This window comes from Micromonospora sp. NPDC047670 (assembly GCF_043204915.1).
GTDB lineage: Bacteria > Actinomycetota > Actinomycetes > Mycobacteriales > Micromonosporaceae > Micromonospora.
In genome coordinates, this window is record NZ_JBIDDA010000006.1 from 107,207 (window position 1) to 164,877 (window position 57,671).

At 73.5% G+C, this 57,671-nt stretch carries 49 protein-coding genes (2 of these 49 running past the window's edge); 31 read left to right on the plus strand and 18 right to left on the minus strand.

Features of this window, described 5'->3' with window-relative positions; translation table 11 throughout:
- Window positions 1-259: the 3' portion of a hypothetical protein gene (locus ACGF7U_RS16650; protein ID WP_393107377.1), read on the plus strand. It extends 650 nt beyond the left edge of the window; the window shows 259 of its 909 coding nt (coding positions 651-909); its start codon lies off the left edge, out of view; it ends in the stop codon at window positions 257-259.
- Between the two features lie 60 nt (window positions 260-319).
- Here the strand turns inward: ACGF7U_RS16650 and ACGF7U_RS16655 are convergent, their stop codons facing one another.
- On the minus strand, window positions 320-1,291 hold the full coding sequence (locus ACGF7U_RS16655) for an aldo/keto reductase (protein ID WP_393107379.1): 972 nt from the start codon (window positions 1,289-1,291) through the stop codon (window positions 320-322).
- 177 nt (window positions 1,292-1,468) lie between these two features.
- Between ACGF7U_RS16655 and ACGF7U_RS16660 the strand changes: the two genes are divergently transcribed.
- On the plus strand, window positions 1,469-2,521 hold the full coding sequence (locus ACGF7U_RS16660) for an LLM class F420-dependent oxidoreductase (protein ID WP_393107984.1): 1,053 nt from the start codon (window positions 1,469-1,471) through the stop codon (window positions 2,519-2,521).
- Complete coding sequence (locus ACGF7U_RS16665) at window positions 2,518-3,354, plus strand: undecaprenyl-diphosphate phosphatase (RefSeq protein ID WP_393107381.1); 837 nt, start codon at window positions 2,518-2,520, stop codon at window positions 3,352-3,354. The genes ACGF7U_RS16660 and ACGF7U_RS16665 overlap by 4 nt, the downstream gene beginning before the upstream one ends.
- Window positions 3,355-3,444: 90 nt before the next feature.
- Here the strand turns inward: ACGF7U_RS16665 and ACGF7U_RS16670 are convergent, their stop codons facing one another.
- Complete coding sequence (locus ACGF7U_RS16670; RefSeq protein WP_393107383.1) at window positions 3,445-4,053, minus strand: helix-turn-helix domain-containing protein; 609 nt, start codon at window positions 4,051-4,053, stop codon at window positions 3,445-3,447.
- Between the two features lie 93 nt (window positions 4,054-4,146).
- Between ACGF7U_RS16670 and ACGF7U_RS16675 the strand changes: the two genes are divergently transcribed.
- From ACGF7U_RS16675 to ACGF7U_RS16695, 5 genes are all read left to right on the plus strand, one after another.
- Window positions 4,147-4,869, plus strand: coding sequence for a histidine phosphatase family protein (locus ACGF7U_RS16675; protein ID WP_393107385.1), 723 nt, complete (start codon window positions 4,147-4,149; stop codon window positions 4,867-4,869).
- A gap of 133 nt (window positions 4,870-5,002) precedes the next feature.
- A complete protein-coding gene (locus ACGF7U_RS16680) occupies window positions 5,003-5,581 on the plus strand; it encodes a DUF3090 domain-containing protein (RefSeq protein WP_393107387.1) in 579 nt (192 codons plus the stop codon).
- Window positions 5,578-6,396, plus strand: a complete 819-nt coding sequence (locus tag ACGF7U_RS16685) for an SCO1664 family protein (RefSeq protein WP_393107389.1) — start codon at window positions 5,578-5,580, stop codon at window positions 6,394-6,396. The genes ACGF7U_RS16680 and ACGF7U_RS16685 overlap by 4 nt, the downstream gene beginning before the upstream one ends.
- 165 nt (window positions 6,397-6,561) lie before the next feature.
- The gene (gene mshC / locus ACGF7U_RS16690) at window positions 6,562-7,800 is read left to right on the plus strand and encodes a cysteine--1-D-myo-inosityl 2-amino-2-deoxy-alpha-D-glucopyranoside ligase (RefSeq protein ID WP_393107391.1); all 1,239 of its coding nucleotides are present in this window, start codon (window positions 6,562-6,564) and stop codon (window positions 7,798-7,800) included.
- 304 nt (window positions 7,801-8,104) lie between these two features.
- Window positions 8,105-8,719, plus strand: a complete 615-nt coding sequence (locus tag ACGF7U_RS16695) for a DUF3592 domain-containing protein (RefSeq protein ID WP_393107393.1) — start codon at window positions 8,105-8,107, stop codon at window positions 8,717-8,719.
- A 68-nt stretch (window positions 8,720-8,787) separates the two neighbouring features.
- Here the strand turns inward: ACGF7U_RS16695 and ACGF7U_RS16700 are convergent, their stop codons facing one another.
- The gene (locus ACGF7U_RS16700) at window positions 8,788-9,579 is read right to left on the minus strand and encodes a GntR family transcriptional regulator (RefSeq protein WP_393107395.1); all 792 of its coding nucleotides are present in this window, start codon (window positions 9,577-9,579) and stop codon (window positions 8,788-8,790) included.
- A gap of 120 nt (window positions 9,580-9,699) precedes the next feature.
- Window positions 9,700-10,569 (minus strand): PAC2 family protein, encoded by an 870-nt coding sequence (locus ACGF7U_RS16705; protein ID WP_393107397.1) that lies wholly within the window; start codon window positions 10,567-10,569, stop codon window positions 9,700-9,702.
- Between the two features lie 255 nt (window positions 10,570-10,824).
- On the opposite strand from ACGF7U_RS16705, the gene metH reads away from it, so the two are divergent.
- Window positions 10,825-14,340, plus strand: coding sequence for a methionine synthase (metH, locus tag ACGF7U_RS16710; protein ID WP_393107399.1), 3,516 nt, complete (start codon window positions 10,825-10,827; stop codon window positions 14,338-14,340).
- On the opposite strand, the gene ACGF7U_RS16715 is transcribed toward metH, so the two are convergent.
- Window positions 14,322-15,191: an alpha/beta fold hydrolase gene (locus ACGF7U_RS16715; RefSeq protein WP_393107401.1), complete on the minus strand. Its 870-nt coding sequence runs from the start codon at window positions 15,189-15,191 to the stop codon at window positions 14,322-14,324. The genes metH and ACGF7U_RS16715 overlap by 19 nt on opposite strands.
- On the opposite strand from ACGF7U_RS16715, the gene ACGF7U_RS16720 reads away from it, so the two are divergent.
- Window positions 15,157-15,729 carry a TetR/AcrR family transcriptional regulator gene (locus ACGF7U_RS16720; RefSeq protein ID WP_393107403.1) on the plus strand — a complete coding sequence of 191 codons (573 nt, stop codon included), beginning with the start codon at window positions 15,157-15,159 and terminating at the stop codon, window positions 15,727-15,729. The two genes, ACGF7U_RS16715 and ACGF7U_RS16720, sit on opposite strands and share 35 nt — an antisense overlap.
- A gap of 185 nt (window positions 15,730-15,914) precedes the next feature.
- On the opposite strand, the gene ACGF7U_RS16725 is transcribed toward ACGF7U_RS16720, so the two are convergent.
- Together ACGF7U_RS16725 and ACGF7U_RS16730 are read right to left on the minus strand one after the other, a co-directional pair.
- On the minus strand, window positions 15,915-16,430 hold the full coding sequence (locus tag ACGF7U_RS16725) for a DinB family protein (protein WP_393107405.1): 516 nt from the start codon (window positions 16,428-16,430) through the stop codon (window positions 15,915-15,917).
- Between the two features lie 65 nt (window positions 16,431-16,495).
- On the minus strand, window positions 16,496-17,368 hold the full coding sequence (locus ACGF7U_RS16730) for an alpha/beta fold hydrolase (RefSeq protein WP_393107407.1): 873 nt from the start codon (window positions 17,366-17,368) through the stop codon (window positions 16,496-16,498).
- Window positions 17,369-17,693: 325 nt separating this feature from the next.
- Here ACGF7U_RS16730 and ACGF7U_RS16735 point away from each other — a divergent pair, with 325 nt between their 5' ends.
- Window positions 17,694-27,359 (plus strand): calcium-binding protein, encoded by a 9,666-nt coding sequence (locus ACGF7U_RS16735; protein ID WP_393107409.1) that lies wholly within the window; start codon window positions 17,694-17,696, stop codon window positions 27,357-27,359.
- Between the two features lie 144 nt (window positions 27,360-27,503).
- On the opposite strand, the gene ACGF7U_RS16740 is transcribed toward ACGF7U_RS16735, so the two are convergent.
- On the minus strand, window positions 27,504-28,010 hold the full coding sequence (locus tag ACGF7U_RS16740) for a winged helix-turn-helix transcriptional regulator (protein WP_393107411.1): 507 nt from the start codon (window positions 28,008-28,010) through the stop codon (window positions 27,504-27,506).
- A 122-nt stretch (window positions 28,011-28,132) separates the two neighbouring features.
- Here ACGF7U_RS16740 and ACGF7U_RS16745 point away from each other — a divergent pair, with 122 nt between their 5' ends.
- Entirely contained in the window at window positions 28,133-29,545 is a 1,413-nt protein-coding gene (locus tag ACGF7U_RS16745; protein WP_393107413.1) for an MFS transporter, read from the plus strand.
- 14 nt (window positions 29,546-29,559) lie between these two features.
- Window positions 29,560-30,048 (plus strand): pyridoxamine 5'-phosphate oxidase family protein, encoded by a 489-nt coding sequence (locus ACGF7U_RS16750; protein WP_393107415.1) that lies wholly within the window; start codon window positions 29,560-29,562, stop codon window positions 30,046-30,048.
- A 215-nt stretch (window positions 30,049-30,263) separates the two neighbouring features.
- Here the strand turns inward: ACGF7U_RS16750 and ACGF7U_RS16755 are convergent, their stop codons facing one another.
- On the minus strand, window positions 30,264-30,647 hold the full coding sequence (locus ACGF7U_RS16755; RefSeq protein ID WP_393107417.1) for a hypothetical protein: 384 nt from the start codon (window positions 30,645-30,647) through the stop codon (window positions 30,264-30,266).
- Window positions 30,648-30,917: 270 nt separating this feature from the next.
- On the opposite strand from ACGF7U_RS16755, the gene ACGF7U_RS16760 reads away from it, so the two are divergent.
- From ACGF7U_RS16760 to ACGF7U_RS16775, 4 genes are all read left to right on the plus strand, one after another.
- Window positions 30,918-31,547, plus strand: a complete 630-nt coding sequence (locus ACGF7U_RS16760; protein WP_393107419.1) for a DUF899 domain-containing protein — start codon at window positions 30,918-30,920, stop codon at window positions 31,545-31,547.
- A gap of 92 nt (window positions 31,548-31,639) precedes the next feature.
- A complete protein-coding gene (locus tag ACGF7U_RS16765; protein WP_393107421.1) occupies window positions 31,640-32,740 on the plus strand; it encodes a calcium:proton antiporter in 1,101 nt (366 codons plus the stop codon).
- A 134-nt stretch (window positions 32,741-32,874) separates the two neighbouring features.
- Window positions 32,875-33,624, plus strand: a complete 750-nt coding sequence (locus tag ACGF7U_RS16770; protein WP_393107423.1) for a neutral zinc metallopeptidase — start codon at window positions 32,875-32,877, stop codon at window positions 33,622-33,624.
- A gap of 142 nt (window positions 33,625-33,766) precedes the next feature.
- Window positions 33,767-34,420, plus strand: coding sequence for an HAD family hydrolase (locus tag ACGF7U_RS16775; RefSeq protein ID WP_393107425.1), 654 nt, complete (start codon window positions 33,767-33,769; stop codon window positions 34,418-34,420).
- Window positions 34,421-34,489: 69 nt separating this feature from the next.
- Here ACGF7U_RS16775 and ACGF7U_RS16780 read toward each other — a convergent pair whose 3' ends face one another.
- The 5 genes from ACGF7U_RS16780 to ACGF7U_RS16800 all read right to left on the minus strand — a co-directional run bounded on the left by ACGF7U_RS16780 (window position 34,490) and on the right by ACGF7U_RS16800 (window position 41,177).
- A complete protein-coding gene (locus ACGF7U_RS16780; RefSeq protein WP_393107427.1) occupies window positions 34,490-37,039 on the minus strand; it encodes an ABC transporter permease in 2,550 nt (849 codons plus the stop codon).
- Complete coding sequence (locus tag ACGF7U_RS16785; protein ID WP_393107429.1) at window positions 37,039-37,806, minus strand: ABC transporter ATP-binding protein; 768 nt, start codon at window positions 37,804-37,806, stop codon at window positions 37,039-37,041. The genes ACGF7U_RS16780 and ACGF7U_RS16785 overlap by 1 nt, the downstream gene beginning before the upstream one ends.
- Window positions 37,807-38,145: 339 nt before the next feature.
- A complete protein-coding gene (locus ACGF7U_RS16790; RefSeq protein WP_393107431.1) occupies window positions 38,146-38,832 on the minus strand; it encodes a response regulator in 687 nt (228 codons plus the stop codon).
- Window positions 38,833-38,916: 84 nt separating this feature from the next.
- The gene (locus ACGF7U_RS16795; protein WP_393107433.1) at window positions 38,917-40,113 is read right to left on the minus strand and encodes a sensor histidine kinase; all 1,197 of its coding nucleotides are present in this window, start codon (window positions 40,111-40,113) and stop codon (window positions 38,917-38,919) included.
- 152 nt (window positions 40,114-40,265) lie between these two features.
- Complete coding sequence (locus ACGF7U_RS16800) at window positions 40,266-41,177, minus strand: RecB family exonuclease (RefSeq protein WP_393107435.1); 912 nt, start codon at window positions 41,175-41,177, stop codon at window positions 40,266-40,268.
- 82 nt (window positions 41,178-41,259) lie between these two features.
- On the opposite strand from ACGF7U_RS16800, the gene ACGF7U_RS16805 reads away from it, so the two are divergent.
- The 3 genes from ACGF7U_RS16805 (at window position 41,260) to ACGF7U_RS16815 (ending at window position 44,084) form a co-directional block, all read left to right on the plus strand.
- The gene (locus tag ACGF7U_RS16805) at window positions 41,260-42,414 is read left to right on the plus strand and encodes a M50 family metallopeptidase (protein ID WP_393107437.1); all 1,155 of its coding nucleotides are present in this window, start codon (window positions 41,260-41,262) and stop codon (window positions 42,412-42,414) included.
- Window positions 42,411-43,430: a tRNA (adenine-N1)-methyltransferase gene (locus tag ACGF7U_RS16810; RefSeq protein WP_393107439.1), complete on the plus strand. Its 1,020-nt coding sequence runs from the start codon at window positions 42,411-42,413 to the stop codon at window positions 43,428-43,430. Before ACGF7U_RS16805 ends, ACGF7U_RS16810 begins: the two co-directional genes overlap by 4 nt.
- 81 nt (window positions 43,431-43,511) lie before the next feature.
- Entirely contained in the window at window positions 43,512-44,084 is a 573-nt protein-coding gene (locus ACGF7U_RS16815; RefSeq protein WP_393107441.1) for a hypothetical protein, read from the plus strand.
- 77 nt (window positions 44,085-44,161) lie between these two features.
- Here ACGF7U_RS16815 and ACGF7U_RS16820 read toward each other — a convergent pair whose 3' ends face one another.
- On the minus strand, window positions 44,162-44,458 hold the full coding sequence (locus ACGF7U_RS16820; RefSeq protein ID WP_393107443.1) for a ferredoxin: 297 nt from the start codon (window positions 44,456-44,458) through the stop codon (window positions 44,162-44,164).
- Window positions 44,459-44,635: 177 nt separating this feature from the next.
- Between ACGF7U_RS16820 and arc the strand changes: the two genes are divergently transcribed.
- The 3 genes from arc (at window position 44,636) to ACGF7U_RS16835 (ending at window position 48,421) form a co-directional block, all read left to right on the plus strand.
- Window positions 44,636-46,417, plus strand: a complete 1,782-nt coding sequence (gene arc, locus ACGF7U_RS16825; RefSeq protein WP_393107445.1) for a proteasome ATPase — start codon at window positions 44,636-44,638, stop codon at window positions 46,415-46,417.
- 165 nt (window positions 46,418-46,582) lie between these two features.
- The gene (gene dop, locus ACGF7U_RS16830; protein ID WP_393107447.1) at window positions 46,583-48,100 is read left to right on the plus strand and encodes a depupylase/deamidase Dop; all 1,518 of its coding nucleotides are present in this window, start codon (window positions 46,583-46,585) and stop codon (window positions 48,098-48,100) included.
- A gap of 105 nt (window positions 48,101-48,205) precedes the next feature.
- The gene (locus ACGF7U_RS16835) at window positions 48,206-48,421 is read left to right on the plus strand and encodes a ubiquitin-like protein Pup (protein WP_067366797.1); all 216 of its coding nucleotides are present in this window, start codon (window positions 48,206-48,208) and stop codon (window positions 48,419-48,421) included.
- On the opposite strand, the gene ACGF7U_RS16840 is transcribed toward ACGF7U_RS16835, so the two are convergent.
- Complete coding sequence (locus ACGF7U_RS16840; protein WP_393108010.1) at window positions 48,422-48,934, minus strand: hypothetical protein; 513 nt, start codon at window positions 48,932-48,934, stop codon at window positions 48,422-48,424.
- Between ACGF7U_RS16840 and ACGF7U_RS16845 the strand changes: the two genes are divergently transcribed.
- The 6 genes from ACGF7U_RS16845 (at window position 48,866) to ACGF7U_RS16870 (ending at window position 53,560) form a co-directional block, all read left to right on the plus strand.
- The gene (locus ACGF7U_RS16845) at window positions 48,866-49,129 is read left to right on the plus strand and encodes an endonuclease VII domain-containing protein (protein WP_393107986.1); all 264 of its coding nucleotides are present in this window, start codon (window positions 48,866-48,868) and stop codon (window positions 49,127-49,129) included. The genes ACGF7U_RS16840 and ACGF7U_RS16845 overlap by 69 nt on opposite strands.
- Entirely contained in the window at window positions 49,048-49,887 is an 840-nt protein-coding gene (gene prcB / locus ACGF7U_RS16850; RefSeq protein WP_393107450.1) for a proteasome subunit beta, read from the plus strand. Before ACGF7U_RS16845 ends, prcB begins: the two co-directional genes overlap by 82 nt.
- A gap of 61 nt (window positions 49,888-49,948) precedes the next feature.
- The gene (gene prcA / locus ACGF7U_RS16855; RefSeq protein WP_393107452.1) at window positions 49,949-50,770 is read left to right on the plus strand and encodes a proteasome subunit alpha; all 822 of its coding nucleotides are present in this window, start codon (window positions 49,949-49,951) and stop codon (window positions 50,768-50,770) included.
- 500 nt (window positions 50,771-51,270) lie between these two features.
- Complete coding sequence (pafA, locus tag ACGF7U_RS16860) at window positions 51,271-52,629, plus strand: Pup--protein ligase (RefSeq protein WP_088993761.1); 1,359 nt, start codon at window positions 51,271-51,273, stop codon at window positions 52,627-52,629.
- A 69-nt stretch (window positions 52,630-52,698) separates the two neighbouring features.
- On the plus strand, window positions 52,699-52,884 hold the full coding sequence (locus tag ACGF7U_RS16865; protein WP_091106695.1) for a hypothetical protein: 186 nt from the start codon (window positions 52,699-52,701) through the stop codon (window positions 52,882-52,884).
- 127 nt (window positions 52,885-53,011) lie between these two features.
- Window positions 53,012-53,560: a carboxymuconolactone decarboxylase family protein gene (locus ACGF7U_RS16870; protein ID WP_393107988.1), complete on the plus strand. Its 549-nt coding sequence runs from the start codon at window positions 53,012-53,014 to the stop codon at window positions 53,558-53,560.
- A gap of 46 nt (window positions 53,561-53,606) precedes the next feature.
- On the opposite strand, the gene ACGF7U_RS16875 is transcribed toward ACGF7U_RS16870, so the two are convergent.
- Together ACGF7U_RS16875 and ACGF7U_RS16880 are read right to left on the minus strand one after the other, a co-directional pair.
- Complete coding sequence (locus ACGF7U_RS16875; RefSeq protein WP_393107454.1) at window positions 53,607-54,692, minus strand: DUF3866 family protein; 1,086 nt, start codon at window positions 54,690-54,692, stop codon at window positions 53,607-53,609.
- 54 nt (window positions 54,693-54,746) lie between these two features.
- Window positions 54,747-55,709 carry a cation diffusion facilitator family transporter gene (locus ACGF7U_RS16880; RefSeq protein ID WP_393107456.1) on the minus strand — a complete coding sequence of 321 codons (963 nt, stop codon included), beginning with the start codon at window positions 55,707-55,709 and terminating at the stop codon, window positions 54,747-54,749.
- Between the two features lie 125 nt (window positions 55,710-55,834).
- Between ACGF7U_RS16880 and ACGF7U_RS16885 the strand changes: the two genes are divergently transcribed.
- Window positions 55,835-56,833, plus strand: coding sequence for a helix-turn-helix transcriptional regulator (locus tag ACGF7U_RS16885; RefSeq protein WP_393107458.1), 999 nt, complete (start codon window positions 55,835-55,837; stop codon window positions 56,831-56,833).
- On the plus strand, window positions 56,830-57,671 hold the 5' portion of the coding sequence (locus ACGF7U_RS16890; RefSeq protein WP_393107460.1) for a helix-turn-helix transcriptional regulator. It continues 223 nt past the right edge of the window; the window shows 842 of its 1,065 coding nt (coding positions 1-842); its start codon is at window positions 56,830-56,832; its stop codon lies beyond the right edge, outside the window. The genes ACGF7U_RS16885 and ACGF7U_RS16890 overlap by 4 nt, the downstream gene beginning before the upstream one ends.

A 57,671-nucleotide genomic window follows, 5' to 3' on the forward strand; every position in this document is an offset into this window, starting at 1 on the left:
GCACCTGCTGCGGATGGGCCGCCGTCCCGACCCCGGTCGCGAGGACCGCCGGCGTCCCCAGGTGCTCTGGAGCGTCGAGCGGCGGCGCGTCGCCCGGATCGACTGCGACCACGGCGCCGCCCGCCTCATGCAGTTCCCGTCCACCATCGTGTTCGACGACGGCTCCTGGATCCGGATCGTCAACCCGGCGACCCGCGACGACCAGACGCGCTTCCTCACCGCCGTACGCGACATCCCCGGCCGGCGTCCGGCGGCCTGAGCCGACGGTGCCCGCCGGACCGGCGCGGGCGCCGCGTCGCACGACGGGCGCGGTGCCGGTTCAGCCGTCGCGCTCCGGGTAGCCGACCGGCACGGCCGACACGTCGTCCAGCGCGGTGATGATCTCCTCCGGCAGGGTCATCCGCTCGACCTGGAGCGCGCCGAGCAACTGCCCGACCGTCCGCGCGCCGAGGATCGGCGCCACCACCCCGGGCCGGTCGCGGATCCAGGCCAGCGCCACCTCCAGCGGCGAGACCCCCAGCCCGCCGGCCGCGGTGGCGACCGCCTCCACGATGCTGGAGCAGCGCGGCTCCAGGTAGGTGGCGACGAACCGCTCGAAGTGGGGCGAGGCCGCCCGCGAGTCGGCCGGTCGGCCGTGCCGGTACTTGCCGGTGAGCACCCCGCGCCCCAGCGGCGACCAGGGCAGCACACCCAGCCCGAGGGCCTCGCACGCGGGCAGCACCTCCCGCTCCACGCCCCGCTCCAGCAGCGAGTACTCCACCTGCGCGGCCACCACCGGGGCGCGGCCCGGCCAGGCGGCCTGCCAGGCGGCCGCCCGGGCGGTCTGCCAGCCGGAGAAGTTCGACACCCCGACGTAGCGGACCCGGCCGCTGGCGACCGCGTGGTCCAGCGCCGCGAGGGTCTCCTCCAGCGGGGTGTCGGGATCGTAGCCGTGCACCTGGAACAGGTCGACGTGGTCGGTGTTGAGCCGGCGCAGCGAGGCGTCCAGCGTCCGCAGCAGGTGTCCCCGGGACCCGTCGCGACGCCGGCCGCTGCCCGGTCGCAGCCCCGCCTTGGTGGCGATCAGCAGCTCGTCGCGCGGCACCAGGGTGCCCAGCAGCGACCCGATCACCGACTCGGCGTCGCCGTCGCCGTAGACGTCGGCGGTGTCGATCAGGTTGCCGCCCGCGTCGAGGTAACCCTTCAGCTGGGCGGCCGCGTCGTCGGCGTCGGTGTCCCGGCCCCACGTCATGGTGCCGAGCGCGAGCCGGGAAACCGCCAGCCCGCTTCGGCCGAGCGGTCGCTGTTGCATGGGTGAACCTTATTTGGATCCGGGCCGTACGGACATCCTCGCTCCCGTCAGGTCTGCCGGGCGCGTCGTGTTTCCGACCGCCCGGGTCGCTCGCGGGCAGCGACGAGCCGGTGATCGGGGCGTCTTCCGGCATTGCGTAACCTGATGCGACCTGTGGTGCGGATGGGGGAGGACCTAGTGCGACTCGGGCTCAGCCTCGGATACCAGACAGCGTGGAGCACGCCGGCCGATCACCTGGCTCTCGCCCAGGAGGCGGACCGGCTCGGCTACTCGGTGGTGTGGGCGGCGGAGGCCTACGGCTCCGACTCGCCGAGCATGCTCGCCTGGATGGCGGGGCAGACGGAACGGATCGACGTGGGCAGCGCGGTGATGCAGATCCCCGCCCGCACCCCGGCGATGACCGCGATGACCGCGGCGACCATCGACGCGCTCTCCGGCGGGCGGTTCCGGCTCGGCCTGGGGGTGTCCGGCCCGCAGGTCTCCGAGGGCTGGCACGGCGTCCGGTTCGGCAGGCCCCTCGCCCGGACCCGCGAGTTCGTGGACATCGTGAAGCTGGCCGTCGCCCGCAAGGAGGTCGCCTACGACGGCGAGTTCTACACGCTGCCGCTGCCCGACGGTCCCGGCAAGGCGCTGCGGCTGGGTTTCCACCCGCCCCGTGAGCACATCCCGATCTACCTCGCCGCGGTCGGCCCGAAGAACCTGGAGCTGGCCGGGGAGATCGCCGACGGCTGGCTGGCCGTCTTCTACGCCCCCGAGTTCGCCGAGGAGCAGCTCGCCTCGGTGCGCGCCGGGCGGGCGAAGGCCGGCAAGGAGCTGGCCGGCTTCGACGTGGTCCCCTCGGTGCCGGTGGTCGTCGGCGACGACATCGCCTCCTGCGCCGAGCTGGTGCGCTGGTACGCGGCGCTCTACGTGGGTGGCATGGGCAGCCGGCAGCAGAACTTCTACAACCAGCTCGCCACCCGGATGGGCTACGGAGACGCCGCCCGCGAGGTGCAGGAACTCTACCTGGCCAAGCGGCAGCGCGACGCCGCCGCCGCGGTGCCGATGGAGTTCATCGACCGGACCTCGCTGCTGGGCCCGAAGGAGCGCATCGCCGAGCGGATGCGCGAGTACGCCGCCGCCGGCGTCACCACCCTGTCGGTGACGCTGTTCGCGGCGGACCGGGACAGTGGCGTGCAGACCCTGCGTACCGTCGCCGAGGCGCTGGACCTCTCGGGAGTCGGCGAGTGACCTGGGTCGAGGCCATCGTCCTGGGCATCGTCCAGGGACTGACCGAGTTCCTGCCGGTCAGCTCGTCGGGGCACCTGCGGATCACCTCGGCGATCTTCTTCGACCGCGACGCCGGGGCGTCGTTCACCGCGGTCACCCAGCTGGGCACCGAGGCGGCGGTGCTGATCTACTTCGCCAAGGACATCTGGCGGATCACCCGGACGTGGCTGGTCGGCATCCGGGACAAGTCGGTCCGCTCCAGCCTCGACTACCGGATGGGCTGGTACGTGATCGTCGGCTCGATCCCGATCGGGCTGTTCGGCTTCGTGTTCAAGGACCAGATCCGCACGGCCGGGCGCAACCTCTGGGTGGTGGCCACCACGCTGATCGTCTTCGCGTTCGTGCTCGCGTTCGCCGAGTACTGGGGCCGGCAGACCCGCACCCTGGAGAACTTCCGGATGCGCGACGGCGTGGTGATGGGTTTCGCCCAGGCGATGGCGCTGATCCCCGGCGTGTCCCGCTCGGGTGGCACGCTGACCGCCGGGCTGCTGCTCAGCCTCACCCGGGAGGCCGCGGCGCGGTACTCGTTCCTGCTGGCCATCCCGGCGGTCGTCATGTCCGGGGTCTTCAGCGTCGGCGACGTCTTCGAGCCGGCGGCCCCCGGCACCTCGGTGCCGAGCGTCGCCCAGATGGTCGTCGCCACGATCATCGCGTTCGGCGTCGGGTACGCGGCCATCGCCTGGCTGCTGCGCTACGTCGCGCACCACACCCTGTACGTCTTCGTGCTGTACCGGGTCGCGCTGGGCACCCTGGTGCTGGCCCTGCTGATGACCGGGACCATCAGCGCCACCTGACCGACCGCCGCGGCCGTGCCGGCCCCCGTCTGCCGCGCCGGGCGGGCGGGGGCCGGCCCGTGTGCGGGGGCCGTCGCCGCCGGGCGGGGCTCACCGCCGGTCGGTCTCCCCGGGTGGCGCCGGCCGGGGCCGGGCGCGCAGGTGGGCGCGCTCGCCCTGTGTGCCGAACAGGCTGAGGAACTCGACCGGCTCGGGGTCGGCGGCGCCGAACCAGTGCGGCACGCGGGTGTCGAACTCGGCCGCCTCGCCGGGGGAGAGCACCAGGTCCTGCGCCCCGAGGACGAGCCGCAGCCGCCCGTTGAGGACGTAGAGCCACTCGTAGCCCTCGTGGGTCTGCGGGTCGGGCTCCCGCCGGGCGCTGCTCGCCGGGATCACCAGCTTGTACGCCTGGATGCCGCCGGCCCGGCGGGTCAGGGGCAGCATCGTCATGCCGTGCCGGGTGACGGGGCGCAGGTGGATGCGCGGGTCGCCGGTAGGCGGGGCGCCGACGAGTTCGTCGAGCGTGACCCCGTGGGCCTTGGCCAGGGGGAGCAGCAGTTCGAGGGTCGGCCGGCGGGCGCCGGACTCCAGCCGGGACAGGGTGCTCACCGAGATGCCGGTCGTCGTCGACAGGTCGGCCAGCGTCGTCCCGCGCTGCCGGCGCAGCGCGCGGAGCCGGGGGCCCACCGCGCCGAGCGCCTCATCGAGATCGTCGTCCATGCCGTCACCTTGCCAGACCGGCAACGCCGTTTGCCACCACCGTTGCGGCTAGCGCGGCCACGCCGCGCACGCGCGCGGGCACGGGGCCATAGGGTGGTGACCGTGGCGACCCTTCTGCTTCTGCGACACGGCCGGACGACCGCGAACGCGGAGGGCGGGCTGGCCGGCCGCCAACCGGTCGAACTGGACGACACCGGCCGGGCACAGGCCGCCGCCGTGGGCGAGCGGCTGCGGGGGGTGCCGCTGGCGGCGGTGGTGACCAGCCCGCTGATCCGCTGCCGGCAGACCCTGGAGCTGGCGTTGCCCGGGGCCGACCCGGTGCTGGAGGAGGGCCTCATCGAGTGCGGCTACGGCACCTGGGAGGGCCAGCCGCTGAAGAAGCTGGCCAAGGAGCCGCTCTGGCCGGTGGTCCAGCAGCACCCGAGCGCCGCGGTCTTCCCGGAGGGGGAGGCGATGGCGGCGATGGCGGCGCGGGCGGTCGCCGCGGTCCGCTCCTGGGACGCCCGGGTGACCGCGGAGCACGGCCCCGAGGCGGTCTGGCTGGCCTGCAGCCACGGCGATGTGATCAAGGCCATCGTGGCCGACGCGCTCGGCGTACACCTGGACCTGTTCCAGCGGATCGTGGCCGACCCGGCGTCGGTGACGGCGATCCGCTACACCCCGCTGCGGCCGTTCCTGGTGCGGCTCAACGACACCGGCGGCGACCTGACCGCCCTGGTGCCGCCGCCGCCCAAACGGCGCCGCCGGGCGGCCCGGGCGGCCGGCGCGGCCGACTCCGACGCGGCGGTGGGCGGCGGCGCGGGGGCGGGCCGGTGACGCGCCGGCGGCGGCCGGCCGCCACGCCCGGCGCCGGGCGCCGGATCGCCGGGCGCGGCGGGCGTGGCGGGCGCGCGGCGATTCGCGTCGGTGGGGTACGCGGCGCCACGGCGCGCCGGATAGGGTCGTGGGTATGACCCACCAGGTGCACGCCTTCGAGCCGCCGGAGCGGTTCGTCGCCGGGACCGTCGGGCCGCCCGGGGAGCGCACGTTCTTCCTCCAGGCGCGCGGCGGAGGCCGGCTGGTCAGCGTCGCGCTGGAGAAGGTCCAGGTGTCGCTGCTCGCCGAGAAGCTCGAGGAGCTGCTCGCCGAGGCGCAGCGCCGGTTCGGCGTGGAACTGCCCGAGCCGGTGGCCGCCGTCGGCGACAACGACCCGCTGGACACGCCGGTCGACGAGGAGTTCCGGGTCGGCACGCTCGGGCTGGCCTTCGACGTCGACACCGCGACCGTGGTGATCGAGGCCATCGCCGCCGGCGAGGCGGAGGTCGAGGTCGAGCTCGGCGAGCCGGACGACGACGAGGACGACGACGAGGAGGAGCCGGACGACGACCTCGACCGGCTCCGGGTGCGGCTGACCCCCGAGGCGACCCGCCAGTTCATCGAGCGGGCCCGGCGGGTGGTCAACGCCGGCCGCCCGCCCTGCCCGCTGTGCGGGCAGCCGCTGGATCCGGCGGGTCACCTCTGCCCGCGCCACAACGGTTATCACCGGTGACCTCGTCGGAACTCCAGCCCCGACAGGACGGCGACGCCGCGCTCCGGTTGCTCCGCGACGGCCGGCTCGACCTCGAGGGGCGGCTCGTCGACGCCTCCAACACCACCCTGCGCGGCGTCCTGACGCTCGACGGGGTGACCGCGCGGTGCGTCTACAAGCCGGTGCGGGGCGAACGCCCGCTGTGGGACTTCCCGGACGGGACGCTGGCCGGCCGGGAGGTGTCCGCGTACGTGGTCTCCCGGGCCACCGGGTGGGATCTGGTGCCGCCGACCGTGTTGCGTGACGGCCCGTTCGGGCCGGGGTCGTGCCAGCTCTGGATCGACGAGCCGGAGGACGCGGAGCCGCTGGTCGGGTTCGTGCCGGCCGCCGCGCTGCCGCCGCGCTGGTTCCCGATCGCCGCGGCCCGCGACGACGACGGCACCCCCTACGCGCTCGCCCACGCCGACGACCCGCGGCTGGCCCGGCTCGCGGTGCTCGACGCGGTGATCAACAACGCCGACCGCAAGGGCGGGCACGTCCTGGTCGGGCCGGACGACCGGATCTACGGCGTGGACCACGGGGTGAGCTTCCACATCGAGGAGAAGCTCCGCACGGTGCTCTGGGGCTGGGCCGGCCGGCCCCTCCCGCCGGACGCCGTGGAGATGCTCGACGCGCTCGCCGGCCAGCTCTCCGGCGCGCTCGGCGCGGAACTGGCCGACCACCTCACCCTCGGCGAGATCGCCGAGTTGGCCGCCCGGGTCGACCGGCTGCGGCACACCGGCCGCTTCCCGCAGCCGTCGCAGGACTGGCCGGCGGTGCCCTGGCCCCCCATGTGACGTGCCGCCCCCAGGGGGCGGGGTGGCGCCGGGCGCCCGGCGGGCCGGGCCCGGCGCGCCCGAACGGGCCGGGCGTCGAGCCGGTACCGGCGCCCTCGTCGCTGTCGTGATGATCACCCGTGGGGTGGCCGTGTCGCGCGCCGGCGGCTGGTTAGGCTGACAATCATGGACTCTTGGGCGGGACACGAGGTGCCGCGGCTGCCGGGCAGGGGCGAGCCGCTCGCGTTGTTCGACTCGGCGCGGCAGGGCCTCCAGTCGAGCGATCCGTCGGGCACCGCGACCATGTACGTCTGCGGCATCACCCCGTACGACGCCACCCACCTCGGCCACGCCGCCACCATGATCACCTTCGACCTGGTGCAGCGGATGTGGCGGGACGCCGGCCTCGACGTGCGCTACGTGCAGAACGTCACCGACATCGACGACCCGCTGCTGGAGCGGGCCGAGCGCGACGGCGAGGACTGGAAGGTCCTGGCGATGCGCGAGACTGCCCTGTTCCGGGAGGACATGGAGGCGTTGCGGATCATCCCGCCGGCGCACTACGTCGGTGCGGTCGAGTCCATCCCCGACATCGCCGAGAAGGTCCTCGTGCTGCTCAAGGACGGGGCCGCGTACCGCCTGGAGGACGGCACCGGCGACGTCTACTTCGACATCGCCGCCGCGCCCCGGTTCGGCTACGAGTCCAACCTGACCCGCGAGCAGATGCTGGAGATCTTCCCCGAGCGCGGGGGCGACCCCGACCGGGCCGGCAAGCGTGACCCGCTCGACCCGCTGTTGTGGCGCGGCGCCCGCGAGGGCGAGCCGTCCTGGCCGGGCGGCGACCTGGGTCCCGGCCGCCCGGGCTGGCACATCGAGTGCGCGGTCATCGCGCTCAACCTGCTCGGCGACCGGATCGACGTGCAGGGCGGCGGCAACGACCTGATCTTCCCGCACCACGAGTGCTCCGCCGCGCACGCCGAGCGGCTCACCGGTGTCGCGCCGTTCGCCGACCACTACGTACACGCCGGCATGATCGGCCTGGACGGCGAGAAGATGTCGAAGTCGCGGGGCAACCTGGTCTTCGTCTCCCGGCTGCGTGCCGACCAGGTCGACCCGATGGCGGTCCGGCTGGCCCTGCTCTGCGGGCACTACCGCGCCGACCGCGCCTGGACCGACGAGCTGCTCGCGACCGCGCAGGAGCGGCTGGCCCGCTGGCGGCGGGCCGCCGCCGCGCCCGCCGGCCCGTCGGGGGCGGCCTTCCTGGCCGGCGTACGCGCCCGCCTCGCCGCCGATCTCGACTCGCCGGGCGCCATCGCGCTGGCCGACGAGTGGGCCGAGGCGACCCTCGCCGGCGCCGCCGACGACCCGGCCGCACCCGCCCTCTTCGCCGACACCCTGGACGCCCTCCTCGGCATCCGCCTCTGACCCCACCCCAACCCTCGCCGCACGCCGGGCCGGTCCCGCCGAGGCACGGGATCGTGCCCGCCGTGACGGCGTACTCGTGGTGACGTTCACGGCTACGATGCCGCGATCGACACTTCGGCCGCCCGCCGCCTCGATCCCGGTCGGCTCGCCGCGCTCGCCTGCGCCGCGCTGCTCATCCTGGTCGCGGGTCGGCTGCTCGTCGACGGCATCACCCTGCAGGAACGGGCCCGCCAGGAGAGCGCGGGCTCGGCGTTGCGGATCGTCGGGGGCCTGCTGCTCGCCATCGTCGCCCTGAGCTGGGCCGGTGGCGTCGCCAACCGGGGCGGTACCGGCCGGCCGGCTGCCGTTCGGCCTGGTGATGTGGGTCTGCGCGGGCTCCGGCCTGCTCGGTGGGTACTGGGCGAACCGGTCGGGCGTGCTGCTGCTGGTGATGGTCGCGACGTCCCCGGTCGCCGTGCTCTCGGTCGTCCTGCACGGGCGGTGGCGAAGCCGGCAGCTCGACCTGGAGCGACGGGCCGAGGAGCGCGCCGCCGCGCTGGCCGCCCGGGGCCGGCCGACACCCGGCTTGATCATCGGCGTCGAGCAGACCGGCCGGATGTACGGCGACGACCCCGAGCTGCGGCTGAACGTCCGGTTCACGGTCGACGGCCGTGAGCGGAGCGGAACGGCCAGCCGCTTCTGTCCGGGATACGACCTGCCCCGGACGGGCGACGCGGTCACGGTCCACTACCTGCCCGAGGACCCCTCGATCCTCGACATCCGGGAGAACCGGCAACCGCGAACCCCGGCTCCGCCGGCTCAACCGGGGTACCGGGGGCCCGAGTTGGCGGCGGAGCTGGAGCGGCTGGCGCGGCTGCACCGGGACGGCGCCCTGACCGACGCGGAGTTCAGCGCCGCGAAGGGGCGGCTGCTGAGCTGATCGCCCGTCCCGTCAGGGGCCGGGCGATCGCTGGTCCGGTCAGGGCGGCCAGGTGGTCGAGCGGTTTGTCAGCCCAGGACGAGACCCGGGTCGGGCTCCGGGTCCGGCGCGGGAGCGGGGATCCGGTACTCCTCGGTCAGCGTGGTGACGGGGCCGGGCCAGGTGGCCTGGGCGACCTCGATCGGCTTGCGGTGGCCGTCGTACGCGACGTGCAGCAGGTGCAGCACCGGCGTGTCGGGGCGGATCTGGAGGATCTCCGCCTCCTCCCGGCTGGGCTGGCGGGCGCTGATCGTGTCGGTGGCCGACACGTACCGCCGGCCGGTGGCCTCCTCGGCCTCCTGGTAAAGCGGCCGGCCGAACGCCTCGGCGCGTTCCAGGGGGGTGCCGGTGGTGTCGGCGGGCAGGAACCACGAGGCGCCCACCTCGACCGGCGAGTCCTCGGTGCGCACGAGGTGACGGCGGCAGAGCAGCTCGGTGCCGTCGGCCACGCCGAACGCGTCGGCCACCTCCGGCGGGGCGGGGGCCCGGCCGACCGAGACGAGCTGCTGCCGGTACCGCGCCGCCAGGTCGGCGTGGTAGCCGCGGAAGCCGCCGTAACGGCCCCGGGAGAGCCGGTTGAGCCGCCGCCGGGTGCCCCGGACGTACGTCCCGGAGCCGGGTTTGGTGATCAGGATGCCCTCGACCCGCAGCTGGTCGACGGCGCGCTGCACGGTCTGCTTCGCCACGCCGAACATCTCGGCGATGGCCGGGATGGACGGCAGCCGCTCGCCCGGCCCCCAGTCGCCGCGGCGGATCTGGGTCTTGAGCTGCGCGGCGATCTGCCGGTGCGGGAACTCGGCGGCCCCCGGATTGATCTGCATGCCCGCCTCCTCGATCACAGCTAGGTTCCTAGGATGCCGTAGAGGTGGTGACGGCGCCACCCCGGACACGCGGAAGGGCCCCGGACGACACGTCCGGGGCCCGGTGCGCGGGGGAGAGGGCTACCAGGAGCCGGCGGTCGGGCCGGCGGACCCGCCGCGGCGGCGCAGGTACTTCTCGAACTCCTGGGCGATCTCGTCGCCCGTCAGCGGGGTGATGCCCGCGTCGCCGACGCGCTCCTCCAGCTCGCGCACGTACTCGCCGAGCTCGGCGTCCTGCTCGGCGGCGCTGCGCACCCGCTGCTCCCACTCGGCGGCCTCCTCGGCGAGGTCGGACATGGGCACCGGCAGGTCGAGCACCTCCTCGACCCGGTGCAGCAGGGCGAGGGTGGCCTTCGGGCAGGGCGGGTTGTTGGCGTAGTGCGGCACGTGCACCCAGAACGAGACCGCGTCGACCTCGGCGCGGTTGCAGGCGTCGTGCAGCACGCCCACGATCCCGGTCGGTCCGTCGTAGCGGGTGGGGGTGAGCTGGTAGCGCTGCGCGGCCTGCGCGTCGGAGGCGCTGCCGCTGATCGGCAGGGGCCGGGTGTAGGGCACGTCGGCCAGCAGGGCGCCGAGCACGACCACCCGCTCGACCTCCAGGCTGTGGCAGATCTCGAGCACCTGCTCGCAGAAGGTGCGCCACCGCATGCTCGGCTCGATGCCCCGGATCAGCACCACGTCCCGTTCGGTGCCCTCCGGGCTGGCCACCATGAAGCGCGTGGTGGGCCACTCCACCCTGCGGGTCTCGCCCTCGGCCATGGTGATGGTGGGGCGACTGACCTGGAAGTCGTAGAACTCCTCCGGGTCAAGCTCGGTGATCTGCCGGGCCTGCCACACCTGCTCCAGGTGCTCGACGGCGGCGGTGGACGCGTCGGCGGCGTCGTTCCACCCCTCGAACGCGGCGATCGCCACGGGGGACCGCAGCACCGGCAGTCCGTCGAACTCGGTCACGCCGTCACCTCGCCCTGCTCGTCGGGGACGGGACCGTACCCGGCCGTCCGCCCGCCGGGCGCGGTGCTTCTGCTGTAGTCCTTCACGTCCGCCAGCCTACGTCCCGGGGCGGGAAGCGGCCCGTCGGCCGCGCCGGTCGGGCCCGTCCCCAGCCGCTCAGAACGTGACGAACCGGACAGCGTGATCCCGCTGACAGAATGTGGGAAGGCCGGCACGGGGGAACGCATCGGGTCGCCGCGGCACTAACCTGAACCCGTGCGGACCTCAATGCTCGACGTGCTGGCAGACCGGATCCTCATCGCCGACGGCGCCATGGGCACGATGCTGCAGGCGGCCGACCTCACCCTGGACGACTTCGAGGGCTACGAGGGCTGCAACGAGATCCTCAACGTGACCCGCCCCGACGTGGTGCGCGGGGTGCACGAGGCGTACCTCGCCGCCGGCGCGGACTGCGTCGAGACCAACACCTTCGGGGCCAACCTGGCCAACCTCGGCGAGTACGACATCCAGCACCGCATCCGCGAGCTCTCCGAGGCCGGGGCGCGGATCGCCCGGGAGGCCGCCGACGCGTACGCCACGCCGGAGCGTCCCCGGTTCGTGCTCGGCTCCATCGGCCCGGGCACCAAGCTGCCCACCCTCGGGCACGCCGCCTACGCGACCCTGCGCGACGCGTACGCCGAGAACGCCGCCGGCCTGATCGCCGGCGGCGCGGACGCCCTGATCGTCGAGACCTGTCAGGACCTGCTCCAGGTGAAGGCGGCGGTGGTCGGGTCGCGGCGGGCGATGGCGGAGGCCGGCCGGACGGTGCCGCTGATCTGCCACGTCACCGTCGAGACCACCGGCACCATGCTGCTGGGCAGCGAGATCGGCGCCGCGCTGACCGCCATCGAGCCGCTCGGGGTGGACCTGATCGGGCTGAACTGCGCGACCGGCCCGGCCGAGATGAGCGAGCACCTGCGCTACCTCTCCCAGCACGCCCGGGTGCCGCTGTCGGTGATGCCCAACGCGGGCCTGCCGCAGCTGACCGCCGACGGGGCGGTCTACCCGCTCACCCCCGGGGAGCTGGCCGACGCCCTCGAACGCTTCGTCACCGAATACGGCGTCTCGCTCGTCGGCGGCTGCTGCGGCAGCACCCCGGAGCACATCCGGGTGGTCGCCGAGCGGCTGCACGGCGCCCGCCCCGGCCCGCGCGAGCCCCGCCGGGAGCCGGGCGTCGCCTCGATCTACCACCACGTGCCGTTCGCCCAGGACGCCAGCGTGCTGATGGTGGGGGAGCGGACCAACGCCAACGGCTCCAAGGCGTTCCGCGAGGCGATGCTGGCCGGGGACTGGCAGGCCTGCGTGGAGATCGCCCGCAGCCAGGCCCGCGACGGCTCGCACCTGCTGGACCTGTGCGTCGACTACGTGGGCCGCGACGGCACCCGCGACATGCGCGAGCTGGCCGGCCGGTTCGCCACCGCCTCCACGCTGCCGATCATGCTGGACTCGACCGAGCCGGCGGTGATCGAGGCCGGGCTGGAGATGCTCGGCGGGCGGTGCGTGGTCAACTCGGTCAACTTCGAGGACGGCGACGGCCCCGGCTCCCGGTACGCCCGGGTGATGCCGGTGGTGAGGGAGCACGGCGCCGCCGTGGTGGCGCTGCTCATCGACGAGGAGGGCCAGGCCCGCACCAGGGACTGGAAGGTGCGGGTCGCGGTCCGGCTGATCGAGGACCTCACCGGCCGTTGGGGCCTGGACCTGTCCGACATCCTGATCGACGCGCTGACCTTCCCGATCGCCACCGGCCAGGAGGAGACCCGCCGCGACGGCCTGGAGACCATTGAGGCGATCCGGGAGATCGCCCGGCGCTACCCCGGCGTCAACTTCACCCTGGGCATCTCCAACGTGTCGTTCGGCCTGAACCCGGCCGCGCGGCAGGTGCTCAACTCCGTCTTCCTGCACGAGTGCGTGCAGGCGGGGCTTACCTCGGCGATCGTGCACGCCAGCAAGATCCTGCCGATGTCGAAGATCCCCGACGAGCAGCGCGAGGTCGCCCTCGACCTCATCTACGACCGACGCCGCGAGGGCTACGACCCGGTGCAGCGCTACATCGAGGTCTTCGAGGGCGTGGACGCCGCCTCGGCGCGCGCCGGCCGGGCCGAGGAGCTGGCGGCGCTGCCGCTGGACGAGCGGCTCAAGCGGCGGATCATCGACGGCGAGCGCAACGGCCTGGAGGCCGACCTGGACGCGTCGATGGCCGGCGGCCGGGCCCCGCTGTCGATCATCAACGACATCCTGCTGGACGGCATGAAGGTCGTCGGCGAGCTGTTCGGCTCCGGGCAGATGCAGCTGCCGTTCGTGCTCCAGTCCGCCGAGGTGATGAAGACGGCGGTGGCCTACCTGGAGCCGCACATGGAGAAGGCCGACGACGGCGGCAAGGGCCGCATCGTGCTCGCCACGGTCAAGGGCGACGTGCACGACATCGGCAAGAACCTGGTGGACATCATCCTGTCCAACAACGGCTACGAGGTGGTGAACATCGGCATCAAGCAGCCGATCAACGCCATCCTGGACGCCGCCGAGCAGCACCGCGCCGACGCGATCGGCATGTCGGGCCTGCTGGTCAAGAGCACGGTCATCATGAAGGAGAACCTGGCCGAGATGGCCACGCGCGGGGTCGCGGAGCGCTGGCCGGTGCTGCTGGGTGGGGCCGCGCTGACCCGGGCGTACGTCGAGGACGACCTGCGCGCGATGTTCCCCGGCCAGGTGCACTACGCGCGGGACGCCTTCGAGGGGCTGTCCCTGATGGACCGGGTGATGGCCGCCAAGCGCGGCGGGGCGCCCGTGGTCGACGCGGAGCGGGAGGCGGCGCTGGCCGCCCGCCGGGCCCGCCGCGAGCGACAGCGGGCGATCGTGACCGAGGCGCTGCCGGCGCTCGACGACGCCTCGGTCCGCTCCGACGTCGCCACCGACGTCGAGGTGCCCACCCCGCCGTTCCTGGGCACCCGCGTCGTCAAGGGCGTGCCGCTGGCCGACTACGCGGCGCTGCTCGACGAGCGGGCCACCTTCCTCGGGCAGTGGGGGCTGCGCGGCGCCCGCGGCGGCAAGGGACCGTCCTACGAGGAGCTGGTCGAGACCGAGGGCCGGCCGCGGCTGCGCTACTGGCTGGACCGACTCATCGCCGACCAGGTGCTCGAGGCGGCCGTCGTGTACGGCTACTTCCCCGCGTACGCCGAGGGCAACGACCTGGTGGTGCTGGACGAGAACGGGCACGCCGAGCGGGCCCGGTTCTCCTTCCCCCGGCAGCGTCAGGAGCGGCGGCTCTGCCTGGCCGACTTCTTCCGCCCACGCGGCGACGAGCTGGACGTGGTGGCGTTGCAGCTGGTCACCGTGGGCCAGCCGGTCAGCGAGTACGCCGCCAAGCTGTTCGCCCGCAACGAGTACCGCGACTACCTGGAGGTGCACGGGTTGTCCGTGCAGCTCACCGAGGCCCTCGCGGAGTACTGGCACCGGCGGATCCGCGCCGAGCTGACCCTGCCCGGCGGCCGTACGGTGGCCGACGACGACCCGGCCGACCTGGCGGGGCTGCTGCGCACCGACTACCGGGGCTGCCGGTACGCGTTCGGCTACCCGGCCTGCCCCGACCTGGAGGACCGGGCGAAGATCGTGGAGCTGCTGGGCGCGGAGCGGATCGGTGTGCAGCTGTCGGAGGAGTTCCAGCTGATGCCGGAGCAGGCCACGGACGCGATCGTCGTGCACCACCCGGAGGCGAGCTACTTCAACGCCAAGTGACGGCCACCTGAACCGTGTTGGGACCGGGCCAGACCGACGGGTGAGGTCCGGGAAGCCGCGTGCTCGAGCAACCCCGCGAGTCGAGCGGGGTCGGCCAGCGTGGTCACGTGGCCGGTGCGGGGCAGCCGGATCAGCCGGCCGTTGTGGCATGCGGCCAGGAACGCCTGCTCGTCGCTGCGGAACGGGTCCCGGCTGCCGTTCACCAGCCACACCGGGCCCGGGTACGCGGCCAGTGCGCCCAGGTGGTCGTGTGCCGTGAGTGCCGCGACGACCTCCGGCATCACCTCACAGGCCACCCCGCCGGCGAGTACCGCGTCGGCCACCGGCTTGGGCAGGGCGCGGCGGAAACCGTACGCGCTGAGCCGGTTGGCGTATTCGGGGAAGCGGCCGGCGAGCGCGGCCGCCGCCCGGTAGACCCGTGCCGTGCCGGCGGAGCTGGCGGTGCAGCCGATGGCGACCAGCCCGGCCACCCGTCGCGGGAAGCGGCCGGCGGTGGCGATCCCGACGTAGCCGCCCAGCGAAAGCCCGGCGACCAGAGCGCTGCCGCCGACACGATCAATGGCGGCGGCGACGGTCCGGGTGGCCGCGTCCATGGTGAAGCGCTCTGCGCGGCGCGTGCCGTGACCGGGCAGGTCGACCGCGATCGCGGGCCGGTTGAGCTGCGAGATGACGGGGTCCCACATGGTGCCGCTGACGCGGATGCCGTGTATCAGGACGACGGGCAGCGTCATGTCGGTCTCCTCTCCGCGACGCAACGGTGCGTTGCGTTGCTGTCGCAGTAAACCACAACGCACCGTTGCGTTGTAGGGTGGGCGCGTGGCGCCGCGTAGACAGCAGGAGATCTTCAACACCACGCTCACGCTGCTGGCGGAGAAGGGGTACGAGGGCCTGACGATCGAAGGTGTGGCCGGCCGGGCGGGCGTGAACAAGACCACGATCTATCGGTGGTGGCCGTCGAAGGCGGCGCTGCTCGCGGAGGCGCTGGTCGAAGCGTCCATGCTCGACCAGCCGACGCCGGACACCGGCAGCCTGCGGGGCGACCTGGAGGCGCTGACAGACAACATTGTCGCGCTCCTCACCGCACCACCGGCCGCCGACGTGGCGGTCGCCGCGCTCGCCGCCGCGGCGCACCGGCCGGAGTTGGCGGCGAGCGCCCAACGGTTCTTCGTGGACCGATTCGCCCGGGAGCAGCCGATCTTCGAACGGGCCGTGGCCCGCGGCGAACTGGCCAAGGAGGCGGACCCCATGACGATCATGGACATGATCGCGGGCGCGGTCTGGCTTCGCGCCGTCTTCCGGCGTCAACGCGTCGACCGCGAATTCGTGCACCGCGTCGTGGCGACTGCCCTGCACGGCACGACCGGCCCGCGATCGGAGGTGTCGGGGTGATCCGCGCGGCGGGCTGCGCCGAGCAGTTTGGGTTGCCGTCGCCAGGGCTCACTCCGCCGCTTGGAAACCGCGGGCCTGAACGGCCGTCGGGCGCCGGCTGACGCCGGCACCCCGCAGGAGAACCGCGCTCCCGCCGTGCGGTGATCGGAGCCTGACGGTCCACCATCGCCGCACGGCGGCAACGGTCAGCCCTTCGGGGCCGTCTCCGACCGTGCGGCGCGGCGGATGTCGAGCAGGTGGTGCTCGCCCTCGTGGATCGTGTGCCGGCCGAGCCACAGCAGCGTCCGGGCCTGCGGTCGCGGCCACGGGTAGACACCGGTGCGCGCGAGTTGCGCGGGGCCGAGCACGCGGAACCGGGCGGCCAGGTCGTCGGCGGCCGCGCCCAGCGCGGCGAGCACGGTCGCGGGATCCTGCTCGTTGTACGCCTCGGCCACGGCCCGTTCGTCGCGTCCCATCGGGGCGAACTTAGGCTCCTCGACGCGCAGCGCCAGCGCGAGTCGGTCGGCCTGCACGCCGAGCACGTCACGGACGTGGCACGCGTACTCCAGCGGCGACCACACGCCCTCGGCCGGTCGCCGCCGCGCCTGCCGCACCTCGGCGAGGGCGGCCGCGTACCGCCCGCCGAGCGCGCGCAGGAGCCGTGGCAGCTCGTCGGCGGAGACGCTGTCGTAGACGAAGTCGCACTCGTCGCATCGGTCCACGTGCCGAGGCTAGCGGTGCTGCCGTCCGCCGTCACGGGCGCCGCCGGCCGGACGGGGGACGGCGGTCAGGGGTGTACCCGCCCGAGGAAGTCGCGTACGAGCCGGACCACCTCGTCGAGGTGCGTCTCCAGCAGCCAGTGCCCGCCGTCGAGCAGGTGCAGTTCCGCGTCGGGCAGGTCCCGCAGATAGGCCCGCGCGGCGCCCTCCGGCATGTAGCCGTCGTGCGGTCCCCAGACGATCAGGGTCGGCGGCCGGTGCGTGCGCAGGTATTCCTGCTGGCGGGGGAACCAGGCGACGGTGCTGCCCTGGTCGGCGAGGAGACGCACCAGGTTCGCGCGCCGCCGCGGTGTGGTCAGCGCGGCGGAGAGCCGCCACAGGTCGGGGCTCACCCGGTCCCTCAGCCGCTCCGGCAGTTCCCCGAGGAACTCGGTGCGGAACCCTTCCTCGTCGACCGCCGCGGCGAGGCGCTCGCGTCCCTCGTCGGTGGGGTCGCGCCAGAACTGCTTGAGCGGCTCGTACTTCGGTCCGTGCTGGTCGGGGTAGATGTCGCCGTTCTGGATGACCAGGCCAGCGACCCGCTCGGGGGCCGACATCGCCAGGCGCAGCCCGAACTGGCTGCCGTAGTCCTGAAGGTAGATGACGTACCGGGTGAGTGCCAGCGCCTCGGTGAACCGGCGCAGCACCTCGGCGTGGGCGTCGAAGGTGTACGCGAAGCGCTCGGGATCCGGCGTGCCGCTGTAGCCGAAGCCGGGCTGGTCGGGGGCGATCGCCCGCCACCTGTCGCCGAGCGCGGGCAGGAGGTGGCGGAACTGGAACGACGACGACGGATAGCCGTGCGGCAGGAGCACCACCGGCGCCTGCGCCGGCCCGGTCTCCCGGTAGAAGATCTCGATCCCGTCGATGTCGACGGTCCTGTGGTGTACGGCTGCGGCGGCCACCGTCGTCTCCTCACCAGGCGCGGTACGGATGCTTCCCTCGACGGTGCCAGAAACCGCCCCGTCCGGGGGCGAGGTTGGCGTCGCGGGCGGCCCCGGACGGGCGAACCCGGCCGGTGCCGGAACGCGGCCCGCGCGCCCCTCGGGCCAGCGCGGTACGGCCCTGGGCACAGTCTTCTCCGCCCACCCGGTCCGACGTTGCCGACCGTTCGGGTTGACGCTGTGTCACCATGCCGACACATTCGTTGTGAGCAATTCCCGCGATCGCTGTGCTGGCGCTGACCAGCGCCGTCGGTGACGGCCATCCGAGGATCGAAGGTGGCTCATGGTGGCTCTACGACGGCTGCTCGCCGCGGCCATTGCGACGGTGGTGACCGCCGCGACGGCTCTGGTGTGGACGGCGACGCCGGCCCAGGCCGACGAGGCGTGGGAGACCGCGCTCAAGGCCCTGATGTCCCGCACGGCCACCTGGGCCGACGGCGGGCTGTCCCAGGTGGGGATGCTCGGTCAGCCGCTGCCGCTGCTCGGCGTCAGCCCCGGCGCGCTCGTCGACGCCGACAAGCTCGTGGACAAGGCGTCCGACGCGCTGGCCAGCGGCCTGACCAAGGACGATGTCGACCTCGGCGGCGGCACGCGGCTCACCAGCTCGGTCAGCGCCAGCGGCGGCGACCACCTGCTGGACGTGCTGCTGACCACGAAACGCGAGGTGGTCGACCGGGACCTCACCGTGGGCGGGGTGACCCTGGACAAGGCCGTCACCGTCACCGGCTGGGCCACCCTGCACCTGCGCGCCCGGCACACCGCCGCGGGGGAGACCTACCTGGTCCGCGACGGCGACACCCCGCGCATCGACGTCGACGCCGCAGCGCGGCTGCGCGCCGATCTCGACCAGGCCACCGCCTCGATGGGCATCCTCGGCGTCACCCTCACCGCCGGCAGCACCCTCACCGCCCGGACCCACGTCAAGGTCACGCTGACCGACCCCAACGGCGACGGCCGACTCGCCTTCGACACCGCCGGCGGTGCCGGCACGGGCGAACTCGCCGCGCCCGGCTCGCTGGCCGGCCTGGTGCAGGTGGCGCTGGACGGCTCGGGCGGTGGCCGGATCTCCGACACCGAGACCGAACCCGGACCCGGCTCGGTGCACGGCGTGATCAAGCTCGGCGCGGCCACCAGCGGCGCGCCGTTCGCGCTGCCCGCGGTCGCCGCGACGGTCGCCGTCGACTGGGACGACATCGCCGTCGGCAGCCCCACGGTGAGCACCACCGGGCTGGACGAGACGATCGCGAAGTTCCGCAACATGAGCCCGCTGGACCTGGCCTCCGGGCTCGCCCAGCTCGCCACGCTGCTCAGCGGGGTGCAGCAGAGCGGGCCGGCGGGCAACCTCAACCTGCCGTTCCTGCGCGGCACCTTCGCCGACGCGGTCAAGGTCAACGAGAAGCTCACCGACTTCCTCCGCGAGTACGTCCACCCCCGCCCGGACGACCCGCACTTCAACCCGGCCGAGGACGACCCCGCCCTGGCGGGACAGCCGAAGTTCAGCTCCATCCAGCAGTTGCTCGCCCTGCTCGCCGCCGAGGGCCTGCCCGTGGACAACCTCTCCTTCGACAACGGCAAGCTGGTGTTCCGGGTCAAGCTGGAACGCGAGTCGACCGTGGAGGTTCCGCTCGACCCGGGTGCCGCGGAGCTGTCCGGGCGCGGGGCGAGCTTCACCGCCAAGGGCTTCAGCGTCAGCGGCGACCGGTTCACGCCCGGTGCCCTGGTCGGCCAGCGGGTGGTCGCCGGCACCTCCGCCGGCACCGTCGCCGCCAACACCGCCGACTCCGTCACCCTGACGCAGGATTGGATCGGCGGGCAGCCGCCGAACGACAGCGTGTGGGTGATCAGCGGCTCCAGTCCGAACATCGGTGCTGTCGAGCTGGCCGGCACCCTCGGCAAGTCGGTCGGCGGCGACAAGCGGGTCGGTCTGCGGGCGGCGAACGCCCAGGCCAGCTTCGCCAAGGTGAAGCCCCGCTACAGCGCGTCGGTCACCCTGGTGCTCGACCTGAACGACGGCCCCGGCAGCCCGGCGCCCGCCGACCGGGTGCTGCTGCGCACCGACGCGGCGACGCCGCTGTTCGCCGCCGACTTCCCGATCACCACCGGGGTCGACTTCTTCGCCACCGCCGGCTTCCTGAAGGTCAGGCTTGCCGGCAACCTCGCGGTCGGGCCGGCCGCCGCCGGCGAGCGGATGCTCCAGGTCAACTTCAGGCAGGCGCAGGACGTCAGCCTCGGCACGCTCTTCGAGCGCTTGAAGTCCGACCCGGGCAACCTGCTGGCCGTGTCGTCGTCGGTGAAGACCACCGGCCGGGTCGCCGTCAGCGTGCCCGGCGCCACCGGCGCCCTCGGCGAGGGCATCGGCGTCGACGTGAGCTGGACGGCCGGCGGGCAGCCGGTGGTCGACACCTCGGCGCTCGCCGAGCTGGCCGCCGTCGACTTCAACCCCGACGACCCGAAGGCGCTCTTCGCGGTCGTCGTCGAGGCGCTGCGGCTGATCAACTCCGCGCTGTCCCAGCCCGGCGGCGGCAGCGGCCCGCTGGACAAGGAGATCCCGCTGCTCGGCCGATCCGCGCGGCAGCTGCTCGGCGGCGACGAGAGCGGCGTCGGCAAGGACGTCACGTTCGTCGCCGACGGGGCGAACTTCCTGCTCAAGGACGCCTCCCGCGACGGCGACTCCGGCTTCGACCCCCGGCTCGAGGGCCGGACCGTGGTGATCGGCAGCAAGGCGTACCGGGTGCTGAACCGCCTCGACGGGCAGACCCTGCGCGTCGAGGCGGCCGGCACGCCGAAGCCGGCCGACGGCAGCGCGTACGCCCTGCGGCCGGAGTTGGCCGACGCGCTGGACAAGCTGCTCGCCGCGCCCCCGGAGAACCTGCAGGACGCCCTGGACGTGCTCAACAGTGCCATCGGCGAGGACAGCGGGATCAGCTTCACCCTGGACCAGCGCGCGGGCGGGCCGTTCCTGCGGCTCGGGCTGGACTGGAAGCGCACGTTCCACACCGGGGGCCCGCTCAACGTCGCCTGGGACGCCCACCGCGAACTGATCACCCTGGACAGCTCCGGCACGTTCGCGGTCGACGTCGACGCCCGGGCGCAGCTCGGCCTGCTGCTGCCCCTGCGGCTGAACGCCGCGCCGCTGCTGGACCGCAGCTCCTCGGCCAGCGTCACCGTCGCGGGCGGGGTCACCGACGCGGCGATCGCCGCGCGGGTCGGGCCGCTCGCCCTCGACCTCGGCAAGGATCCGGACTTCGCCACCGTGAAGGCCAACCTGAGTGTCGGGCTGAACGGGTTGAGCGAGGACGGGCCGATCAGCGGCCTGCTCGGGCTGACGCCGACGTTCAGCACCGCCGGTGTCGACTGCGGAGGCGGGGTCGGTGGCGCGAACGTGCCGCTCTGCGCGAAGGCGCCGCTGTTCGTCAACAACTGTGACCCGGCGGACGACACCAACCTGTTCAGCCTCACCGTGGGCCTGGACCTCACCCCGGCGGCCAGCACCCCGAACCTCGACTCCTGCTTCGCCAACCTGTCGCTCAAGCTCACCGACTTCAACGTCGGTATCGACGGATACCTGGCCAAGGTCGAGGAGGCGCTGCGGCTGGCCAGCTTCGACGGCAAGCTTCCCCTGGTCGGCGACGACCTGCAGCAGGGCCAGCGCTTCGTCGCGCAACTGCGCGAGGACGTCAAGGCCGCGATCGGGCCGGTGCTGGCCAATGCCACGCTCGACAGCGCGGGCGTGCAGGCGGCCCTCAACGAGGTGCTCGCCGACCTGGACCCGGGCGTGAGCGCGGTGGTCACCTGCCGCAGTGGCGTCGCGGCACCCTGCGCTCCGGGAGACTTCCAGGCGATCCGGATCAAGCTCACCACCGCCAAGGGCGCGCCCTCCGCCGCCGACGGGTGCAAGGACGCCGGGGCGTCCGATGAGTGCCTCAAGCTCAACGTGCCGCTCGACCTGGGCATCCCCGGCCTGTCGCTGAGGGCGAAGAAGGGCGCCCCGGACGGCATCCAGGCCAAGCTGGGCTGGAAGCTGCACCTGGACCTGGTGCTGGACCGGGAGGAGGGCTTCTACGTCCCCACCCACGACGGGGACACCTCGCCCGAGGTGCAGGTCGGCGCCCAGTTCGACATGACCGGCGACCTCGCCGCGCAGCTCGCCTTCATCCAGGTCAAGGCGACGAAGCGGGCCACCGACCCGCTGGTGAAGGCGTACTTCGGCATCGACCTGAAGGGCTCACCGGGGGAGAAGAGCTGCTTCGATCCCACCGTCAGCGCCGACTGCACGGCCAACGCGGACGACCGGCTGACCCTGGCCGAGTTCGCCGACCTGGGCTCGCTGCTCGCCACCGACCTCACCGCCGAGGTCAAGATCGACTGGAAGCTGGCGGCGGCCGTGGACACCGGCGGCGAGGACTCGGCGCTGCCGGGCATCAGCGCCACGTTCGGCCTGCAGTGGGGCCTGAAGCACAAGCGGGGCGGGCTCACCGCCACGGGCGACGGCGTCACCACGCCGCTGAAGGTGACGTTCACCGACATCGCCCTGGACGCCGGCGCCTTCTTCGACAAGATCCTCAAGCCGGTGGTGGAGAAGCTCAAGGCCGTCACCGGTCCGCTGCAGCCGGTCATCGACACCCTGTACGCGCCGATCCCGGTGCTGTCGGACCTGTCGAAGGCCACCGGCGGCCCCGACATCACCCTGGTCTGGCTCGCCAAGACCTTCAGCACCCTCAACGGTGGTCCGAGGCTCGACTTCATCGACACGGTCCGCGCCGTGGTCACGTTCATCAACCGGATACCCGACTGCGACTCCGGCTGCTCCATCCCGCTCGGCGGGTTCAAGCTGGACAGCGAGAAGGCGCTGGCGACGGAGGTCTCGCCGGCTGCGGCCGAGAGCCTGATCGACCGCACCTCGGAGTACAACCCGGCCTCCGGCTCCCAGGTGAAGGCGCGCGTCGACGACGCCGCGGGCGACGACGGCGAGAAGCTGTTCACCCCGGCCGCCGACGGTAGGAGCAACGCCCAGAAGACGGGCTTCAGCTTCCCGATCTTCGACAACCCGGCATCGCTGTTCGGGCTGCTGCTCGGCCAGGACGTCGAGCTGATCAGCTTCGACTCGGGCCCGCTGGAGCTGGGCTTCAGCTGGCGGCAGTCGTTCGGTCCGGTCTACGCGCCGCCGCCGGTCTTCGTCACCCTCTCCGGCAGCGCCTCGGTGACCGCCCGGTTCATCGCCGGCCTGGACACCGCCGGCATCCGGCACGCGATCGAGGCCGCCACCGACGGCACGTCTGTCGACGCGGTGAGCCTGCTCGACGGGCTTTACTTCAAGACCGCCGACAGCAGCGGCAAGGCCGTCCCGGTGGTCACCCTGCGCGGTGAGATCGCCGCCGGGGCCGAGGTGAGCGTGCTGGTCGTCAAGGTCGGCATCGAGGGCGGCATCCGGCTCACCGTCGGCTTCAGCTGGAACGACCCGAACAACGACGGGAAGTTCCGCACCAGCGAGTTCCTCCAGGCGCTCCTGACCAACCCGATCTGCCTGTTCACCACCAGCGGGCGGCTCTCGGTCTTCCTGAAGGTCTACGTCACCATCGACCTGTTCCTGTTCAAGAAGAAGTTCGACTTCACCCTGGTCGACGCGACCCTGCTCGACTTCCGGGCGCAACCGGACTGCTCCCCGCCACCACCGGAGCTCGCCGGCACCGTCGGAGACACCCTCGTGGTCTTCGCCGGCAAGTTCGGCAAGGAGGGGCAGCGCGGGCACGAGGTGTGGGACAACGACGCCGACACCTACGCCGGTGACGTGGTGAAGGTGTACGCGCTGCACTACGCCGACGCGGGCACCCCGGGCGCCACCGACGACTTCGACGGCTTCGCGGTGGAGGCGCTGGGCCGCCGGCAGGAGTTCCTCGACCCGGCCCTGACCCGGGTGGTCGTGGACGGGCGTGGCTACGAGGTCGCCGATGCGGACAAGACGTCCCTGTCGGTGCTGCTGACCGGCGACGGCGACACCAGCGGCGACGGCACCAGGACGTCGGCGTTCGACAGGACGGCGGTCGTGCTCGGCTCCGACGGCAAGGACCGGATCAGGACCGGGACCGGGCCGGCATACGTGGACGGCCGCGGCGGCGACGACGTGATCGTCACCGCCGAGGCGGCCGGTGTGCTCAGCCGGGTCGCCGGCGGCGCCGGGAAGGACAGCATCACCACCGGTGACGGCGACAACGTGGTCGCCGGCGACAGCGGCCTGGGCGGCACCGACCGGGGCGCCACCACCGTGCACACGCAGGCGGGCGACCGGACCCTCAACGGGTTAATCGACTGGACGACCCTGGACGGCCCCACCGACGCGGACGCCGGGACGGACGACCACGTCACCGTCGGACACGGCACCAACCGGGTCTACGGCAACGGCGGCGACGACGTGCTCGGCGTGCTGGTCGACGACCGGCCCAACGGCGCGAACACGCTCGTCGGCGGCCCGGGCGCGGACACCGTCAACGGCGGCAGGGGCGACGACACCATCCACACCTACGACACCGACGTGCCGGCCGACGCGGACCAGGTCGGCACCGGCGACGCCGGACTGACCAACCAGGTCGACACCGGCGCCGGCCAGGACACCGTGCACGGCAGCACCGGGGTCGACCTGGTCGTGTCGCACTCGGCGAACGGCCAGACCGGCCGCGTCTACGGCTACGGCGGCGACGACGTGCTGGTCGGCGGCTACGGCACCGACGAGCTGTTCGGCGGGCCCGACGAGGACTACGTGATCGCGGAGCCCTCCCGGGTCGGCGAGCCGGACGGGGCGGACGGCTACGGTCCGTTCCGCCAGGTCACCCACGAGCCGCTGCCCGCGGGCACGCAGCCGCAGACCAAGCTGCTCGTCGGCGGGCTCGGCAGCGACCACGTGATCGGCGGCGACGGCGGGTCGAGGGTCTTCGGCGACCGGCACCTGCCCGCCGAGACCTGCGCCGACGCCGTCCTCGCCGACGCCCAGCCGGCCCCCGCCGACCAGGGTGCCGCCGACCTCGTCCTCGGCGGCGCCGGGGTCGAGGTGGTCTCGGCCGGCGGCGGCAACGACCGGGCCGACCTCGGCGGCGGCGACGACCGCGCCTGCGGCCAGCTCGGCGACGACACCCTGCACCTCGGCGGCGGCGCCGACCGGGTCTGGGGCGGCAACGGCGTCGACCAGCTGCACGGCGACGACGGCGACGACCTGCTCTTCGGCAACGCCGGTGACGACGGCCTCTTCGCCGGCACCGGTGCGGACACCGCCGAGGGCAACGCCGACGGCGACCAGGTCTTCGGCGGCCCGGACACCGACGTGCTCTACGGCGGTGGGCGCGCCGTCGGTGCGGGCGACGGCGGTGACCGCCTCTACGGCGAGGAGGGGATGGACCGGATCGTCGGCGACAACGGCACCCCGCGCGTCGGCGACGTCGGGCCCCACCCGCTGGACCTGGCCGGTGACGTGGCCGGGGCCGGCGCCGGGGACGTGATCTCCGGCGGCGGCGACGACGATCTCGCGTACGGCGGGCTCGGCGACGACCGGATCAACGGCGACGGCGGGCACGACCGGCTGGAGGGCAACAACGGCGCCGACCTGGTCCACGGCGACCACGGCCGGGACGAGATCGTCGGCGGCTCCGGGCAGGAGCCGGCGGCCGGTACGGGCCGGCCCGACGTGGGCGACCAGCTCTTCGGCGACGGCGACAGCGACCTGATCGCCGGGGACAACGCCCGCTTCGCGCCGGCGGACGCCGACGCGACCCGGGTGACCCAGGGCCGGGCCGGCCCGCCACGCAAGGTGACCCTGCTCGACCTCGGGTTCAGCCCGGCGGCCGGCACCAGCGGCGGTGACGTGATCTCCGGCGGCGACTCCGACGACGTCATCTTCGGCCAGGGCGGACCCGACCGGGTGCGCGCCGACGGCGGCGCCGACTTCGCCGAGGGTGGCCCGGGCAGCGACTGGGTCGAGGGCGACCACGGCGACGACGACCTCGTCGGCGGCTCCAGCACCGCGTACGACGGCACGGGAGCGGCCACCACGGGCCAGCCGGACACCGCGGACGCCGTCTTCGGCGGCCCCGGGTCCGACGCCGTCATCGGCGACAACGGCGCGGTGCTGCGCCCGCTCGCCGGTGAGCAGCCGACCTCGGTGACGGTCCGGGCCGGTGCCGGAGGCACCCTGTTCGGCCCCCGGATCGTGGTGCTGCTGGACCGGTCGGCGGCCACCGCCAGCCGGTACGGCGCCGACCGGATCAGCGGCGGCGACGGCGTCGACACGCTGTGGGGTCAGGACGGCGACGACGCCCTGACCGGCGACGGCGACGGCGACTACCTGGAGGGCAACGGCGGGGCGGACGTCCTGCGCGGGGACACCGCCCTCGGCGCGCCGGGACGGGCCACGGTCGGCCCGCTGCCGGACCCGGGCTGGCCCGGCGTCGCGTCGGCCGCGGCCGACCTGGTCGGCGACGGTGCGCCGGCCGGGCAGGACGACCTCATCGGCGGCAGCTCGGCCGCCGGCTTCCGGGACACCGGCGACGTGGTGGAGGGCAACGGCGCGGACGACGTGGTCCTCGGCGACAACGGCTCGCTGCTGCGGACCGTGAGCACGGTCGACGGCCGCCCGACCGAGCGGGTCTACACCGAGCGGTACCCGACCGGCGCGGTCCCGGCCGACGCCACCGCGGCCCGTACCCACGACCCGGCCCTGCCCGGACCGTCGACCCGGTTCTGCACCACCGCCCAGTCCACCTGCGAGCCGGCCGGCGCGTTCGGCGGCGACCAGCTCTACGGCGACGCCGGCAACGACGGCGTCTGGGGCCAGGACGGCGACGACACGATCCGCGGCGGCGACGGCGACGACGACCTCTTCGGTGAGCTCGGCGCCGACAGGCTGTACGGCGACGACGGCCGGGACGCCATCCTCGGTGACCGGGGCGGCGTGGTCAGCCAGCACCTCAACGCCGACGACGTGGCGGCGCTGGGGTTCACCACCACGCTGTCGTCGGTGCCGCAGGAGACGTACACCGGCTTCCGGGCCGGTGTCTACGACCGGCGCGTGGACCTGCTGCACGACACCGACGGGGACGCCTGGGTCGGCAGCTCCACCTCGGCGCCGATGCCGCATCCGGGGTTGACCGCCGGCGCGGGCGACGCGGTCCGTGGCGGGCCGGGAGCGGACAACATCCACACCGGTTTCGGTGACGACGTCGCCAACGGCGACAGCGGTGGCGACGAGCTGTTCGGTTCGGAGGGGTCGGACGTGCTGTGGGGCGGCAAGGGCTGCGACCCGGTGCTCGACGCGGCCAACCCGCAGTGCCAGGTGGGTGGCGTCTTCAGCGCCGCCGCCCGGGGCGACCGCGACCAGTACGTCGACCACCTCTTCGGCGGCGCCGGGGCGACCGACGGTCCGGCGGTGGCCGCGGTGCTCAGCTCCGACCTGCTGGACTTCCGTCCCCGCGGGTCCTACCCGGACAACTGCGCGGCGGGGGCCTGGCCGGTGGACCTGACGTCGGGCACGGTCGACCCGTGCCTGTGGTTCGAGATGACGAACATGGACAACGACGCCGTGGCCGACAACCAGCACCACCACGGCACCGACTGGATGTACGGCGGCTGGGACCGGGACGTGCTGCAGGGGGACGTGACGGCGAACGGCCCGAACAACGGCGACCGGCTCTTCGACTGGAACGGCGCCTACAACATGTTCACCCACTGCAACTCGGCCTACGGCGGGTTCAACGACGTCCGCCAGCACAGCCCCGCCATGCAGGAGTTCCTGACCCGCCTGGCCTGGGCCTCCGGCGCCGGTCGCAGCCCGACCGACGTGACCACGGCCGGCACCTCGGCGTTCCTCGAGCTGTCGTACGTCTACCCGCGCGACAACCGTGAGCAGGGCGCCGGGACGGCGTTCCCCGGCACCCCGGGGCACTTCGACCAGCCGTCCTGCACGGACTGACCGCGCCGCTCGCAGCGGGCCCGGCTCTCCCAGCGGAGGGCCGGGCCCCGCTCGTCGAGGGCCGTGTGCCGCCGGTCACGGCGCCCCGGCCGGGCCGCCGGCGGGTGCCCGGACCCGGCAGCCGGCCACCGGGGCGCCCGGCGGTCAGCGTGCCGGGCCTCGGGATCCCGCCAGCGCCCGCCGGGCGATCGTCTCCCGTTGCGTTGCCTCCCGCTGCGCCTGTTCCCGCTCGTCGGCCGCCCGTACGTCGTAGGCGGCGCGGGCGGCGGCGATCTCGTTCTGGTGCGTCTCCGTCCAGGTCACCAGGGCCCGGATCGTCTCGTGCAGGGTCGCCCCGAGGGGGGTCAGCTCGTAGTCGACCCGCGGCGGCACCGTCGGGAACACCGTACGACTCACCAGGCCGTCGCGTTCGAGGTGCCGCAGCGTACGTGCGAGCATCCGCTGGCTGATGCCGTCGATCTGCCGGCGCAGCTCCGTGAAACGCAGGCTCCGCTTGTCGAGCAGCGCGATCACGAGCAGGGACCACTTGTCGGCCACGCGGTCGAGGATCTGGCGGACCTCGCAGTCCTCCCGGCTGTCCCACTGCAGCACGTCGTAGTCGGCGTCGGTATCCCCGCAGTTACCGAGGGACCGCAGAGTTCCTTCTTCCATGCCCACCGATGGTGCCCGACGATGCTGCTGGTTACAAGAAGGAACCGGCAGGCATGAGGGGAACCGAGGGCGGCCGGTCCACCGAGAGGGGGCGATCAATCATGTCTACGGCAAGTAGCCGCATGGACGGACGAGCGTGGAGCGTGCTGCTCGTGCTGTGCGGGGCGATCTTCCTGGAGGGGATCGACGTCGCCATGCTGAACGTGGCGCTGCCGGCGATCCGGGCGGACCTCGGGCTGTCGACCGGGACGCTCAGCGGCGTGGTCAGCGCGTACGTCCTGGGCTACGGCGGCTTCATGCTGCTGGGCGGACGGGCGGCGGACCTGCTCGGCCGCCGCCGGATGTTCCTGCTGTGGCTCGTCGTCTTCCTCGTCTTCTCCGGGCTCGGCGGCTTCGCCACGGAGGGCTGGATGCTGCTGGTGGCGCGTTTCGTCACCGGCGTCGCCGCCGCGTTCATGGCGCCCGCCGGGCTGGCGCTGGTCACCGGCGCCTTCCCCGAGGGGCCGCAGCGCACCAGGGCCCTGGGCGTGTACGCCGGCACCGCCGCCGGCGGCTTCTCGCTGGGCCTCGTCGCCGGCGGCCTGCTGGCCTCCGTGGGCTGGCGCTGGGTCTTCTTCGCCCCGGTCATCCTCGCCGCGGTGATCCTCGTGGCCGCGGTCGTGCTGATCCGGGACACCACCGAGGACGCCCGGCCGGAGGGCGGGTTCGACATCGCCGGCGCGCTGAGCGTCACGGGCGCGATGCTGCTGCTCGCCTACGGTGTGGTGCGCCTGGAGCACGCCGGCGAGGGCGTCGGCACCACCGCCGGGGTGTTCGCCGCCGGCCTGGCCCTCGTGGCGGTCTTCGTCGCGATCGAGCGGCGGTCGGCCAACCCGCTCGTGCGGCTGGGCATCCTGCGCTCCGCAGCGCTCGTGCGCACCAACCTCGGCGCGCTGCTGTTCCTGGGATCCTTCGCCGGCTTCCAGTTCATGGTCACGCTCTATCTGCAGGAGCTGCGGGGATGGAGCGCGCTGCAGACCGCGCTGGCGATGCTCGTCGTCGGCGTCGACACCATCCTCGCGCCCACGCTGACGCCGCGCCTGGTCGACCGGTTCGGCAACGTGCGGGTGCTGCTCGGCGGAATCCTGTCGGCCGTCGCCGCGTACGCGCTGTTCCTGCCGGTCGCGGCCGACTGGACGTACGCGGCGATGCTGCCGGCCATGCTCCTGCTCGGCCTGGCGTTCTCGCTCGCCTACGGCCCCCTGACCATGGCCGCCACCGAAGGGGTGGACGAGCGCGAGCACGGGCTGGCCGGCGGCCTGCTGTACACGTCGATCCAGCTCGGCACCGCGCTCGGCATCTCGGCGGCGACCGCCGTCAGCGTCGCCGCCGCCGACGCTCCGGGCGCGGGGCTCGGCCTGGAGGCGATCCGCGCCGGGCTCGTCGTGCCGGTGGCCTTCGCCGTCGTCGCCGCGATCGTCACCGCGTTCGGCGTCCGTCGCGGGCCCGCCGTGCCCGCGGTCACCGCGCCCGCGTCCGTCACGAGCGCGGCCTGACGGGGCGGTGGAGCATGGCCGGCAGAGTCACGTCGTTCCGCGCGATCGAAGACCAGTTCACCGCGTACCTCGGTGACATCGTCTACGCCACGATGACGACGGTCGACGCCAAGGGGCGGCCCCGCGCGCGGGTGCTGATCGCGGTGTGGGAGGTCGTCGACGGCAGGCCGCTCGGGTGGCTCGCGACGTACCGGACCCCGGTGAAGGCGGCGCACCTGGCAGTCAACCCGCACGCCACCTTCTCCTACTGGAGCCCGAGGCAGAACGCGGTCGCCATCGACACCGTCACCGAGTGGGTCGACGACCTCGACGTCAAGCGCCACGTCTGGGAGCTGTACGAGCGCACCAGCCCGGCGGGCGTCGGCTATCCGCTGGGCTCCTACTGGCGCGGCGGCCCGGCCGATCCCGACCTGCACGTCCTGCGGCTCACGCCGTGGCGCGTGCAGGTCGTTGAGGGCGGCGACCTGCGCAGCCGCATCTGGCGGGCGGACGAACCCGACTGACGGCGTGCCGCCCGGCCGGGCCCGCCCGTCAGGCCCGGCCGGGCGACCCCGCGTCGCGCCGCCGTCCGTGCGGCGGCAGCGCGACGTCGCTGGAGTCGTCCGCGCGAGGTCGCCCCGTGTCCCTCTTCGGGCGCCCGGTCGAGCGGTCGGTCCGCCGTCCAGCAAACCGAGGCGGCCATGACGGCGACAGCGCTCCCTACGCCCGACGCCGGGTGTCAGGCGGTCCGCTCCGTCGCGGTGCCGTCGACGACCTCGTCGTGCACGAGCCCGCCGTTGATGGCGTACTGCTGCACGCGGGTGTTCCTCAGCAGACCGAAGTAGGCGCCCACGGCGATGCCGAAGTTCACGACCACCGCGTAGCCGACGTCGGCCACGTCGAAGGCGACACCCGCCTCGGCGGCGCCCAGCCACGCCTCCAGGAACGCCTTCAGGGCGGCCAGCGCGAGCAACACCAGGCCCTTCGGGCCGGCAGACCACGACTGCCGCATGAACAGCGCCGCCGCGAGCGGCAGCAGGATCGTGAGCGCCAGCGACAGCACGCCCGCCAGGTTGGGGGCGAACAGATAGGTGGGCAGGTCAGGTAGGACGATGGAATCCACGGTCCCTCCTCCGGGTGGTCGCGGTGGTGACGATGCTCGTCGTGCTGCCGTCTCCGCAGCGTCACCAGGTGTTCATTCGGCGGCGCCCCGCTACACCACCCGGCCGTCGACCCCGATCGCCACCCCCCGGGACGTCCTCGACCTGTCCGGCTGGGCGCCGACCGTGTCGAGCACGTGGTCAGCGACGCCGGCGGGCGGGCCCGTCCCGACGGTGGGCCGCGCGGCGCGTCGCACGGGGATGTCGTCGGACCCGGTGGGCACAATCGGCTGATGGAGAAACCACGGACAGTCTCGGCCGACGAGTGGCAGCAGGCCCGTGACGACCTGCTGAAGGCCGAGAAGGAGCTCACCCGCGCGCAGGACGCGCTCGCCGCCCGGCGTCGTCGCCTCCCGATGGTCAGGTTCGACAACGACCACCGTTTCGACACGCCCACCGGCCCGGCCACCCTGCTCGACCTGTTCGAGGGCCGGGGCCAGCTCGTGGTCTACCAGTTCATGGACAACGGCCCCCACCACCACTGCCCCGGGTGCACCTGGTTCACCGACAGCGTCCCCGTGACGGGGCTGGCGCGGCTGGCGGAGCGGGGGATCAGCTGGGCGACCGTGTCGGACATGCCGCTGGCGCAGATCGAGGCGTACAAGGCGCGTCGCGGCTGGACGCTGCCGTTCGTGTCGTCGCACGGCACGTCGTTCGCGGCGGACTGCGGGGCGGAGCGCGGCTTCATGCTCAGCGTCTTCCTGCGCGACGGCGCGGACGTCTACCGGACGTACAACACCACGGCGCGCGGCGTCGACCGGCTCGTCTTCGTCAACAGCATCCTCGACCTCACCCCGTACGGCCGGCAGGAGGACTGGGAGGACTCCCCGCCCGGCTGGCCGCAGCAGCCCACCTACGGCTGACCCACCGCCCGGCTCGCCCGGACGGCGACCCCACCGGAACGCGTGCCACCAGTCGGTCTCACATGATCGTTCTTCCTGGCAGGGTTGACGGCATGGCCGCGTCGCTCCGCTCTCGTCTGACCGACTGGACCGTCTCCGTACCGCTGCTCGCGGTCGTGACGTTGATCCTCACCTGGGGGCGCGACCTACCCGGCCCTGTCGTCGTCGTGGTGGCCGCGTTCCTGGTCGGCGCGGTGCTGGCGGCCGTCCACCACGCCGAGGTGGTCGCGCACCGGGTGGGGGAGCCGTACGGCTCGCTGGTCCTCGCCGTGGCCGTCACCGTGATCGAGGTCGCCCTGATCGTCACGCTCATGATCAGCGGCGGCGAGAAGGCGCAGTCCCTCGCGCGGGACACCGTCTTCGCCGCCGTCATGATCACCTGCAACGGCATCCTGGGGCTGTCGCTGCTGATCGGCGCGCTGCGCCGCAGGGTCGCCGTGTTCAACTCCGAGGGCACCGGCGGCGCGCTGGCCACCGTCACCACCCTCGCGGCCCTGAGCCTCGTGGTGCCGACCTTCACCACCAGCCGGCCGGGCCCGCAGTTCAGCCCCGCCCAGCTGGCCTTCGCCGCCGTGGCCTCGCTCGCGCTCTACGGCCTGTTCGTGATGGTGCAGACCGGCCGCCACCGCGACTACTTCCTGCCGGTCACCGCCGAGGGGCGGGTGGTCGACGCCGAGGTGCACGCCGAGCCGCCGCCGAACCGGGCCGCCCTGCTCAGCCTCGGCCTGCTGCTGGTGGCGCTGGTCGCCGTGGTCGGCGACGCCAAGACGGTGTCCCCGGCGATCGAGTCCGCCGTCGCCGGCGCCAACCTGCCGCAGTCCTTCGTCGGCGTGGTGATCGCGCTGCTGGTGCTGCTGCCCGAGACGATCGCCGCCGCCCGCGCCGCCCGCCGCGACCGGGTGCAGATCAGCCTGAACCTGGCGCTGGGCTCCGCCATGGCCAGCATCGGGCTGACCATCCCGGCGATAGCGCTGGCCTCGATCTGGCTGGAGGGCCCGCTGCTGCTCGGCCTCGGCGGCACCCAGCTGACCCTGCTCGCCCTCACCGTCGTCACCAGCGTGCTGACCGTGGTGCCGGGACGGGCCACCGTGCTGCAGGGCGGCGTGCACCTGGTGCTGCTCGCCGCGTTCGTGTTCCTCGCCGCCAGCCCCTGACCGCCCGGCCCGCGCCGCCTGGTGCCGGGCGGCCGGGGGTGGCTGCGGTTCACGCGTCGTCGAGGCGGGCGTCGGGCATGACGCGCCGGACGCCGGGGTACTGCACCGGCATCGCCGACGCCGGGGAGGGCACTGTGACGACGCGCGTGGAACGACGGCCGCGAAGTGCGCTCGCCGGCCTCGCGGTGGCTCTCGTCGCGGCGGCCGGGTGCGTGGTCGGCGGCGTGGCCGAGCCCGAGGGGCAGGAGCCACCGCCGAACCGACCCGGCGGCGAGGCATCGCCCGGCGCCGGGCAGACCCGGGCCGACGGCACCACCAGCGTCGAGGAGTTCCAGCAGGACGTCGCCGACGCGCGGGGCATCGCCGAGCGGTACTGGGCGGCCCGGTTCCGCGCCTCGGGGGAGCGGTTCCGCCCGATCCGGCGGATCATCCCGTACCAGCGCGACGGCGAGGTCTCCTGCGGCGGGCAGGCGTTGCCGCGCAACAACGCCGTCTACTGCTCGGCCGGCGACTTCATCGCCTACGACGTGAACTGGTCGGTGGGGGCGTTCCGTCAGGTCGGCGACGCGTTCGTGTTCTACCTGCTCGGCCACGAGTACGCCCACGGCATCCAGACCCGGCTCGGCATCCGCTACAGCTACACCATCCAGCAGGAACTGCAGGCCGACTGCATGGCCGGGGCGTACCTGGGCGACTCGGTGCGCTCGGGGGCGCTGACGCTCGACGACGGCGACCTGGCGGAGTTCCGCGAAGGGCTGCTCGCCGTCGGCGACGACCCGGGCCAGCCGTGGTTCGCCGAGGGCTCGCACGGCACCGCCGAGCAGCGCACCGAGTCGTTCTTCCGCGGCTACGAGCGGTCGCTGGACGCCTGCGGCCTCGGCTGAGCGGCGCTCGCGGCTCGGGGCCCGGGTCGTTGAACAGGTCACCCCGGCGGCACCTGGGCGCGCCGGCGGCGTTCCGGCTGAGAGGATTCCCGGGGTACGCCACCCGAGGGAGGATCTCCTGAGCAGCAACCACCCCGCCGCCGTGCTCTTCGACATGGACGGCACCCTGGTCGACAGCGAGAAGCTGTGGGACGTCGCGCTGAGCGAGCTGGCAGCCGAGTACGGCGGCACCCTCTCCGACGCGGCCCGCAGGGCGATGGTCGGCAGCAGCATGGCCGTGTCGATGCGCATCCTGCACGACGACCTGGGCCAGCCGGAGCGCGACCCGCAGGCCAGCGCGGCGTGGATCAACACCCGGATCCTGGAGCTGTTCCGCACCGGGCTCAGCTGGCGTCCCGGCGCGCTGACGCTGCTGCGGGCGGTCCGCGCGGCCGGCATCCCGACGGCCCTGGTGACCTCCAGCAGCCGGCCCCTGGTGGAGGTCGCGCTGGACACCCTGGGGCGGGACAGCTTCGACGCGGTGGTCTGCGGGGACGAGGTCGACGCGGCCAAGCCGCACCCGGAGCCGTACCTGACCGCGGCCCGCCTGCTCGACGTGCCGATCGCCCGCTGCGTGGCGATCGAGGACTCGCCGACGGGGGTGGCCAGCGCGCTCGCCGCCGGCGCGGCGGTGCTGGCCGTGCCGGCGGAGGTGCCGATCGGGTCGCTGGAGGGCGTACACCAGTTGGAGAGCCTGACCGGCGCGGACCTGGAGCTGCTGGCGGCCCTGCTCGGCGCGCCCCCGGCCGACGCCTGACGGGCGAGGAGCCGGCTGACGCGACGAGGGGCCCCGCCGACCGGCGGGGCCCCTCGTCGCGCGTCGGGATCAGTCGTGGGCGATAGCGCCCAGGACGTTGATCCGGGCGGCCCGGATCGCCGGCAGCACGGCGGCGATCACCCCGATGACCGCGGCCAGGCCGAGGAAGATCCCCATCTGGGACCAGGGCAGCACCAGGTCGGTGATCCCCTCGTCCCGGAGCGCCTCCACCACGGCCGCGCCGAGACCGGCGCCGACGGCGACGCCGAGCAGCGCGCCGAAGACCGAGATCACCACCGCCTCGACGGTGACCATCCGCATGGTCTGCGCCCGGCGCAGGCCGATGGCCCGCAGCAGCCCGAGCTCCCGGGTGCGTTCCAGCACCGACAGCGCCAGGGTGTTGATGATGCCGAGCACGGCGATCACGATGGCCAGGGCCAGCAGGATCTGGATCATCGTGAGCAGGCCGTCGAGCTGGCCGGTCTGCTGGTCGATGAACGCCTCCCGGTCGGCCACCGACACCTCGGGGGAGTCGGCCAGCAGCGCCTCGATCTGCGGCTGCACGTCGGCGACCCGGGTGCCCGGGGCCAGCTGGATGAAACCCTGGATCGGTTGCGGGATGGTGAAGTCGCGCGCCGCCTCCGGCGGCAGCACCACCTGGTTGGTCAGCTGGGAGCTGGCGTAGATGCCGGTCACCGTGTAGGTCCGCGCCTCGCCCCGGGCCAGCTGCACCGGGACCTTCGACCCGACGGAGAGCCCGCGCGACTCGGCGGTGTCCGAGCTGATCAGCATCTCGTCCGGCGCGAGCCGGTCGATGTTCCCGGCGGTGGCCTCGGCGCCGAAGATCTGCCGAAGCGCGGCGACGTCGCTGCTCGCCCCCACCCAGGTGCGTTCGCCGCCGACCACCGCCATGTCGCCGTACTCGCCGTCGGCCAGGCGTACGCCGGGGATCGCCGCGGCCTTCTCCAGTACCCCTGAGTCGAAGCTCGGCGGCCGGGGGCCGCTCTGCGCCCCGGAGATCACCAGCTCCGCCTTGAGCGTGTCCTGGGCGAGCGCGCCGATGCTGCTCTTCGCCGAGTCCAGGATCACGGTCACCCCGGTGACCAGGGCGATGCCCACCATCAGCGCCGCGGCGGTGATGGCGGTGCGGCGCGGGTTGCGGCCGGAGTTGAGCCGGCCCAGCTTGCCCGGCACCGACCAGGCGAAGATCGCGCCGAGCAGGCTCACCACCGGCCGGCTGATCAGCGGGGTCAGCAGCGCCACGCCGATGAAGGCGAACAGCACCCCGCCGAGGATGGTGGCCAGTGTGTTGCCGCCGGCGTTGCCGGTGAGCCCCAGGGCCAACAGCCCGGCGCCGACGGCGGTGACGACCGCGCCGGCCACGGTGACCTTCGTCAGCGGGCGGTCCGGGTTGGCCACGTCCTGCATCGCGGCGATCGGCGGGATCCGGGACGCCCGCAGCGCCGGCAGCAGCGCCGCCACGACGGTGATCACGAGGCCCACGGCGAACGCGCCGATGACGGCCGACAGCGGCACGCCGACGCCGGCCAGCGTCAGCCCGCCGGCGAAGGTGCTGAACAGGTACGCCAGCAGCGCGCCGATGCCGATGCCCGCGCCGAGGCCGAGCACCGAGGCGATCAGCCCCACCGCGACGGCCTCCAGCACCACCGACCCGATGATCTGCCTGCCGCTGGCCCCGATGGCGCGCATCAGCGCCAGCTCGCGGGTGCGCTGGGCCACGATGATCGAGAAGGTGTTGAGGATCAGGAAGGTGCCCACCAGCAGCGCCACCGCGGCGAAGCCGAGCAGGATCCGGTTGAAGAAGGACAGCGCCTCCTTCATGCTGGCCGCCGCCTCCTCGGACAGTTGCTCGCCGGTCTTGACCTCGTAGTCGGCGCCCACGGCGGCGGCGACGGCGTCGCGCAGCGACTCCTCCGACACCCCGCCGGCGGCGGTGACCGTGATGTTGCTGAAGGTGTCCGGCGCGCCGAGCATCAGCCGCTGCGCGACGGGTGTGGTGAACATGATCTCGTTGGCGCCGCCGATGGAGTCCCGGCCGCCGCTGTAGCCGAAGACGCCGACGATGGTGAACTCCCGCTTCGGCTGGAGGGTCAGCACGCCGACGCGGTCGCCGACCTTCACCTTCCCGGCCGTGGCCAGCGCCTTGTTGATCACGATCTCGTCGTCGGCCTGCGGCGCCCGTCCCTCGCGCAGCTGCACCAGGTCGTTCTCGCCGGTCCAGTTCTCGCCGAGCTGCGGCGGACCGAACGAGGCGACGACCTTGCCGTTGCTGCCGATCAGCCGTGCCCCGTCGACGCCGACCACGCCGGTCGCCTCGGCCACGCCGGGCACCGCCCGGACCTTGTCGAGGGTCGCCGCCGGCAACGGCGGAGCGACCTGCATGCCCTCGGCCTCGGCTACGTCGATCTTCGGCTTGGCGGCGACGTTGACGTCCACCCCCTCGTAGGCGTCGGCGAAGATAGCGTCGAACGAGCGGCCGAGCGTGTCGGTGAGCACGAACGCGCCGGAGACGAACATGACGCCCAGCACCACGGCCAGGCCGGAGAGGATCAGCCGGACCTTGCGGGCCAGCAGGCTCTTCAGGGTCGCCCGGAACATCAGCGGGCCACCTCGGCGACCGTGTCCAGCTTCTTCATGGTGTCCAGCACCGTGTCGGCGGTCGGCTCGATCAGCTCCGAGACGATCTGCCCGTCGGCGAGGAAGACCACCCGGTCGGCGTACGCGGCCGCCGTCGGGTCGTGGGTGACCATGACGATGGTCTGCCCGTGCTCGCGTACGGAGTTGCGCAGGAAGTTGAGCACCTCCGCGCCGGAGCGGGAGTCGAGGTTGCCCGTCGGCTCGTCGGCGAAGATCACCTCGGGGCGGGAGACCAGCGCCCGGGCGCAGGCCACGCGCTGCTGCTGCCCGCCGGAGAGCTGCGCCGGCCGGTGGCCCAGTCGGTCCTGCAGCCCCACCGTCGCGATCACCGTGTCGTACCAGGCCGGGTCGGGCTTGCGACCGGCGATCGACAGCGGCAGCAGGATGTTCTCCTTCGCCGTCAGCGTCGGCAGCAGGTTGAACTGCTGGAAGATGAAGCCGACCTTGTCGCGGCGCAGCTTCGTCAGGCCCGCGTCGCCCAGGCCCGTGACGGTCGTGTCACCGATCGACACGGTGCCGCGGGTGACCGAGTCCAGCCCGGCCAGGCAGTGCATCAGCGTCGACTTGCCCGAGCCCGACGGGCCCATGATCGCGGTGAACCGGCCCCGCTCGAACTCCGCGCTGACCCCGCGCAGCGCGATGACCTGCGCCTCGCCGCTGCCGTACACCTTCCACACGTCGTTCGCCCGGGCCGCGGCCTGCGCCTGCTGGCCTACCGTCGCGGTCACGTCATCTACCTCTTCCGTCTGTTTTTGATCCGCGCCGCCCCCGCTGGTCCGGCGCGGCAGTCCCATCATCGGTGCTCTTGAGCCCCGATCCGTCCGACTCCGGTCGGAGCCGGTGCCTAATTCGCGGTGCGGGTGCCCCCGACGCCGGCTCAGGGTTGCCCCTGAGCCGGCGGCCGGCCGAGCGCCTCCCGCCAGCGCGGGACCGATCCTGCACACTGACGCCGCGTGAAGGTCAACCACCCGACCCCGCCGCCGGTCACGGTAGGTGACGGCGGCAACCGTGTCGGACCGCCGGCGGATCCCGGCGTACGCGGGGCCGCGCCGCGCGGTGGCGGGGCGCTACGCCCGGGGGCGGACCAGTCCCGACTCGTACGCCAGCACCACGGCCTGCACCCGGTCGCGCAGCCCCAGCTTGGTCAGCACGTGCCCGACGTGGGTCTTGATGGTGGTCTCGCTGACCGACAGCGCCCGGGCGATCTCGGCGTTGGACAGCCCGCGGGCCACGTGCACCAGCACCTCCCGCTCCCGCTCGGTCAGCGTGCCGAGGCCCCTCGGCGGGGCCGCCGCCGGGTCCGGAAGGGCGCCGGCGAAGCGGTCCAGCAGGCGCTTGAGGATCCGGGGCGCCACCACCGCGTCCCCGGCCGCCACGGTGCGGATCGCGGTGACCAGGTCCTCGGCCGGCACGTCCTTGGCCAGGAAGCCGCTGGCTCCGGCCCGCAGCGCCCCCACCACGTACTCGTCCAGGTCGAAGGTGGTCAGGATCAGCACCCGCACCGGCAGCCGGGCGTCGACGATCGCCCGGGTCGCGGCGACGCCGTCCATGCGCGGCATCCGGATGTCCATCAGGACCACGTCGGGCAGCAGCCGGCGCGCCAGGTCCACCGCCTCGACGCCGTCGCCGGCCTCGGCCACGATGTCCAGGTCCTCCTCCGTGCCGAGGACCATCCGGAAGCCGGTCCGCAGCAACGGCTGGTCGTCGGCGAGCAGGATGCGCACCGGCCGCGCCGGCACCGTCGCGTCGGTCACCTGATGCCCCCGTCCTGGTCGCCGCTCACGCCGCCGCCCCGCCCCGCGGCCCGCCCGCGATTGTCGCGTACGCCCCCCGGCCGGTCACGCCGCCGCCGCGCCACGGTGTTCCACCGGAATGCTCGCGTACACCCGGAAGCCGCCGCCGGGGCGTGCCCCCGTGCGCAGGGTCCCACCGTAGAGGGCGACGCGTTCGCGCATCCCGACCAGGCCGTGCCCGATCCGGTCGCCGCCGGGACCGGGGCCGCGCCCGGTGTCGGCCACCTCGACGCCGACCGTGCCGTCGCCGAAGGTCAGCCGCACCTGCGCGGTGGCCGCACCGGCGTGCTTGAGCGCGTTGGTCAGCGCCTCCTGGACGATCCGGTAGAGGGTCAGCGCCACCCCCTCCTCCAACGCCCCCGGGGTCCCCTCGACCCGCAGCGTCACCGGCAGGCCCGCCTCACGCACCTGGTCCACCAGCGCCTCGATGCCGGTGAGCCCCGGCTGCGGGGCGAGGTCGGCCGCCGGCTCGGCGTCGGTGCGCAGCACGTCCAGCAGCCGGCGCATCTCCCGCAGGGTGGCCCGGCTGGTCGCCTCGATGGTGCCGATCGCCTCGTCGGCGGCGCTCGGGTCCCGGGGCAGCACCCGGCGGGCGCCGGTGGCCAGCACCCCCATCACGCTGACGTGGTGCGCGACCACGTCGTGCAGCTCCCGGGCGATGCGGCGACGCTCGTCGGCGACCGCCCGGTCGGCGAGGGAGCGCTGGTTCTCCTCCGCGGAGCGGGCCCGCTCCCGCAGCGCCTCGGTGGCGGCCCGCCGCCCGTGCACGGCGCGCCCCACCGAGTACGACACCGCCCCGATCAGCAGGTTGTTCAACGCCAGGTACCCGGAGCCGACGCCTTCGGTCACGCCGTCCAGCGGCGCGACGACACTCACCGCCGCGACCGGCAGCCACAGCGCCGACGCCGCCGCGACCGCCGTCTTCAGCGGCCGGGTGGCGGCCGTCGTGTAGGTGAGCACCAGGAGAGCCAGGCCCTGGGCGCCCGGCGCGAGGCCGAGCAGGGCGGGCACCGCCAGCGTCGCCACGGCCGCGGCGACGGCGGGCCACGGCGCGACCCGGCGCAGCGCCACCGGCGCGGCGCAGAGCACGCTCCAGCCCAGCGCGGCCAGCAGGTGCGGCGGCCAGTACTCGCGGGGGGTGAGCGTGGTGAGCAGTACCTCCGCCGCGACGAGCCCGAGGGCGAGGAGAGCGTCCGCGGCGAGCGGGTGCCGGCGCAGCAACGCCCTGGGGCCCGAAGTCATACCGCGACGCTAGCCGCCGCCACGGCGGATTGATCGTCGCCGACGGTGAGGCCCGCCTCATCCCTGAGGAGGAGAGCCGCTCATCCGCCTCTGGCCCGTCCGGGCGCCCGGCCGCAGTGGCGTGTGCCCGACGTCACCCTCGCGCGCGGGGGTCACTCGTCGGCGCCGGGGGGCGCCGGGCGGGACCGGGCGTCGCGCAGCGGATCCGTCGCCACCTGCGTCGGGAACGGCGGCGGGGTGCCCCCGAAGCTCGGGCAGAGCGCCTGGTGACTGCACCAGTCGCAGAGCCGGCTCGGCCGGGGACGGAAGTCCTGCCGCGCGGTCGCCTGCTCGATCGCCCGCCACAGGGCCACCACCGTGCGCTCGAAGCGGAGCAGCTCGTCGGCGTCCGGCGCGTAGTCGCAGACCTCTGCGTCCCTGAGGTAGAGCAGCCGCAGCACGCGGGGAACCACGCCCCGGGTGCGCCACAGCACCAGCGCGTAGAACTTGAGCTGGAACAGCGCCCGCGCCTCGAACGCCTCCCGCGGCGCGCCGCCGGTCTTGTAGTCGACCACCCGCAGCGCGCCGTCCGGCGCCACGTCGAGCCGGTCGAGGTAGCCCCGGATCAGCAGCTCCTCGTCGACCACCGCCGAGATGAGGCTCTCCCGCTCGGCCGGCTCCAGCCGGCGCGGGTCCTCCACCGCGAAGTAGCCCTCCAGCAGCGCGGCGGCCGAGCGGAGGAACTCGGCCGCGGCCGGCTCGTCGCCGTCGCCGAACAGGCCCGCCAGCTCCGGCTGCTCGGTGACCAGCCGGTCCCACTGCGGGGCCACCAGGTCGCCCGCCGCGGTCGGGGTGCGCCCGTCGGCGGGCAGGTCGAACAGCCGCTCCAACACGGCGTGCACCAGCGTGCCGCGGGCCTGCTCGACGGTCGGGCGCTCCGGCAACCGGTCGATGCTGCGGAACCGGTAGAGCAGCGGGCAGGTCTTGAAATCCGCCGCCCGCGACGGCGACAGCGAGGCCCGCACGGTCGCCGGCACCTCGGCCGGGGTCGCGGGCTGCTGCGTGGTCACCGGTTCCGCCGTCATGCCCGGAAGGTTAGGGCACCGGTGTGACAGCTGTGCCGTCGCCGCTCCGGCGCATGATCTCCCGCCGCGTAGCATCGATCCGGTGGAGCAGACGAGGCAACCGCGGCGCCGGCCCGACCCGCGGCCCGGCCTGACCGTGGGCCGGGTCTTCGGGGTGCCGCTGCACCTCAACAGCTCCATGGTGCTGCTCACCCTGCTGGTGACCGTGCTCTACGCGGAGTTCGCCCGTCGCCAGCTCGACCTGCCCCAGCTCGCCGGCTACCTGATCGGTTTCGGGTTCGTGGTCTCCCTGCTCGGCTCGGTGCTCCTGCACGAGCTCGGCCACGCCCTCACCGCCCGCCGGTACGGCATCGGTGTGCGCGGCATCACCCTGGAGCTGCTCGGCGGCTACACGGAGATGGACCGCGACGCCCCGTCACCCCGCGTCGACCTGCTGGTGTCGCTCGCCGGCCCGGCCGTCTCCGCCGTGCTCGGCGCGCTCGCCGTCGCCGCCACCCTCGCCCTGCCCGACCGCACCCTGGCCAACCAGCTCGCGTTCCAGCTGGCGGTGAGCAACGTCATCGTCGCCGTGTTCAACAGCCTGCCCGGGCTGCCGCTGGACGGCGGCCGGGCGTTGCGGGCGGCGGTCTGGGCCCTCACCGACGACCGGCACCGGGGCACCGAGGTCGCCGGGTGGGTGGGACGTGCCGTCGCCGTCGGCACCGCCGCGCTGGTCACCCTGTTCACCCTCACCGGGGACCTGGCGCCGCTCGCGCTGCCGCTGATGCTGCTGGTCGCGTTCACCCTCTGGCGCGGCGCCGGGCAGTCGATCCGGATGGCGCGGGTCAGCCGACGCTTCCCGCTGATCGACCTGTCCCGGCTGTCCCGGCCGGTGCTCGCCGTGCCCACCGGCACGCCGCTGGCCGAGGCGCAGCGCCGCCGGGCCGACGGCGCGACGCCGGGCGCCGCGCTCGTGGTCACCGACTCCGCCGGCCGGCCGGTCGCCCTGGTCGACCCCGCCGCGGCGGACGCGGTGCCGGCGGAACGGCGCCCCTGGCTGGCCGTCGACGCGGTCGCCCGGTCCCTGGCCGACCTGCCCGCCATCCCCGTCGGGCTCGACGGGGAGCGGGTGATGGAGACGGTACAGACCCACCCGGGCGCGCAGTACGTGGTGACCTCAGGCGAAGATGTCGTCGGCATTCTGCACATCGCGGATCTGGCTCGCCTCCTCGAACCCCAACGGAAGATGAACACGTGACCGCAACTCCCTCCGCCGCCCCGGCCGACCCGGGCACCCCGGTGCCCGCCCACACCCCGGCGCTGCCTCCCGTGCACCGCGGGCCGTTCCGGCCCGGCGACCGGGTGCAGCTGACCGACCCCAAGGGGCGGATGCACACGGTCACCCTGGAGCCGGGCAAGGCGTTCCACACCCACCGCGGCATCCTGGAGCACGACGCGCTGATCGGCCTGCCCGACGGCAGCGTGGTCACCACCTCCGGCGGTGGCACCGCGTTCCTGGCCCTGCGCCCGCTGCTGTCGGACTACGTGCTCTCCATGCCGCGCGGCGCCCAGGTGATCTACCCGAAGGACTCCGCCCAGATCGTCGCCATGGGCGACATCTTCCCCGGCGCCAAGGTCCTGGAGGCCGGGGCCGGCTCCGGGGCGCTGTCCTGCTCGCTGCTGCGCGCCGTCGGCACCGAGGGCGAGCTGCACTCGTTCGAGCTGCGCGACGACTTCGCCCAGATCGCCCGGCGCAACGTCGAGGCGTTCTTCAACGGGCCGCACCCGGCGTGGCACCTGCACGTCGGCGACGTCGCCGCCTGCACCGAGACCGGCTTCGACCGGATCATCCTCGACATGCTCACCCCGTGGGAGACCCTCGACATGGTCGAGCGGGCCCTGGTGCCCGGCGGCGTGTTCATCGGCTACGTCGCCACCACACCGCAGCTGTCCGAGCTGGTCGAGGCCCTGCGCGAGCGCGGCGGCTGGACCGAGCCGCGGGCCTGGGAGTCGCTGGTGCGCGACTGGCACGCCGAGGGCCTTGCCGTCCGTCCGGACCACCGCATGATCGCCCACACCGCGTTCCTGGTGTCCGCGCGTAAGCTCGCCCCCGGCGTCACCGCGCCGCCGCGGCGCCGCAAGCCCAGCAAGGGCGCCGAGGCGTACGCCGAACGCCGGCAGGCGCTGCGCGAGGCGGAGGCGGCCCGGCAGGCGGCTGCCGCCCAGGTCGTCGCGGCGGCGCCGGCCGAGGCCGGGGACACGGTGCGGCCGTGACCGTGGAACGGGGCGGCTGGGAGTGAGCGGACGGAACCTGCCGGCCGGTGCGGGCCGGCGGCACGGGTGCGGGGAGGTGGCATGAACCGGCCGGGCTTCGGCGGCGGCGAGCTGCCGGCGGTGTTTCCCGACTGGTCGCCGTACCAGGACCTCGAATCGGCGGCCCGGGCCTACCTGCGCGACCCGGACGTCGCGCTGGAGGCGCTGGGCGGGGTGCTGCGCGGGGCGTCGGTGCTCGGCTTCACCCTGGAGCGCTTCGTCAACGAGGTCAACGGGGTGTGGCAGGAGGTCGTGGTCTGCGACGGCAGCCGGCTCGTCCTCTGGCACGGCGAGGACGTGCCGCCGGGGGAGGGCCCGGCCGGGTCGATGACCTCCTCGCTGCGGGTCGTGCCGGTCTCCACGGTCACCGAGGTCGGCTGCCGGCGGCGGCTGACCCGCGACGACAACGGCGGCATCCGGGTCGACAGCATCGACGTCTACCTGCTGCTGACGTCGCTGGACGAGGCCCCGCCCAGCGACGAGGCGGTGGGCGGGCCCCGGCACGACGCGCTGCGTTTCGGCAAGACCCTCGACGACGGGGGCGCGGGGCAGATCGCCCGGCTGGAGGAGTTCGCCCGCCTGGTCGCCTCGGTGGTCGGGCGCCCGATGCTCTGAGGCGTACGCCGGTCCGGCCGGCGGCGTCGTGCGGTCGTGCCGTCCTCCCACGCCCTGGCGGCGTGGGAGACGGGCGGTCAGTCCTCCTCGGCGTCCGGGCCGGCCACCTCGACGCCGTCGCTGCCGCGCACGACGTGGATGCACTCGCCCGGGCACTCCTTCGCGGAGTCGATCACCTCGAGGCGCAGGTGCTCGGGCACGTCGACCCGGCTGCCCGGCGCCTGCCGCAGCTCACCGTCGGGGCCCTTGACGTAGGCGAGCCCGTCGACGTCGAACTCGAAGACCTCGGGTGCGTACTGCACGCAGAGCCCGTCGCCCGTGCAGAGATCCTGGTCCACCCAGACCTGCAGCTGGTCGGTCATGACCTCCGCCACGGCGCACCCCCCATGTTCTCCCGTCCCACGCTCCGACGGTACCCGAACGCCCGGACCGGCCCTCGGGGCCACCCTTGGCGATCAAGGTTCGGTGACGAGCGCGTTGCGTGGGACCGAATCGGCCTCATAGCGGCTAGTGTTAGGGCAGAACGTTCAAGCCCCCCGGGGAGGTGGGACGTGGCACGCAGCGACGACGCGGACTCGCGCGCCGCACGGTGGGAGAAGGAGGCCCACGATCTCTCCACGCAGGTCGCGTTCCTTCAAGAGGAACTCGCTCTGGTGCGGCGCAAGTTGACCGAAAGCCCCCGACACGTCCGGCAGCTCGAAGAGCGGCTGGCGGCCACCCAGGCACAGTTGGCGCGGCTGACCGAGAACAACGACCGGCTCGTGAGCACCCTCAAGGAGGCTCGCGCGCAGATCGTGACGCTCAAGGAGGAGATCGACCGCCTCGCGCAGCCGCCGAGTGGCTACGGCGTCTTCCTCGCGCGGCACGACGACGGCACGGTGGACGTGTTCACCGGCGGGCGCAAGCTCAGGGTCGCCGTCTCGCCCTCGCTGGACGTCGCCGAGCTGCGGCGCGGCCAGGAGGTCCTGCTCAACGACGCGCTCAACATCGTCGACGCGTTCGGCTACGAGCGGGTCGGCGAGGTGGTCATGCTCAAGGAGATCCTCGCGGGTGCCGACGGCAGCCCGGCCGACCGGGCGCTGGTGGTCTCGCACTCCGACGAGGAGCGGATCGTGCACCTCGCCGACACCCTGATCGGCTCGCCGATCCGGGCCGGCGACTCGCTCATGATCGAGCCCCGCTCGGCGTACGCCTACGAGCGGATCCCGAAGAGCGAGGTCGAGGAACTGGTCCTGGAGGAGGTGCCGGACGTCGACTACACCGACATCGGCGGCCTCCACGCCCAGATCGAGCAGATCCGCGACGCGGTGGAGCTGCCCTTCCTGCACGCCGACCTGTTCCGCGAGCACCAGCTCCGGCCGCCGAAGGGCATCCTGCTGTACGGCCCGCCCGGCTGCGGCAAGACGCTGATCGCCAAGGCGGTGGCCAACTCGCTGGCGAAGAAGATCGCCGAGCGGGAGGGCAAGGAGAGGCACACCAGCTTCTTCCTTAACATTAAGGGCCCCGAGCTGCTCAACAAGTACGTCGGCGAGACCGAGCGGCACATCCGCCTGATCTTCCAGCGGGCCCGCGAGAAGGCCGGCGAGGGCACCCCGGTCATCGTGTTCTTCGACGAGATGGACTCGGTGTTCCGGACCCGGGGCTCCGGTGTCTCCTCCGACGTGGAGAACACCATCGTCCCGCAGTTGCTCAGCGAGATCGACGGCGTGGAGGGCCTGGAGAACGTCATCGTCATCGGCGCCTCCAACCGGGAAGACATGATCGACCCGGCGATCCTGCGCCCCGGCCGGCTCGACGTAAAGATCAAGATTGAGCGGCCGGACGCCGAGGCGGCCAAGGACATCTTCTCCAAGTACATCCTCCCCGGGCTGCCCCTGCACCCCGACGACCTGGCCGAGCACGGCGGCGACCCCCAGGCCACCGTCGCGGCGATGATCGACGCGGTCGTGCTGCGGATGTACTCGGAGACCGAGGAGAACCGCTTCCTCGAGGTCACCTACGCCAACGGCGACAAGGAAGTCCTCTACTTCAAGGACTTCAACTCCGGCGCGATGATCCAGAACATCGTCGACCGGGGCAAGAAGATGGCCATCAAGGAGTTCCTCACCTCCGGTCGCAAGGGCCTGCGCCTGCAGCACCTCCTCGACGCCTGCGTCGACGAGTTCCGGGAGAACGAGGACCTGCCCAACACCACCAACCCCGACGACTGGGCCCGCATCTCCGGCAAGAAGGGCGAGCGGATCGTCTACATCCGCACGCTCGTCTCCGGCGGCAAGGGCGCGGAGGCCGGCCGGTCGATAGAGACCGCCAGCAACACCGGTCAGTACCTCTGACGGACACCCGCACGGGGCCCGCGGCGCGACGCGCCGCGGGCCCCGTCCCGTCCACCCCACCCGGCACGCGCCGGCCGCCCCGGTCCGGCGCACCCCCTTCCGCCGTGCGGCGGACTACGCTCGACGTGACGGGGGACCGGTCGGGCGAGCGAAGCAGGTAGGTCGATGAGCGTAAGACGGATCATGGGCACCGAGGTCGAGTACGGCATCTCCGTGCCCGGCCAGGCCGGGGCCAACCCCATGGTCACCTCCTCCCAGGTGGTCAACGCCTACGGGGCACGCCCGGAACTCAACCGGGGCGGTCGCGCCCGCTGGGACTACGAGGAGGAGTCGCCGCTGCGGGACGCGCGTGGCTTCACCTACTCCGGCGCCGCGTACGACCCGGCCGAGGCGCTCGCCGACGAGGACCTCGGCCTGGCCAACGTGATACTCACCAACGGGGCGCGGCTCTACGTCGACCACGCCCACCCGGAATACTCGACACCCGAGGTGACGAACCCGCGGGACCTGGTGCGCTGGGACAAGGCGGGGGAGCGGGTGATGGCCGAGGCGGCCCGCCGCGCCGCCACCATCCCCGGCACCCAGCCGATCCACCTCTACAAGAACAACACCGACAACAAGGGCGCCAGCTACGGCTCCCACGAGAACTACCTGATGCGCCGCCAGACGGCCTTCGCCGACATCGTGGCGTACCTGACGCCGTTCTTCGTGACCCGGCAGATCGTCACCGGCGCCGGCCGCGTGGGCATCGGCCAGGACGGCGGGCAGAGCGGCTTCCAGATCTCCCAGCGCGCCGACTTCTTCGAGGTCGAGGTCGGTCTGGAGACCACCCTCAAGCGGCCGATCATCAACACCCGCGACGAGCCGCACGCCGACGCCGACAAGTACCGGCGGCTGCACGTCATCATCGGCGACGCGAACCTGTCGGAGATCTCCACGTACCTGAAGGTCGGCACCACGGCGCTGATCCTCACGATGATCGAGGAGAAGGCGCTCGGCTCCGACCTGGGCATCGCCGACCCGGTGAGCGAGCTGCGCGCGGTCAGCCACGACCCCTCCCTGTCCCACCTGATGCGGATGCGCGACGGGCGGCGGCTCACCGCCCTGGACGTGCAGTGGGCCTACTACGAGCGGGTGCGGTCCTTCGTGGACGAGCGCTACGGCACCGACGCCGACGAGCAGACCCTGGACGTGCTCGCCCGCTGGGAGAGCGTGCTGGACCGGCTGGGCCGTGACGTCATGCTCTGCGCCGACGAGCTGGACTGGGTGGCCAAGCTGCGGCTGCTGGAGGGCTACCGGGAGCGGGAGAAGCTCGGCTGGGGCTCGCACAAGCTCCAGTTGGTCGACCTGCAGTATTCGGACGTGCGCCCGGAGAAGGGCCTCTACCACCGGCTGGTCTCGCGGGGCGCGATGAAGACCCTGCTCGACGACGAGCAGACCCGCACCGCGATGACGGAGCCGCCGGAGGACACCCGTGCCTACTTCCGCGGCCGCTGCCTGGCCCAGTACGCCTCCGAGGTGGTCGCCGCCAGCTGGGACTCGGTCATCTTCGACGTGGGCCGGGAGTCGCTGGTGCGGGTGCCGATGATGGAGCCCGAGCGCGGCACCCGCAAGCACGTGGGTGCGCTCTTCGACCGCTGCCCCAGCGCCAAGGACCTGCTGGAGACCCTCACCGGCGGCTGATCGTCGCCGACAGATGCCCGTCGCGTGCCGAAGCCGGCGCGCGGCGGGCTTTTCGTCGCCTCCGCGAGGTAAGTTGATCGCAGGGCGATCGTGGAGGAGGCAGCAATGGCCACTCGTGACAGCGGCGGGCAGTCGCAGTCGGGCAAGTCGCGTCAGGGCGAGGAGATCGAGGACGTCACCACCGAGGCCAACCCGGAGGTCGCCGAGCGGCACGCCGAGATCACCGAGGACGTCGACGACCTGCTCGACGAGATCGACTCCGTCCTGGAGGAGAACGCCGAGGAGTTCGTGAGAGGATACGTGCAAAAGGGAGGCCAGTGATCATATCAGGCCGAAACGGACATGTCGGTTCCGCTTGATGATCAGAATGGTCGACGTCGTTGCCGCGACTGCGGAGACTCGAAGCCGCTCGATGAGTTCTGCGCGAGCAGCAAGCGTCCCAGCGGTCGCGGCGGCTACTGCAAGCCGCGCTTCAACGCTCGCTCCAGGGCGAGCTGTGCGAAGCGGGTGAAGGAGCGGTACGACCGTGAGGTGGAACCGCCCCGGGCGGTTCCGGACGGTCATCGCTTCTGTGCCGACTGTGAAAGCGTCAAGCCCGTGGCCGATTCTCCTCGTAACCGCTCCGACAGTTCGGGCTACGCCTCCTATTGCAAGCCGTGCCACCACCTCCGGACTCGGGAGACCAAGCAGCGGCTCTACGGCGGCAGTCGCGAGTACCACCTGCGGCGGCGCCACGGCGTCGGCGAGAAGGAGTTCCAGGAGCTCCTGGCCGAGCAGGGCGGGGTCTGCGCCATCTGCGGCACACCGGACCCCCAACATCTGGACCACGATCATCGCACCGGGTGGGTGCGCGGGATATTGTGCTTCAACTGCAACGGTGGTCTCGGCCAGTTCCGTGACGATCAGTCGCGGCTGGCGGGGGCGATCACATACCTGAGAGGAACCACGTGGCAGCGGGTTTTGATCCATCCGGGCGTCTACCAGATGTGTTCACCAACGCGGGGACGTCCTCCTTCACCTTGTTCCTGAGCAAGGTGGCCCCCGAGATGCTGCCCGGCCGACGGCCGCTGCCGCCGGGGATGGCCGCCGACATGGCGCCACACGCGACCACCATCGTGGCCATCTCGGCCGTCGGCGGTGTCGTGATGGCCGGCGACCGGCGGGCCACCATGGGCAACCTGATCGCCCAGCGCGACATCGAGAAGGTGCACCCGGCCGACGCGTACTCGCTGGTGGGCATCGCGGGCACAGCGGGCATCGGCATCGAGCTGATGCGACTGTTCCAGGTGGAGCTGGAGCACTACGAGAAGATCGAGGGCGCGATGCTCTCGCTCGACGGCAAGGCCAACCGGCTCGCCTCGATGATCCGCGGCAACCTGGGCGCCGCGATGCAGGGTCTCGCGGTGATCCCGCTCTTCGCCGGCTACGACCTGGCCGCGAAGGACCCGGCGCGGGCCGGCCGCATCTTCAGCTTCGACGTCACCGGCGGCCCCTACGAGGAGACCGGCTACGACGCGATCGGCTCCGGTTCGCTCTTCGCCCGGTCGGCGCTGAAGAAGCGCTTCCAGCCGGGGCTCTCCATCGACGAGGCGGTCCGGCTCGCGGTCGAGGCGCTCTACGACGCGGCCGACGACGACACCGCGACCGGCGGTCCGGACCTGATCCGGCGGATCTACCCGGTGGTGATGACGGCGACGGCGGAGGGCACCCACCGGCTCACCGACGAGGAGATGTCGGCGATCGCCGAGAGCGTGGTCTCCGGCCGGATGGAGAACCCGGGCGGCTGACCCGCTCCCGCCCGCACCAGTCAACAGCCGTCAGCACAGCGCCCTAAGGAGAACCGCCGCCGTGGCCATGCAGTTCTACGCCTCGCCCGAGCAGATCATGCGCGACCGCTCCGAGTTGGCCCGCAAGGGCATCGCCCGGGGCCGCAGCGCGGTGGTCCTGAGCTACGAGGGCGGGGTGCTCTTCGTCGCCGAGAACCTCTCCAGCGCCCTGCACAAGGTCAGTGAGATCTACGACCGGATCGGCTTCGCCGCCGTCGGCCGCTACAACGAGTTCGAGAACCTGCGCCGCGCCGGCGTACGGATGGCCGACCTGAACGGCCTGAGCTACGACCGGCGGGACGTCACCGGCCGGGCCCTGGCGAACGCGTTCGCGCAGACCCTGGGCGCCATCTTCACCGAGCAGTCGAAGCCGTTCGAGGTGGAGATCTGCGTGGCCGAGGTCGGTGCCAGCGCCGAGGACGACGAGCTCTACCGGCTCACCTACGACGGCTCCGTCAACGACGAGCCGGGCCGGATGGCGATGGGCGGGCAGGCCGAGGCGATCACCGGTGTGCTGAAGTCCCACCACCGTCCGGACATGTCGCTGGGCGAGGCGGTCAAGGTCGCGGTGCAGGCGCTGAGCAGCGTCGGGGGAGAGGGCGGCGCGGCCCGGACCATCGCCGCCAACCAGTTGGAGGTGGCGGTCCTGGACCGGCGCCGGGTGGGGCGGACGTTCCGCCGTGTCACCGGGGCCGCCTTGACCGCGCTGCTCGACGGCGGCAAGGCCGAGGAGCCGGTGTCGGCCCGCCCGGAGACGCCGACCTCGCCGACCGAGGAGGCGAAGAAGCCCACCACGTCGGCCGGCTCGGCGGACCTGGAGGGCCAGGAGACCCCCGAGGCGTAGCAGGGCACGTCCCGGGCGGGCGGCTCGGGCGTCGACGCGCCTGACCGTCCGCCCGGGCCCGCGCCTGGCCTCCCGGGGCCGGAGGACGCCCGCCCGCGTGCTGCCGACTCCGCGTCCGCGCCCGTCCGCGCCCGCACCCGTCCGCGCCCGCACCCGTCCGCGCCCGCACCAGTCCGGGCCCGTGTCTGTCCGCCGCGTCCGCTACTGGGGCGCCCGCGCGCACCGGTGCCGAGCGCCCAGGTGCCGTGCGGAAGCCGGCTCACGGGATCTCCGCCGCGCCTGGGCGTACCCCACGGGGTCGTGGCGGACCCGTGGCGGCGAGCGTCCACCTGGGACGCGACGCCCGGGCGTGCGAGGGCCGCGCCGTGACGCCGCGCGGGCGCTAGGCCGCGCTCACCGGTCCTGCCGCCGCGACCCTCGCGCGGCCGGGCGGGCGCCCGGTGTGAGACGGGCGCGGTGAGCGCTGCCCATCTGGGGCCTCGGGCGGCTAATGTCTCATCATGGAGCGGCGAATCTTCGGCCTCGAGACCGAGTACGGCGTCACCTGCACCTACCGGGGGCAGCGGCGGCTGTCCCCCGACGAGGTCGCCCGATACCTCTTCCGCCGAGTGGTGTCGTGGGGCCGGTCGAGCAACGTGTTCCTGCGCAACGGCGCCCGGCTCTACCTGGACGTCGGCTCGCACCCCGAGTACGCCACCCCGGAGTGCGACTCCGTGGTGGACCTGGTCGCGCACGACCGGGCCGGCGAGCGGATCCTGGAGGGGTTGCTCGTCGACGCGGAGAAGCGACTGCACGACGAGGGCATCGCCGGCGAGATCTACCTGTTCAAGAACAACACCGACTCGGCCGGCAACTCGTACGGCTGCCACGAGAACTACCTGGTCTCGCGGCACGGGGAGTTCGGCCGGCTGGCCGACGTGCTGATCCCGTTCCTGGTGACCCGGCAGCTGATCTGCGGGGCGGGCAAGGTGTTGCAGACCCCGCGCGGCGCGGTCTACTGCCTGTCGCAGCGGGCGGAGCACATCTGGGAGGGCGTCTCCTCGGCGACCACCCGGAGCCGGCCGATCATCAACACCCGGGACGAGCCGCACGCGGACGCGGAGCGCTACCGCCGGCTGCACGTCATCGTCGGTGACTCCAACATGAACGAGGTCACCACGCTGCTCAAGGTCGGCACGGCCGACATCGTGCTGCGGATGATCGAGGCCGGGGTGGTGATGCGCGACCTGACGCTGGAGAACCCGATCCGGGCGATCCGCGAGGTGTCGCACGACATCACCGGCCGGCGCAAGGTGCGGCTCGCCTCCGGCAAGGAGGTCAGCGCCCTGGAGATCCAGCAGGAATACCTGGCGAAGGCGACCGAGTTCGTGGAGCGGCGTGGCGGCGACCAGACCGCGAAGCGGGTGGTGGAGCTGTGGGGCCGGGTGCTGCGCGCGGTGGAGACCGGCGACCTGGAGCCGGTGGCCCGGGAGATCGACTGGGTGACCAAGCTGCGGTTGATCGAGCGCTACCAGCGCAAGCACGACCTGCCGCTGTCGCACCCCCGGGTCGCCCAGATGGACCTCGCCTACCACGACCTGCGCCGGGGCCGGGGCCTCTACGGGCTGCTGGAGCGGCGCGGCGAGGTGGACCGGGTGGCCACCGACCCGGAGATCTTCGAGGCCAAGGAGACGCCGCCGCAGACGACCCGGGCGCGGTTGCGCGGGGAATTCATCCGGCACGCCCAGGAGAAGCGGCGCGACTTCACCGTCGACTGGGTGCACCTGAAGCTGAACGACCAGGCGCAGCGCACCGTGCTCTGCAAGGACCCGTTCCGGGCGTACGACGAGCGGGTGGAGCGGCTGATCGCCAGCATGTGACGGTGCTGGCCGGCCCGGTGCGGTGGCGACCGCCTGCCGGGCCGGCCGGCCCGGTAGGCTGACCGCGCCATGACGACTTCCGAACCTCCCGAGAGCGGCCGCCAGCGGCAGAACTGGGTCGAGCGCCGCCGCGAGAAAATCCGCGAGGAGATCGCGCGCAACCGGCGCGGCGAGTACACGGTGCCCACCTGGGTGCTGGCGCTCGCGCTGGTGTTGATCGTGGGCGCCTGGCTCACCCTGATCTTCATGGCCTGACCCGGCCCGCGCGACACCGCAATCTCGAAGTGGTGGCGGCCCCGGCGGGCCGGGGACCATCATGCCGTCCGGCGTCGTCGGGTCCGTGGACCGGCGCGCCCCGCCCCGTGGCAGGGATGGTGACGTCATCGCACACATCGACCTCGGTATCGACGAGCGGGCGCATCCGGGCATCCGGGGCCCGATGAGGTTCCGTCCGGAGACGGCCAAGCCTCTCAACGCGCTGGCGGAGGCGCTCCTGCGGGCCCCGCACCCGACGCTGACCCCGGGCGAGCGGGAGCTGATCGCGGCGTACGTGTCGGGGCTGAACGAGTGCCGGTTCTGCTGCGCGACGCACTCCGCCTTCGCGGCGGCGCAGCTGCCCGACGGAGTCCGGCTGGTGGACCGGGTGCTCGCCGATCCCGCGGGCGCGGAGGTCAGCGACAGGCTCCGGGCGCTGCTACGGATCGCCGAGGCCGTGCGGCGCAGCGGCCGGGACGTGACGGTGGGGCTGGTGGCGGCCGCGCGGGAAGCCGGCGCGACGGACCTGGAGATCCACGACACCGTCCTGATCGCCGCGGCGTTCTGCATGTACAACCGCTACGTGGACGGGCTGGACACCCTGGTTCCGGACGACCCGGCGGTGTACGAGAAGGCGGCCGAGCGCATCGTGCGGCACGGGTACGTGGCGAGCTGACCGGTCGCCACGCCACGGATCCGGGCGGGGCGTCGGCCGCGCGTGCTCAGCCGAGCAGGCGGGCGGCGTGCCGCCCGGCCGCGGCGGCGGCGAGGAAATAGGCATGGTCGGCGTCGAGGCCCCGGCCCATTGTCGACAGCGGCACCGGCGTGGCCCGCAGCGCGGCGTCGAGCCCGTCGGTGGGCACCCGGACCAGGGCGTGCCGCGCCGCGAGGGGGGCCAGCGCGGCGTCGACCTCGCGGGCCAGCGCCGGGTCCAGCCCGTCGGGCACCACCAGCTCGGCGGGGGCGAGGGCCACCCGGCCGTACGCGGTGAGGCTGTGGTGCGACACGCCCCGGTGCCGGGGGCGGGGGTCGGCGTCGGAGATCCGCAGCGACCCGACCGGGCGCCCGCCCAGCGTAGCGACGGCGTTGACGGCCTCGCCGACGGCCACGCCGGAGAAGCCCCACCGGGTGCCGGTGCCGAGGTTGCCCGGCCCCTGCGCGACGATCGCGATGTCGGCGCGCAGGACGTGCCGGGTGGCCAGCAGCCCGCTGTGCACGGTGCTCGCCTCCAGGTCGCCGCCGAACGCCTGGCCGACGCTGACCGTGCCGACGAGGGCGTCGCGCAGCCCGGCCAGGGTGCGGGAGAACCACGCGGGCAGCGCCCCGCCGTCGGTCAGCACGTACGCCACCCGGGCGCCGGGGGCGTCGGCGTGGATGCCGGCCAGGATCGCCGGCAACGCGGAGTGCAGGTCGGCGGTGACGACCGGCAGGCCCGCCACGTCGTCGGCGGTGGCCAGGACGTCGCGGTGCGGGGACGCCTCCTCGTCGACGCCGAGCAGGATGGGCTGCAGCGGGGTGTAGCGGGCCTTGACCAGGTGGCCGGCGTCGCGGGTGTCGAGGGACTGCGGCGGGTCCGGCGGCAGCCGGTCGGGCAGCGCCACGACCAGGGCGTACCCGCCGGTGCCGAGGCCCATCAGCAGCGCGCCGGCGTTGAGCAGCACCCGGTCGCCGGGCTCGGGCCGGCCGACCAGCTCCGGGTAGGCCAGGGCGCGGACCGTGCCGCCGTCGGGCAGGGCGACGTCGAGTTCCACCGCCCCGGTCCACTGCCGCCGCAGCGCCGTCACCGTTCCGGACCGCCATCGCACCATGCCCGGCACGCTAGCGCCGCCGCCCCGCCCGGCCGCGCCCGGGGCGGCCGGGCGTCAGGCGTCGGGGTCGGCCCGCGGCCGGGTGACGCCGGGCGGGGTGCGGGTCGGGTCGAGGAAGACGTACCGGATCTGCCGGTAGCGGGCGGTGAGGCGGCGTTCGGCCTCGTCCGCGGCGGCCTCGATGGTCGCGCCGCTCGCCTCGTCGTCGAAGTCCACCTTCGCGGCGACGAGGATGTCGGCTGGGCCGAGCTGCATGGTCAGCAGCGTGTCGAGCCGGCGGACGGCGGGCAGCCGGGTCAGCTCGTCGGCGATCTCGCGGCGTAGCCGCTCCGGCACGGACCGGCCGACCAGCAGCGAGATGTTGTTGCGGGCCAGGACGGTGGCCACCACGAGCAGCAGGAGCCCGATCAGGATGGAGGCGACGCCGTCCCACAGCTCGTCGCCGGTGAGCTGGGACAGGGCCACCCCGACGGCGGCCAGCAGCAGCCCGATCAGGGCCGCGCTGTCCTCGAGGAACACCGCCTTGACGGTGGTGTCGGAGGTCAGCCGCAGGAACCGCCGGGGGGTGGTGCGCCAGCGGCGGGACTCGGCCCGGACCTGTCGCACGGCGCGCGCCAGCGAGACGGACTCGATGGCGAACGACACGGCCAGCACCACGTACGAGACGAGGTAGTCGCCGCTGTGCTCGTGCACGAGGATCGTGGTGACGCCGTGGGTCACCGCGAAGCCGGCGCCGGCGACGAACGTGAACACCGCGGCCAGGAAGGCCCAGACGTAGCTCTCCTTGCCGTACCCGAACGGGTGGCGGGCGTCGGCCGGGCGCGCCCCGCGCCGCAGCGCGAGGTAGAGCAGCACCTCGGTGGTGGTGTCGGCGACGGAGTGGACGGCCTCCGAGAGCATCGCGGCCGACCCGGAGATCATTCCGGCGACCAGCTTGGCGACGGCGATGGCGAGGTTGGCCGCTCCCGCGACGACCACGGTGCCGACGCTCTCGGTCTTCACCTCAGGCTGGGCCATCAGGTCACCTTATGGCCGTCGGGGGCACCGCACCGGGGGACCGGAGGCGGGACGGGCGCGACGCGGCGCACGTCGTGCCCGCGTGGGTGCACGTCCCCGGCGCGCGGGCTGCTAGCGTCTACCGCGTGTCGCGGACCCGCACCGAACGCCTGGTCAACCTGGTGATCTGCCTGCTGTCCACGCGACGGTTCCTGACCGCCGCGCAGATCGCCGCGACCGTCCCCGGTTACGAGCACGATCCGGAGGACGCGCGCGACCACGAGGCGTTCCAGCGCAAGTTCGAGCGGGACAAGGCCGAGCTGCGCGAGCTGGGCGTACCGCTGGAGACCGGGACGGCGAGCGTCTTCGACGCGGAGCCCGGCTACCGGATCGCCCACCGGGAGTACGCGCTGCCGGACATCCCGCTCGAACCGGACGAGGCCGCCGCCGTGGGCATCGCCGCGCGGCTGTGGCAGCACGCCGGTCTGGCCGCCGCCGCCTCGTCCGGGCTGGCGAAGCTGCGCGCCGCCGGCGTCGACGTGGACCCGCAGGCCACGCTGGGCCTGGAGCCGATGGTCACGGTGGATCCGGCGTTCGCGCCGCTCACCGCCGCCGCCCGGGACCGGCGCGAGGTGACCTTCGACTACCGGGTGCCCGACCGCGACGAGCCCAACCGTCGCCGGCTGCAGCCGTGGGGTGTGGTCTGCTGGCGGGGCCGCTGGTACGTGGTCGGCCACGACCTCGACCGCGCGGCGACCCGCTGCTTCCGGCTGTCCCGCGTGGTCGGGGCGGTCCGCGTGACCGGAGCCCCCGGCGGCTACGAACCGCCGGCAGGCGTCGACCTGATCAGTCACGTGGCCCGCTGGTCGGGGCCGGTGGAGCGCACCGGGCGGGCCACCGTGCTGGCCGCCCCGGGGCGCGCCGCGGGGCTGCGCCGCTGGGCGGTCGGCGTCACCGCCGGGCCCGACGGCGATGAGATCGTCCTGCCCTACGCCGACGTGGACGTCCTCGCCGGCCAGCTCGTCGGCTACGGCCCGGACGTGCGGGTGCTCGACCCGCCGGAGGTGCGGGAGGCGGTCATCCAGCGGCTCAAGGAGATCGCGGCCCGGCACGACGACCTCGCCGTCGTCGGGGGTGCCCGGTGACCCGCCCGGCCGCCCGGGGCGGTTCCCGCGCGTCGGCCGACCGGCTGGCCCGGCTGCTGAACCTGGTGCCCTACCTGCTCGCCCGGCCCGGCATCGAGATCGCCGAGGCCGCCGGCGACCTGGGTGTCACCGAGCGGCAGCTGCGTGAGGACCTGGAACTGCTGTGGGTGTGCGGGCTGCCCGGGTACGGTCCGGGTGACCTGATCGACATGGCCTTCGACGGCGACCGGGTGACCATCACCTACGACGCCGGCATCGACCGTCCGCTGCGGCTCACCCCGGACGAGGCCCTCGCGCTGGTGGTGGCGCTGCGGATGCTCGCCGAGACGCCCGGGGTGGCCAACCGGGAGGCTGTGGAGCGGGCCCTCGCCAAGATCGAGAACGCGGCCGGTGACCTGGTGGCCGCGCCCGTCGAGGTCCGGCTGCCCGCCGACACCCGCCGGGTGCAGGAGCTGCGGGCCGCCGTCGAGAGCGGCCGGGCGCTGCGCATCACCTACTACACGGCCGCGCGGGACGAGACCACCGACCGCGTCGTCGACCCGTTGCGGATGTTGATGGTCGGTGGCCGGGCGTACGTGGAGGCGTGGTGCCGCCGGGCGGAGGCGGTGCGGCTGTTCCGGGCCGACCGGATCGACGCCGTCGCCGAGCTGGACGAGCCGGCCGTGGTGCCGCCGCAGGCCCGCCCGCACGACCTCACCGAGGGCGTGTTCCGGCCCTCGCCGGACCTGCCGCTGATCACCCTGAGGGTCGGCCGTAGCGAGCGGTGGATCACCGAGTACTACCCGTGCGAACGGGTCGAGGCCGGCGCCGGCGACCAGTGGCTGGTCTCGCTGCGGGT

Excerpts from the sequence above, each read along its gene's own strand:
- ACGF7U_RS16655 (WP_393107379.1), bottom strand. The coding sequence starts at position 1,291 with ATGCAACAGCGACCGCTCGGCCGAAGCGGGCTGGCGGTTTCCCGGCTC.
- ACGF7U_RS16670 (WP_393107383.1), bottom strand. The coding sequence starts at position 4,053 with ATGGACGACGATCTCGATGAGGCGCTCGGCGCGGTGGGCCCCCGGCTC.
- ACGF7U_RS16680 (WP_393107387.1), top strand. The coding sequence starts at position 5,003 with ATGACCCACCAGGTGCACGCCTTCGAGCCGCCGGAGCGGTTCGTCGCC.
- mshC (WP_393107391.1), top strand. The coding sequence starts at position 6,562 with ATGGACTCTTGGGCGGGACACGAGGTGCCGCGGCTGCCGGGCAGGGGC.
- ACGF7U_RS16700 (WP_393107395.1), bottom strand. The coding sequence starts at position 9,579 with ATGCAGATCAATCCGGGGGCCGCCGAGTTCCCGCACCGGCAGATCGCC.
- ACGF7U_RS16740 (WP_393107411.1), bottom strand. The coding sequence starts at position 28,010 with ATGGAAGAAGGAACTCTGCGGTCCCTCGGTAACTGCGGGGATACCGAC.
- ACGF7U_RS16745 (WP_393107413.1), top strand. The coding sequence starts at position 28,133 with ATGGACGGACGAGCGTGGAGCGTGCTGCTCGTGCTGTGCGGGGCGATC.
- ACGF7U_RS16750 (WP_393107415.1), top strand. The coding sequence starts at position 29,560 with ATGGCCGGCAGAGTCACGTCGTTCCGCGCGATCGAAGACCAGTTCACC.
- ACGF7U_RS16760 (WP_393107419.1), top strand. The coding sequence starts at position 30,918 with ATGGAGAAACCACGGACAGTCTCGGCCGACGAGTGGCAGCAGGCCCGT.
- ACGF7U_RS16765 (WP_393107421.1), top strand. The coding sequence starts at position 31,640 with ATGGCCGCGTCGCTCCGCTCTCGTCTGACCGACTGGACCGTCTCCGTA.
- ACGF7U_RS16780 (WP_393107427.1), bottom strand. The coding sequence starts at position 37,039 with ATGTTCCGGGCGACCCTGAAGAGCCTGCTGGCCCGCAAGGTCCGGCTG.
- ACGF7U_RS16795 (WP_393107433.1), bottom strand. The coding sequence starts at position 40,113 with ATGACTTCGGGCCCCAGGGCGTTGCTGCGCCGGCACCCGCTCGCCGCG.
- ACGF7U_RS16800 (WP_393107435.1), bottom strand. The coding sequence starts at position 41,177 with ATGACGGCGGAACCGGTGACCACGCAGCAGCCCGCGACCCCGGCCGAG.
- ACGF7U_RS16815 (WP_393107441.1), top strand. The coding sequence starts at position 43,512 with ATGAACCGGCCGGGCTTCGGCGGCGGCGAGCTGCCGGCGGTGTTTCCC.
- dop (WP_393107447.1), top strand. The coding sequence starts at position 46,583 with ATGAGCGTAAGACGGATCATGGGCACCGAGGTCGAGTACGGCATCTCC.
- ACGF7U_RS16835 (WP_067366797.1), top strand. The coding sequence starts at position 48,206 with ATGGCCACTCGTGACAGCGGCGGGCAGTCGCAGTCGGGCAAGTCGCGT.
- ACGF7U_RS16840 (WP_393108010.1), bottom strand. The coding sequence starts at position 48,934 with ATGATCGTGGTCCAGATGTTGGGGGTCCGGTGTGCCGCAGATGGCGCA.
- pafA (WP_088993761.1), top strand. The coding sequence starts at position 51,271 with ATGGAGCGGCGAATCTTCGGCCTCGAGACCGAGTACGGCGTCACCTGC.
- ACGF7U_RS16865 (WP_091106695.1), top strand. The coding sequence starts at position 52,699 with ATGACGACTTCCGAACCTCCCGAGAGCGGCCGCCAGCGGCAGAACTGG.
- ACGF7U_RS16875 (WP_393107454.1), bottom strand. The coding sequence starts at position 54,692 with ATGGTGCGATGGCGGTCCGGAACGGTGACGGCGCTGCGGCGGCAGTGG.
- ACGF7U_RS16880 (WP_393107456.1), bottom strand. The coding sequence starts at position 55,709 with ATGGCCCAGCCTGAGGTGAAGACCGAGAGCGTCGGCACCGTGGTCGTC.